Source organism: Ramlibacter aquaticus (assembly GCF_015159745.1).
Lineage (GTDB): Bacteria > Pseudomonadota > Gammaproteobacteria > Burkholderiales > Burkholderiaceae_C > Ramlibacter > Ramlibacter aquaticus.
On the sequence record NZ_JADDOJ010000023.1, the window covers coordinates 1 to 48428 of the forward strand.

Annotated in this window: 40 protein-coding genes, 3 tRNA genes and 1 pseudogene; 26 read left to right on the plus strand and 18 right to left on the minus strand. The window is 71.6% G+C overall.

Going from position 1 to position 48428, the window contains the following annotated elements; all coding sequences use genetic code 11:
- The 4 genes and pseudogenes from IM725_RS07695 to IM725_RS07710 all read left to right on the plus strand — a co-directional run.
- A pseudogene (locus IM725_RS07695) lies at nt 1-196 on the plus strand (efflux RND transporter periplasmic adaptor subunit); the annotation flags it as partial.
- 6 nt (nt 197-202) lie between these two features.
- The gene (locus IM725_RS07700; RefSeq protein ID WP_193779995.1) at nt 203-3337 is read left to right on the plus strand and encodes an efflux RND transporter permease subunit; all 3135 of its coding nucleotides are present in this window, start codon (nt 203-205) and stop codon (nt 3335-3337) included.
- Complete coding sequence (locus IM725_RS07705) at nt 3337-6657, plus strand: efflux RND transporter permease subunit (protein ID WP_193779996.1); 3321 nt, start codon at nt 3337-3339, stop codon at nt 6655-6657. The genes IM725_RS07700 and IM725_RS07705 overlap by 1 nt, the downstream gene beginning before the upstream one ends.
- Nucleotides 6658-6662: 5 nt before the next feature.
- On the plus strand, nt 6663-8147 hold the full coding sequence (locus IM725_RS07710) for an efflux transporter outer membrane subunit (RefSeq protein WP_193779997.1): 1485 nt from the start codon (nt 6663-6665) through the stop codon (nt 8145-8147).
- 32 nt (nt 8148-8179) lie between these two features.
- Here the strand turns inward: IM725_RS07710 and nth are convergent, their stop codons facing one another.
- Nucleotides 8180-8827, minus strand: a complete 648-nt coding sequence (nth, locus tag IM725_RS07715; RefSeq protein WP_193779998.1) for an endonuclease III — start codon at nt 8825-8827, stop codon at nt 8180-8182.
- A gap of 23 nt (nt 8828-8850) precedes the next feature.
- On the opposite strand from nth, the gene IM725_RS07720 reads away from it, so the two are divergent.
- Nucleotides 8851-10461 (plus strand): gamma-glutamyltransferase family protein, encoded by a 1611-nt coding sequence (locus tag IM725_RS07720; protein WP_227753671.1) that lies wholly within the window; start codon nt 8851-8853, stop codon nt 10459-10461.
- 48 nt (nt 10462-10509) lie between these two features.
- Here IM725_RS07720 and IM725_RS07725 read toward each other — a convergent pair whose 3' ends face one another.
- A complete protein-coding gene (locus IM725_RS07725; protein ID WP_193779999.1) occupies nt 10510-11247 on the minus strand; it encodes a dienelactone hydrolase family protein in 738 nt (245 codons plus the stop codon).
- 137 nt (nt 11248-11384) lie between these two features.
- Between IM725_RS07725 and IM725_RS07730 the strand changes: the two genes are divergently transcribed.
- From IM725_RS07730 to IM725_RS07745, 4 genes are all read left to right on the plus strand, one after another.
- Nucleotides 11385-11906 (plus strand): hypothetical protein, encoded by a 522-nt coding sequence (locus IM725_RS07730; protein ID WP_193780000.1) that lies wholly within the window; start codon nt 11385-11387, stop codon nt 11904-11906.
- Between the two features lie 72 nt (nt 11907-11978).
- Nucleotides 11979-13169, plus strand: coding sequence for an aminotransferase-like domain-containing protein (locus IM725_RS07735; RefSeq protein WP_193780028.1), 1191 nt, complete (start codon nt 11979-11981; stop codon nt 13167-13169).
- Between the two features lie 60 nt (nt 13170-13229).
- Nucleotides 13230-13688: a thioredoxin TrxC gene (gene trxC / locus IM725_RS07740; RefSeq protein WP_193780001.1), complete on the plus strand. Its 459-nt coding sequence runs from the start codon at nt 13230-13232 to the stop codon at nt 13686-13688.
- Nucleotides 13689-13731: 43 nt separating this feature from the next.
- Nucleotides 13732-14034, plus strand: coding sequence for a cytochrome C (locus IM725_RS07745; protein ID WP_193780002.1), 303 nt, complete (start codon nt 13732-13734; stop codon nt 14032-14034).
- Nucleotides 14035-14046: 12 nt separating this feature from the next.
- Here the strand turns inward: IM725_RS07745 and IM725_RS07750 are convergent, their stop codons facing one another.
- Complete coding sequence (locus IM725_RS07750; protein ID WP_193780003.1) at nt 14047-14895, minus strand: alpha/beta fold hydrolase; 849 nt, start codon at nt 14893-14895, stop codon at nt 14047-14049.
- A gap of 71 nt (nt 14896-14966) precedes the next feature.
- Nucleotides 14967-15770, minus strand: coding sequence for a dioxygenase family protein (locus IM725_RS07755; RefSeq protein WP_193780004.1), 804 nt, complete (start codon nt 15768-15770; stop codon nt 14967-14969).
- Nucleotides 15771-15958: 188 nt separating this feature from the next.
- Here IM725_RS07755 and IM725_RS07760 point away from each other — a divergent pair, with 188 nt between their 5' ends.
- Genes IM725_RS07760 through IM725_RS07770 form a run of 3 tightly spaced genes read left to right on the plus strand, consistent with a single transcriptional unit; the run spans nt 15959 to nt 17940 of the window.
- Nucleotides 15959-16792 carry a hypothetical protein gene (locus IM725_RS07760; RefSeq protein WP_193780005.1) on the plus strand — a complete coding sequence of 278 codons (834 nt, stop codon included), beginning with the start codon at nt 15959-15961 and terminating at the stop codon, nt 16790-16792.
- Between the two features lie 56 nt (nt 16793-16848).
- On the plus strand, nt 16849-17442 hold the full coding sequence (locus tag IM725_RS07765; RefSeq protein ID WP_193780006.1) for a DUF2889 domain-containing protein: 594 nt from the start codon (nt 16849-16851) through the stop codon (nt 17440-17442).
- 54 nt (nt 17443-17496) lie between these two features.
- Nucleotides 17497-17940 carry a helix-turn-helix domain-containing protein gene (locus IM725_RS07770; protein WP_193780007.1) on the plus strand — a complete coding sequence of 148 codons (444 nt, stop codon included), beginning with the start codon at nt 17497-17499 and terminating at the stop codon, nt 17938-17940.
- Nucleotides 17941-17973: 33 nt separating this feature from the next.
- On the opposite strand, the gene IM725_RS07775 is transcribed toward IM725_RS07770, so the two are convergent.
- Nucleotides 17974-18795: an aldo/keto reductase gene (locus tag IM725_RS07775; RefSeq protein WP_193780029.1), complete on the minus strand. Its 822-nt coding sequence runs from the start codon at nt 18793-18795 to the stop codon at nt 17974-17976.
- A 55-nt stretch (nt 18796-18850) separates the two neighbouring features.
- On the opposite strand from IM725_RS07775, the gene IM725_RS07780 reads away from it, so the two are divergent.
- The gene (locus IM725_RS07780) at nt 18851-19645 is read left to right on the plus strand and encodes a 2-keto-4-pentenoate hydratase (protein ID WP_227753673.1); all 795 of its coding nucleotides are present in this window, start codon (nt 18851-18853) and stop codon (nt 19643-19645) included.
- Between the two features lie 11 nt (nt 19646-19656).
- A complete protein-coding gene (locus tag IM725_RS07785; RefSeq protein WP_193780008.1) occupies nt 19657-20661 on the plus strand; it encodes an aldo/keto reductase in 1005 nt (334 codons plus the stop codon).
- A gap of 21 nt (nt 20662-20682) precedes the next feature.
- On the opposite strand, the gene IM725_RS07790 is transcribed toward IM725_RS07785, so the two are convergent.
- Complete coding sequence (locus tag IM725_RS07790) at nt 20683-21675, minus strand: LLM class flavin-dependent oxidoreductase (RefSeq protein ID WP_193780009.1); 993 nt, start codon at nt 21673-21675, stop codon at nt 20683-20685.
- 32 nt (nt 21676-21707) lie between these two features.
- On the opposite strand from IM725_RS07790, the gene IM725_RS07795 reads away from it, so the two are divergent.
- Together IM725_RS07795 and IM725_RS07800 are read left to right on the plus strand one after the other, a co-directional pair.
- The gene (locus tag IM725_RS07795; RefSeq protein WP_193780010.1) at nt 21708-23282 is read left to right on the plus strand and encodes an alkaline phosphatase D family protein; all 1575 of its coding nucleotides are present in this window, start codon (nt 21708-21710) and stop codon (nt 23280-23282) included.
- A 29-nt stretch (nt 23283-23311) separates the two neighbouring features.
- Nucleotides 23312-24115 (plus strand): SDR family oxidoreductase, encoded by an 804-nt coding sequence (locus tag IM725_RS07800; RefSeq protein ID WP_193780011.1) that lies wholly within the window; start codon nt 23312-23314, stop codon nt 24113-24115.
- Between the two features lie 9 nt (nt 24116-24124).
- Here IM725_RS07800 and serB read toward each other — a convergent pair whose 3' ends face one another.
- From serB to mfd, 3 genes are read right to left on the minus strand one after another with little or no spacing between them, the layout of a single operon-like run.
- Complete coding sequence (gene serB, locus IM725_RS07805) at nt 24125-24850, minus strand: phosphoserine phosphatase SerB (protein WP_193780012.1); 726 nt, start codon at nt 24848-24850, stop codon at nt 24125-24127.
- Nucleotides 24851-24877: 27 nt separating this feature from the next.
- Nucleotides 24878-25507, minus strand: coding sequence for a hypothetical protein (locus IM725_RS07810; protein WP_193780013.1), 630 nt, complete (start codon nt 25505-25507; stop codon nt 24878-24880).
- A gap of 1 nt (nt 25508) precedes the next feature.
- Nucleotides 25509-28967: a transcription-repair coupling factor gene (mfd, locus tag IM725_RS07815; RefSeq protein ID WP_193780014.1), complete on the minus strand. Its 3459-nt coding sequence runs from the start codon at nt 28965-28967 to the stop codon at nt 25509-25511.
- Nucleotides 28968-29031: 64 nt separating this feature from the next.
- On the opposite strand from mfd, the gene ispD reads away from it, so the two are divergent.
- Together ispD and ispF are read left to right on the plus strand one after the other, a co-directional pair.
- Nucleotides 29032-29733 carry a 2-C-methyl-D-erythritol 4-phosphate cytidylyltransferase gene (gene ispD, locus IM725_RS07820; RefSeq protein WP_407692509.1) on the plus strand — a complete coding sequence of 234 codons (702 nt, stop codon included), beginning with the start codon at nt 29032-29034 and terminating at the stop codon, nt 29731-29733.
- Entirely contained in the window at nt 29730-30218 is a 489-nt protein-coding gene (gene ispF, locus IM725_RS07825; protein WP_193780015.1) for a 2-C-methyl-D-erythritol 2,4-cyclodiphosphate synthase, read from the plus strand. Before ispD ends, ispF begins: the two co-directional genes overlap by 4 nt.
- A 3-nt stretch (nt 30219-30221) precedes the next feature.
- On the opposite strand, the gene IM725_RS07830 is transcribed toward ispF, so the two are convergent.
- Both IM725_RS07830 and ompR read right to left on the minus strand, forming a co-directional pair.
- A complete protein-coding gene (locus tag IM725_RS07830; protein WP_193780016.1) occupies nt 30222-31685 on the minus strand; it encodes a sensor histidine kinase in 1464 nt (487 codons plus the stop codon).
- Between the two features lie 112 nt (nt 31686-31797).
- Nucleotides 31798-32529 (minus strand): osmolarity response regulator transcription factor OmpR, encoded by a 732-nt coding sequence (ompR, locus tag IM725_RS07835; RefSeq protein WP_193780017.1) that lies wholly within the window; start codon nt 32527-32529, stop codon nt 31798-31800.
- Between the two features lie 304 nt (nt 32530-32833).
- On the opposite strand from ompR, the gene IM725_RS07840 reads away from it, so the two are divergent.
- Nucleotides 32834-33529 carry an SIMPL domain-containing protein gene (locus tag IM725_RS07840; RefSeq protein ID WP_193780032.1) on the plus strand — a complete coding sequence of 232 codons (696 nt, stop codon included), beginning with the start codon at nt 32834-32836 and terminating at the stop codon, nt 33527-33529.
- Between the two features lie 42 nt (nt 33530-33571).
- Here IM725_RS07840 and IM725_RS07845 read toward each other — a convergent pair whose 3' ends face one another.
- The gene (locus IM725_RS07845) at nt 33572-34342 is read right to left on the minus strand and encodes a 3-hydroxybutyrate dehydrogenase (RefSeq protein WP_193780018.1); all 771 of its coding nucleotides are present in this window, start codon (nt 34340-34342) and stop codon (nt 33572-33574) included.
- Nucleotides 34343-34412: 70 nt separating this feature from the next.
- Here IM725_RS07845 and IM725_RS07850 point away from each other — a divergent pair, with 70 nt between their 5' ends.
- From IM725_RS07850 to rimO, 5 genes are all read left to right on the plus strand, one after another.
- Nucleotides 34413-35315 carry an alpha/beta fold hydrolase gene (locus tag IM725_RS07850; protein WP_193780019.1) on the plus strand — a complete coding sequence of 301 codons (903 nt, stop codon included), beginning with the start codon at nt 34413-34415 and terminating at the stop codon, nt 35313-35315.
- Nucleotides 35312-37513 (plus strand): RelA/SpoT family protein, encoded by a 2202-nt coding sequence (locus tag IM725_RS07855; RefSeq protein WP_193780020.1) that lies wholly within the window; start codon nt 35312-35314, stop codon nt 37511-37513. Before IM725_RS07850 ends, IM725_RS07855 begins: the two co-directional genes overlap by 4 nt.
- 37 nt (nt 37514-37550) lie before the next feature.
- A tRNA-Val gene (locus IM725_RS07860) sits at nt 37551-37627 on the plus strand.
- Between the two features lie 285 nt (nt 37628-37912).
- Nucleotides 37913-38455: a polyhydroxyalkanoate synthesis repressor PhaR gene (gene phaR / locus IM725_RS07865; protein WP_193780021.1), complete on the plus strand. Its 543-nt coding sequence runs from the start codon at nt 37913-37915 to the stop codon at nt 38453-38455.
- A 39-nt stretch (nt 38456-38494) separates the two neighbouring features.
- Nucleotides 38495-39853: a 30S ribosomal protein S12 methylthiotransferase RimO gene (gene rimO, locus IM725_RS07870; RefSeq protein ID WP_193780022.1), complete on the plus strand. Its 1359-nt coding sequence runs from the start codon at nt 38495-38497 to the stop codon at nt 39851-39853.
- An 87-nt stretch (nt 39854-39940) separates the two neighbouring features.
- On the opposite strand, the gene IM725_RS07875 is transcribed toward rimO, so the two are convergent.
- Together IM725_RS07875 and IM725_RS07880 are read right to left on the minus strand one after the other, a co-directional pair.
- Nucleotides 39941-40025 (minus strand) — tRNA-Leu (locus IM725_RS07875).
- Nucleotides 40026-40437: 412 nt separating this feature from the next.
- A tRNA-Leu gene (locus IM725_RS07880) sits at nt 40438-40522 on the minus strand.
- A 36-nt stretch (nt 40523-40558) separates the two neighbouring features.
- On the opposite strand from IM725_RS07880, the gene rnr reads away from it, so the two are divergent.
- Complete coding sequence (gene rnr / locus IM725_RS07885) at nt 40559-42787, plus strand: ribonuclease R (RefSeq protein WP_287067178.1); 2229 nt, start codon at nt 40559-40561, stop codon at nt 42785-42787.
- 31 nt (nt 42788-42818) lie between these two features.
- Complete coding sequence (locus tag IM725_RS07890) at nt 42819-43577, plus strand: SDR family oxidoreductase (RefSeq protein WP_193780023.1); 759 nt, start codon at nt 42819-42821, stop codon at nt 43575-43577.
- A 50-nt stretch (nt 43578-43627) separates the two neighbouring features.
- Here IM725_RS07890 and IM725_RS07895 read toward each other — a convergent pair whose 3' ends face one another.
- The 4 genes from IM725_RS07895 to IM725_RS07910 form a co-directional block, all read right to left on the minus strand.
- The gene (locus IM725_RS07895) at nt 43628-44140 is read right to left on the minus strand and encodes a DUF2059 domain-containing protein (protein ID WP_193780024.1); all 513 of its coding nucleotides are present in this window, start codon (nt 44138-44140) and stop codon (nt 43628-43630) included.
- A 205-nt stretch (nt 44141-44345) separates the two neighbouring features.
- On the minus strand, nt 44346-45815 hold the full coding sequence (locus IM725_RS07900; RefSeq protein ID WP_193780025.1) for an NAD(P)H-hydrate dehydratase: 1470 nt from the start codon (nt 45813-45815) through the stop codon (nt 44346-44348).
- Between the two features lie 12 nt (nt 45816-45827).
- Nucleotides 45828-47108, minus strand: a complete 1281-nt coding sequence (locus IM725_RS07905; RefSeq protein WP_193780026.1) for a D-amino acid dehydrogenase — start codon at nt 47106-47108, stop codon at nt 45828-45830.
- Nucleotides 47105-48428 (minus strand): amidase (locus IM725_RS07910; RefSeq protein WP_321576195.1); only part of this gene is annotated, 1324 nt, incomplete at its 5' end. The genes IM725_RS07910 and IM725_RS07905, both read right to left, overlap by 4 nt.

Here is a 48428-nt window from a genome sequence, read left to right on the forward strand (position 1 = left end):
CGCACCCGCAACCGCGCCAGGCGACAAGCCCACCCCCGAGCAACGCCAGCGCATGCTGGACAGCGCGGCGGGCGACCCCGAGCAGCTGGCGCGGCGGCGCAAGTTCCTCGAGGCGCTGGACCGTGGCGACCCGGCGGCGGTCGAGCGCTGGCACGCGATCCAGCAGCGGCGCGGGCCGGGCGGGGGCGGGCAGTAAGGCGCCATGAGCCCCTCGCGTCCCTTCATCCTGCGGCCGGTCGCCACCTCGCTGCTGATGCTGGCCATCGTGCTGGCCGGCCTGGTCGGCCTGCGCTTCCTGCCTTTGTCGGCGCTGCCGCAGGTGGACTACCCGACCATCCAGGTGCAGACCCTGTACCCCGGGGCCAGCCCCGAGGTGATGGCGCAGACTGTCACGGCGCCGCTGGAGCGCCAGTTCGGCCAGATGCCGGGCCTCGCGCGCATGGCCTCCACCAGCGCGGCGGGCGTTTCCATCGTCACGCTGCAGTTCGGCCTGGGCCTGGCGCTGGACGTGGCCGAGCAGCAGGTGCAGGCGGCGATCAACGCCGGCGGCTCGCTGCTGCCGGCGGACCTGCCGGCGCCGCCCATCTACGCCAAGGTGAACCCGGCCGATGCGCCCGTGCTGTCGCTGGCCATCACCTCCGACACGCTGCCCCTCACCGAGGTGCAGAACATCGTCAACACCCGGCTCGCGCTCAAGATCAGCCAGGTCAGCGGCGTGGGCCTGGTGACGCTGGCCGGCGGCCAGCGGCCCGCCGTGCGCATCCAGGTCGACACCCGGGCGCTGGCCAGCCTGGGCCTGGGCCTGGACAACGTGCGCACGGCCATTGCCGCGGCGAACGCGAACGGTGCCAAGGGCAGCATCGACGGCCCCACCCGGCAATACAGCATCAATGCCAACGACCAGCTGATGACGGCCGCGGACTACCGCTCGCTGGTGGTGGCCTGGCGAAACGGCGCGGCTGTGCGCCTGTCCGACGTGGCGCAGGCGGTGGAGGGGGCCGAGAACGTGAAGCTGGGCGCCTGGGCCGGGCTCGCGGGCGGCCTGAAGCCGGCGGTGGTGCTGGACGTGCAGCGCCAGCCCGGGGCCAACGTGATCGCCACGGTGGATGCGATCAAGCAGCGCCTGCCCGAGCTCACCGCCAGCCTGCCGCCCTCGATCCGGGTGGACGTGCTGAGCGACCGCACCACCGGCATACGCGTCTCGGTCGAGCATGTGCAGACCGAGCTGCTGCTGGCCGTGCTGCTGGTGGTGCTGGTGATCTTCGCCTTCCTGCACAGCGCGCGCGCCACGGTGATCGCCAGCCTGGCGGTGCCCATCTCCCTGGTCGGCACCTGCGGTGCGATGTACCTGCTGGGCTACAGCCTGAACAACCTCTCGCTGATGGCGCTCACCATCGCCACCGGCTTCGTGGTGGACGACGCGATCGTGATGATCGAGAACATTTCGCGCCACATCGAGATGGGCGAGCCGCCGCTGCAGGCGGCGCTGCGCGGTGCCGGCGAGATCGGCTTCACCATCGTCTCGCTCACGGTCTCGCTGATCGCGGTGCTGATCCCGTTGCTCTTCATGGGCGACGTGGTGGGGCGGCTGTTCCGCGAGTTCGCGGTCACCCTGGCCATCACCATCCTGATTTCGGCCGTGGTTTCGCTCACGCTCGTGCCCATGATGTCGGGCCGATGGCTCACGGCCCATCCCGGCGGCGAGGGCGGCTGGGGCGGCTGGATGCAGCAGCGCTTCGACCGCGTGATCGCCCACTACGACCGCGGCCTGCAGTGGGTGCTGGCCCGCGAGCGGTTCACCTTGGTGGTGGCGCTGGGCACGCTGGTGCTGACGGCGCTGCTCTACGTGTTCATCCCCAAGGGCCTGTTCCCGACGCAGGACACCGGCCAGCTGCAGGCACGGCTGCAGGCGCCCGAATCCATCAGCTACCCGCAGATGGCGCGGCTGCAGCAGGCCGCGGCCCGCGCCCTCATGGCCGACCCCGAGGTCGCTTCGCTGTCGAGCTTCGTGGGGGTGGACGCCGCCAACAACACCATGCTGCACACCGGGCGCATGCTGATCAACCTGAAGAAGAGCCACGGCGCCCCCGAGGCCGTGATGGCGCGGCTGCGGGACCGTGCCCAGGCGGCGGCGCCGGGCACCACGCTCTTCCTGCAGCCCACGCAGGACCTGACCATCGACGCCGAGACCGGCCCGACGCAGTTCCGCGTGTCCCTGGAAGCCGCCGACCCGGCCCTGGTGCGGGACTGGGCGCAGCGCCTGGTGGCCCAGCTCGCCGGTGCGCCGCAGCTTCGCAACGTGAGCACCGACGCCGCCGCCACCGGCTCGGCGGTGCGGGTGGACATCGACCGCGACTCGGCCGCGCGCCTGGGCATCTCCGCCTCCACCATCGACGACGCCCTGTACAGCGCCTTCGGCCAGCGCATCGTGTCGACCATCTTCACCGACACCAACCAGTACCGCGTGATCCTGGAGTCGCAGCCCGGCGACGCCACGCCCGCCGCGCTGGGCGACGTGCAGATCAAGACCTCCTCGGGCAGCACCACGCCGCTGTCGGCGGTGGCGCGCGTGGTGGAGCAGCGCACGCCGCTGCAGGTCACGCACGTGGCGCAGTACCCGGCCGCGACCGTCAACTTCGACGCGGCCCCCGGCGTGGCCCTGGGCACGGCGGTGGACGCGGTGCGCAAGGCGGCAACGGCCATCGGGCTGCCGCGCACGGTGAGCCTGAACTTCCTGGGGGCCTCGGGCGCCTATGAATCCTCACTGGCCAACGAGCTGTGGCTGATTCTGGCGGCGGTGGTGTGCGTGTACATCGTGCTGGGCGTGCTCTACGAGAGCTACATCCACCCGCTCACCATCCTGTCCACGCTGCCCTCGGCCGGCGTGGGCGCGCTGCTGGCGCTGCTCTTCACCGGCAACGACCTGGGCGTGATCGGCATCATCGGGATCATCCTGCTGATCGGCATCGTGAAGAAGAACGCGATCATGATGATCGACTTCGCGATCGAGGCCGAGCGGGTGGAGGGCAAGCCGGCCCGCGAGGCCATCCACCAGGCTGCGCTGCTGCGCTTCCGGCCCATCCTGATGACCACCCTGGCGGCGCTGTTCGCCGCCCTGCCGCTGATGTTCGGCTGGGGCGATGGCGCCGAGCTGCGGCGCCCACTGGGCCTGGCCATCTTCGGCGGCCTGGTGGTGAGCCAGCTGCTCACGCTGTTCACCACGCCGGTGATCTACCTGGGCTTCGACAGCCTGGCCCAGCGCTGGCGCCGCCGCCACCCGCGCCATGACCAGGACCTGCCGCCCGAGTGGCGGCCCGCGCCGCGGAGCGCCGATTGATGAACCTGTCGCAGCCCTTCATCCGCCGCCCGGTGGCCACGGTGCTGCTGACCCTGGGCATCCTGCTGGCGGGCGTGGCGGCCTTCTTCCTGCTCGCGGTGGCGCCGCTGCCGCAGGTGGACTACCCGGTGATCTCGGTCAGCGCCTCGCTGCCGGGTGCCAGCCCGCAGACCATGGCCACCAGCGTGGCCACGCCGCTGGAGCGGCGCCTGGCGGTGATCGCCGGGGTGAACGAAGTCACCTCCAGCAGCAGCACGGGCAGCACCCGCATCAGCCTGCAGTTCGACCTGAACCGCCAGATCGACGCCGCTGCGCGCGAGGTGCAGGCCGCGATCAACGCGGCACGGGCCGACCTGCCGAGCAGCCTGCGCAGCAACCCGACCTACCGCAAGGTCAACCCCTCGGCCTCGCCGGTGGTCATCCTGGCCCTGACCTCGCCCCGGCGCACGCCGGGCCAGATCTACGACGAGGTCTCCAACCTGGTGCAGCAGAAGGTCTCGCAGGTGGAGGGCGTGGGCGACGTGGAGATCGGCGGCGGCTCGCTGCCCGCGGTGCGCGTGGACGCCAATCCGCTCGCCCTCAACCGCTACGGCATTGCGCTGGAGGACCTGCGCACCGCCCTGCAGGCCAGCATCGCCAACCGGCCCAAGGGCACGGTGGAAGGCGAGGGCCGGCAGTTCCAGATCTACACCAGCGCCCGCGTCACGTCGCAGGGCCGCCCCACGGCCGAGGACTACCGCGGGCTGGTGGTGGCCTGGCGCAACGGCGCGGCCGTGCGCCTGCAGGACGTGGCCGAGGTCACGGACGGGGTGGAGAACATCAACACCCTGGGCCTGTTCAACGGCCAGCCCGCGGTGGTGGTGCTGGTGACGCTGCAGCCGGGTGCGAACGCGATCAAGACGGTGGACGCCGTGCGCGCGCTGCTGCCCGAACTGGAGGCCGAGCTGCCCCCGGACATCCGCCTGCAGGTCGCCAGCGACCGCACGCGTTCCATCCGGTCCTCGCTGCACGAGGTCGAGCTCACGCTGTTCATCGCGCTCATGCTGGTGGTGCTGGTGGTGAGCCTGTTCCTGCGCAGCGTGCGGGCCACCTTCATCCCGGCGCTGGCCACCGTGGTCTCGCTGGCCGGCACCCTGGGCGTGATGTTCCTGCTCGGCTTTTCGCTCAACAACCTGAGCCTGATGGCGCTGACGGTGGCCACCGGCTTCGTGGTCGACGACGCGATCGTGGTGCTGGAGAACACCACCCGCCACATCGAGGCCGGGATGAACCGTTTCCGCGCCGCGCTGGAGGGCGCGCGCGAGGTCGGCTTCACCGTGCTCTCCATCAGCCTGTCGCTGGTGGCCGTGTTCATCCCGCTCCTGTTCATGGGCGGGCAGGTAGGCCGGCTGTTCCGCGAGTTCGCCGTGACGCTCTCGGCGGCGGTGATGATTTCGCTGGTCATCTCGCTCACCACCACGCCCATGCTCTGCGCCTGGCTGCTGGGCGCCGACGCGCACCAGCGACGCCCCGGCCGTGTGTCACGCGCGCTGGAGGCCAGCTTCAGCTGGATGCAGCGCATGTACGCGCACAGCCTGGACTGGGCGCTCTCGGCGCGCTGGCTGGTGCTGGCGGTGTTCATCGGCGTGGTGGCGCTGAACGGCTACCTCTTCGTCAAGATCCCCAAGGGCTTCTTTCCCCAGCAGGACACCGGGCAGATCGCCGGCGGCCTGCGGGCGGACCAGAGCATCTCCTTCCAGGCCATGCAGGAGAAGCTGCGCCAGCTGGTCAACATCATCCGCAGCGACCCGGCCGTGGACACGGTGGTGGGCTTCACCGGCGGCTCGCGGGCAGGCGGCGGCTTCCTGTTCATCCAGCTCAAGCCGGCAGCGCAGCGCAACGAGCGCGGGCGGGCCGTGATCGCCCGGCTGCGGCCGCAGCTGGCCCGGGTCACCGGCGTCACCCTGTTCCTGAACCCGGTGCAGGACGTGCGCATGGGCGGGCGGCAGACCAACAGCACCTACCAGTACACGCTCAAGGCCGACAACGTGGCCGACCTGCGCGCGGCCACCTTGCGCCTGACCGAGGCCATGAAGCGCCAGCCCGAGCTGGTGGACGTGGACAACGACCAGCAGGAGAACGGCATCGAGACCTATGTCGACATCGACAAGGACAGCGCCGCCCGCCTGGGCATCACGCCGCGCGACATCGACAACGCGCTCTACGACGCCTTCGGCCAGCGCCAGGTCGCCACCCTCTACGACGAGCAGAACCAGTACCGGGTGGTGCTGGGGGTGGCGCAGCGCTACGCGCTCAGCCCGAACGCGCTGCAGGACATCCAGGTGCCGGCACGCAACGCCGCGGCGGGCGGCACGTCGGCCGGTGCGGCGGGCGGCAGCAACCCGGCGACGCAGGGCAACGGCGGGCAGGTGGGCAGCGCCGCGGCAGGCGCGTTGGCGGCCGCGACGAGCGCCGCCGCGACCGCGGCCAACTCGGTCAACCCCGCGCTGCGCGACGCCGGCACCGGCCAGGCCGTGAGCGGCAGCGCGACGACGATGGTGCCGCTGTCCAGCATTGCGCGGGTGTCGGAGCGGGCCGCGGCCAGCGCGGTGAACCACCAGGACGCGGAGCTCGCGGCCACCGTCTCCTACAACCTGGCCGAGGGCCGCAACATCGCCGACGGCCAGCGGGCGGTGGAGCGTGCGCTGGCCGAGACCAGCCTGCCGCTGAACGTGCGCGGCAGCTTCGAGGGCACGGCCCGCGCCGCGCAGGAGTCGCAGGGCCAGCAGGGCCTGCTGATCGGCGCGGCCATCGTGGTGATCTACATCCTGCTGGGCGTGCTGTACGAGAGCCTGGTGCACCCGGTCACGGTGCTGTCCACGCTGCCCTCGGCGGGCGTGGGGGCGGTGCTGGCGCTGCTGATCGCGGGCATGGACCTGTCCATCATCGCGCTCATCGGCCTGTTCCTGCTGATCGGCATCGTGAAGAAGAACGCGATCATGATCATCGATTTCGCCCTGGACGCCGAACGCTCGCGCGGGCTGTCGCCCTACGCCGCGGTGCGCGAGGCCTGCCTGCTGCGCTTCCGCCCCATCCTCATGACCACGCTGGCCGCCGGCCTGGGCGCGCTGCCGCTGGCCATCGGCTTCGGCGAGGGCGCCGAGCTGCGGCGGCCGCTGGGCGTGGCCATCATCGGCGGGCTGCTGGCCAGCCAGCTCATCACGCTGTTGACCACGCCCGTCATCTACCTGCTGCTGGACAAGCTGCGCCGGCGCAGCCCCAACGAACGCGCCTACGGCCGCCATGCGGCGGATGCCGCGCCGGCGGTGGACACGCCATGAATGCCATGAAGAACCTGCACCGCTTCCGCCGCGCGGCGCTCCCGCTGCGACCCGCGCGTCTCGCCGGCCTGGCCGGCCTCGTGCTGGCCCTCGCCGGCTGCGCCGTGGCGCCGGCCTACCAGCGCCCGGTGGTCGACACCCCCGTCGCCTTCAAGGAGGGCGCAGGCACCTGGGTGCCTGCTGCGCCGGCCGATGCCCTGGACCGCGGGCCCTGGTGGGCGGCCTTCCAGGACGAGGAGCTGTCCGGGCTGATGGCGCGGGTGGAGGTGTCCAACAACAACGTCGCCGCCGCGGTGGCGCGCTACCGGCAGGCGAGGGCGCTGGTGGCCCAGCAGCGGGCCGCGCTCTTCCCCACGGTGAACCTCACGGCGGGCGCCGACCGCAGCGGCAACCGCGCCGCGTCGGGCGCGGCCGGCGCGGGGGGCACGGGCTCGGGCGCCTTCGCCGGCGTGGGCGCCAACCCGCGCGACAGCTTCCAGTTCGGCATAGGCGCGAGCTGGGAGCCGGACCTGTGGGGCCGGCTGGCTGGTGGCGTCGATGCGGCACGCGCCGGCGAGCAGGCGAGCGCGGCCGACCTGGCGGCAGCCCGCCTGTCGGCCCAGGGCGAGCTGGCGGTGGACTGGTTCAACCTGCGCCAGCTGGACGTCGCCCGGGCGCTGCAGGCCCGCACCATCACCGGCTACGAGCGCTCGCTGCGCATCACCCAGAACCGCTACCAGGCCGGCATCGCCGCGCGCACCGACGTGCTGCAGGCGCAGACGCAGCTGGCCAACGCCCAGGCCGACCTGCTGGGCTACGAGCGCCAGCGCGCGGTGCTGGAGCACGCCATCGCCGTGCTGGTGGGCCAGGCGCCCGCCGGCTTCTCGCTGCCGCAGCGCGCGGAATGGCAGGCGGTCGTGCCCCAGCTGCCCGAGGTGCTGCCCTCGACCCTGCTGCAGCGCCGCCCCGACATCGCCGCCGCCGAGCGCCGCGTCGCCCAGGCCAACGCCCAGGTGGGCGTGGCCCTGGCCGGCTGGTTCCCGCAGCTGGGGCTGAGCGCCAATGCCGGGCTGGGCGCGGCGGCCGCGGGCGAGCTGTTCCGGGCTTCGTCGCTGACCTGGGCCCTGGGCCTGAGCTTGGCGCAGAACCTCTTCAACGGGGGCGCCACCACGGCGCAGGTCGAGTCGGCCCGCGCGGGGGTGGAACTGGCGGCTGCGCAGTACCGGCAGACGGTGCTGTCGGCCTTCCAGGCGGTCGAGGACCAGCTCGTCGCCAGCCGTGTGCTGGCGCAGCAGCGCACGCTGCGCGAGCAGGCCGCGCAGGCCGCGACCCTGGCCGAGCAGCAGGTGCTCAACCGGTACGAAGCCGGGCAGGTCGGCTTCACCGAGGTCGTGACCGCGCAGGCCACTGCCGCGAGCGCGCGCCAGGCGCTGGCCCAGGCCACCGCCGACCGCGAGGTGGCGGCGGTGTCGCTGATCCAGGCCCTGGGCGGCGGCTGGCAGGCGCCTTGAGCGCGGCCGGGCACCGTGTCCCGGCCCCAGCCTCAGCGTGCCGCAGGCGGCGGCGTCTTGGGCTTGAAGTCGCAGAACTGCGCCACGGCGCATTCCCAGCAGCGCGGTGTGCGCGCCACGCACACGTAGCGCCCGTGCAGGATCAGCCAGTGGTGGGCGTCGCCCAGGTACTCCCGCGGCACGCGCCGCAGCAGGGCTTCCTCCACGGCCAGCGGGTCCTTGCCCGGGGCCAGGCCGGTGCGGTTGGAGACGCGGAAGATGTGCGTGTCCACCGCCATGGTCTCCTCGCCGAAGGCCACGTTGAGCACCACGTTGGCCGTCTTGCGGCCCACGCCCGGCAGGGCTTCAAGCGCCTCGCGGGTGCGCGGCACGGCGCCGCCGTGCGCCTCGACCAGGATCCGGCAGGTCGCCATCAGGTTGCGCGCCTTGGTCGGGTACAGGCCGATGCTGCGGATGTAGCCCTCCAGCCCTTCCAGGCCCAGGTCCAGGATGGCCTGCGGCGTGTTCGCCACAGGGAAGAGCTTGCGTGTCGCCTTGTTGACACCGGCGTCCGTGGCCTGGGCCGACAGCAGCACCGCCACCAGCAACTCGAAGGGCGTGGTGAATTCCAGTTCCGTCTGCGGATGGGGGTTGGCCGCCTTGAGGGTGGCGAAGAACGGGGCGATGAGCGATGCTTTCATGGAAACGCAATAATGCAGCAAGCATGAAATTCGATCCGGCCACCCCCTATTCGTCGACCCGCCTGCCCGTTTTTGCGCGCAACGTGGTGTCCACCTCCCACCCCCTGGCGGCGCAAGCCGGCCTGCGCATGCTCTGGAAGGGCGGCAACGCCGTGGATGCGGCCGTGGCCGCCGCCGCGGCGATGACCATCGTCGAGCCGGTGAGCAACGGCCTGGGCAGCGACGCCTTCGCCATCCTCTGGGACGGCAAGGAACTGCACGGCCTGAACGCCTCGGGCCGCGCCCCGGCGGCGTGGACGCCGGCGCACTTCCGCCAGAAATACGGCGGCGACGCCACCACCCCGCCCAAGCGCGGCATGGATTCGGTCACCGTGCCGGGCGCGGTGTCGTCCTGGGTGGCGCTGTCCGAGCGTTTCGGCAAGCTGCCTTTCGCCGACCTGCTGGAGCCGGCCATCGAGATCGCCGAGCGCGGCTACCTGGTGCCCGTGGTGGTGCAGCAGAAGTGGGCCGCCGCCACGCCGGAGCTGGGCCACATGCCGGGCTTCGCCCAGGCCTTCCTGCCCTGGGGCCGCGCCCCGCAGGTCGGTGAGCTGTTCCAGTTCCAGGCCGCCGCACGCGGCCTGCGCGCGATCGCGCAGACGCGCGGCCATGCCTTCTACGGCGGCGAGATCGCCCACGCGATCGAGATGTTCTCGGCGGCCAACGGCGGCAGCCACAAGGCGAGCGACTTCGCGGCCTACAAGCCGGAGTGGGTCACCCCGATCTCGCGCAACTACCGCGGCTACACGCTGAACGAGATCCCGCCCAACGGCCAGGGCATCGCGGCCCTGATCGCGCTGGGCATCCTGGAGAAATTCGACATCGCCGGCCTGGGGCCGGACAGCATCGCCTCGCAGCACCTGCAGATCGAGGCCATGAAGCTGGCCTTCGCCGACGTGTACCGCTACGTGGGCGAGCGCGGCGACATGGAAGTCACCACCGAGCAGATGCTGGACGACGCCTACCTGGCGCAGCGCGCGAAGCTGATCGATCCCAAGCGGGCCCAGCCCTTCGCGCCCGGCAATCCGGTCAAGGGCGGCACCATCTACCTGACCGCTGCCGACGAGAACGGCATGATGGTCAGCTTCATCCAGAGCAACTACATGGGCTTCGGCTCGGGCTGCGTGGAGCCCAGCTTCGGCATCAGCCTGCAGAACCGGGGCCATGGCTTCTCGCTCGCGCCCGGGGCCAACCAGGTCGCGCCCGGCAAGCGGCCTTTCCACACCATCATCCCCGCCTTCCTCACCAAGGACGGCCAGCCGGTGATGAGCTTCGGCGTGATGGGCGGCAACATGCAGCCGCAGGGCCACCTGCAGACCCTGGTGCGCATGCTGGACTACAACCAGAACCCGCAGGCCGCCTGCGACGCGCCGCGCTGGCGCTTCAACGCCGGCCTGGAGATCAACGTCGAGCAGCAGATGGCGCCCTCGCTGGTGCAGGGCCTGAAGGACCTGGGCCACCACACCGACGTCATCGTCGACAGCTACCAGGATTTCGGCGCCGGCCAGTTCATCTGGCGGGCCGGCGACCCCAAGCGCGAAGGCTACGTGGTCGCGTCGGACCCGCGCCGCGACGGCCAGGCCGCGGGCTTCTGAGGGCGGGCGGCCCACCCGGGCCGCGTCCTCCCACTTCGCAGGCGGGCCTCAGCCGGCCGCCAGACGGCGCCCGAACATCTCGAACAGCCGCTCCCAGTGGCGCTCCGCGCTCTCGCGGTGGTAGATCGCGCCGCGCTTGGGGAACACGAAGCCGTGTTCCGCGCCCGGGTACCACTCGATGCGGTGCGGGGTGCCGGCCTCCTTCAGCGCCCCTTCCAGCGTCGCGATCGCGGCGGGCGGCGCCCACTTGTCGATCTCGGCGCAGGCGAAGTAGCTCTCGCAACGGATGCGCGGCGCCAGGCGGTGCGGTGAATCCGGGCTGTCGGTCGCCATGTTCGCGCCGTGAATGGACGCGATGCACTGGAATCGGTCGGGGAAGGCGGCGGCCGCGGCCATGACGAAGGGCCCGCTCATGCAGTAGCCGACCGCCCCGATGCGCGTGGCCTGGGCCGCCGGGTGGGCGTCCACGTAGCGCAGCATGGCCTCGGTGTCGCGCACCACCATGGGCAATTGCAGCGAGTGCATGTGCTCGAACATCACCGCCATCTGGGCCTCGGTCCGTTCGGTGAGGTACCAGTCGCGGGTGCGCCGGTAGTAGAGGTTGGGCAGGACCACGAAGTAGCCCACGCTGGCCAGGCGGCGCGCCATGTCGCGCAGCTCGCCGCGGAAGCCGGGCGCGTCCATGTAGAAGAAGACCACGGGGTGCGGCTGGTTCTCCTCGGGGTGCACCACGAAGGTGTTCATGGCGCCGTCGGCGGTGGGCAGGTCCAGGGTCTGTTCGATCATGCGGGCCAGTGTAGGCAGGCCCATCCGGGCCGCCAAGCCCGGGTTGTCCCGTCCTACCGGCGCTTGCTGGCAGCGACTACAGCGCATCCGTGGCCAGCCCCAAGAATGGGCCAGGACAACCTCACGGAGAGAGCTTCATGCAGACGGTGATCAGCGCCTTCAAGGACAGCGACACGGCGCAGCGCGCGCTCAACCGGCTCGTGCAGGCGGGCTTCGCACGGCAGGACGTGCACATCCAGGAGCCGCCAGCGGGCGAACCCGGTACCGGGCTGCCGCCCGAGGCCAGCCGGCAGCTCATGGGCAGCGCGGAGCGCGAGGTGGCGGCCTCGCCGGGCGGGCTTGCCTCGTACGGCCGCTTCTTCGCCAGCCTGTTCGGCCTGGACGCGCCCGCCCGCGGCCATGCCCGTGTGTACTCGCAGGCGGTGCAGGCCGGCCACAGCGTGGTCGTGGTGGACGCCACCGACGAGGAGCAGGCCTCGCGCGCGGTGGAGCTGATGCACGACCTGGGCGCCATCGACGTGCACCAGAACGCGCAGGGCCAGGGCTGGGACGCCGCGGGCGACACACCGCACCGCATGGACCGTGGCGGCGTGCGGGTGTTCCCGCGCGCGTCCACCCGGCCCTTGCGCGAGGAACTGCAGGAAGCCGCTCCGCATTGAACGGCCGGGCGCCCGGAAGGGGGCGGGCGGATTGGCTACCATCTGGGGCCCAGCCGAGAACCCGCCATGTCACTGCCTTTCGCCGCCCGCCTCGACAACGTCGAAACCTCCGCCATCCGCGAGCTGTTCAAGCTGCTGGGCAAGCCCGGCATCATCAGCTTCGCCGGGGGCTTCCCCGACAGCGCGATGTTCGACGTGCAGGGCATCCAGGCGGCCGTGCAGAAGGCCCTGGCGGACGCCCCGGGGCCGGCCCTGCAGTACGGTGCCACCGAGGGCTACGACCCGCTGCGCGCGCAGATCGCGGCCTTCATGCACGCCAAGGGCGCCGCCAGCGTGCAGCCCGGCGGCCTGATCGTCACCACCGGCAGCCAGCAGGCGCTGGACCTGCTGGGCAAGGTGATGGTGGACCCGGGCGACCGGGTCATCGTCGAGGGCCCGACCTTCCTGGCCACCATCCAGTGCTTCAAGCTGTACGGTGCGCAGATGGTGTCCGCGCCCATCGATGCGCAGGGCGTGCAGGTCGACCGGCTGGAGCAGCTGATCGTCGCGCACAAGCCCAAGCTGGTGTACCTGATCCCCACTTTCGGCAACCCCAGCGGCGCCATGCTCAGCCGGGAGCGCCGCCTGCGCGTGCTGGAGCTGGCCGTGAAGTACCAGACCCTGGTGGTCGAGGACGACCCCTACGGCGACCTGTACTTCGGCGAGGCACCGCCGCCCAGCCTGCTCGCGCTCAGCCCGCAGGTGCCGGGCAGCGCGGACTGGCTGGTGCATTGCGGCAGCCTGTCCAAGGTGCTCAGCCCCGGCCTGCGCGTGGGCTGGATGGTGGGCCCGGCGGCGCTGCTGGCCAAGGCCACCATGTGCAAGCAGTTCAGCGACGCGCACACCAGCACCTTCGCACAGGCCACCGCCGCCGCCTACCTGGAGAGCGGCCGCATGCCGGCCACGCTGCAGCACGTGCGCCAGGTGTATGGCGAACGCGCGCGTGCCATGGGCGCCGCCCTGCAGCGTGAGCTGGGCGACGCCGTCACCTTCACCCAGCCGCAGGGCGGGCTGTTCTTCTGGGCCCGCCTGACGGGCGCCGGCGGCAAGCTGGCGGACGCCGGCGAGCTGGCCCGCCGCGCCATCGCCCAGGGCGTGGCCTTCGTGCCCGGCTCACCCTTCTTCGCCGCCGACCCGGATCCGTCCAGCTTCCGCCTGAGCTTCGCGACCGCTGACGTGGCGCGCATCGAGGAAGGCATCGCCCGGCTGGGGCGCGCGCTCTAGCCCCCGCCACGCACCCCTGCAGGGCACGGCCGCGCTTGCATCCGCGGCGGCCGGCCCCAGATGGCTGCCATGGAAAGCCTGCACGTCGTCTGCCCGCACTGCCACACCACCAACCGCGTGAAGGGCGCGCAGCTGGGCAGCGCGCCCGACTGCGGCCACTGCAAGAAGCCGCTGTTCACCGGCCACCCGGTCGCGCTGGACGACGCCAGCTTCGACCGCCACGTGACGCGCGGCGACCTGCCCGTGCTGGTGGACTTCTGGGCCGCCTGGTGCGGGCCCTGCCGCATGATGGCGCCGGCCTTCGAGGCCGCGGCCGCGCAGCTGGAACCCCGCATCCGGCTGGCCAAGGTGGACACCGAGCTGGCCCAGCAGGTCGCCGCCCGGCTCAACATCCGCAGCATCCCCACGCTGGCCCTGTACGTGGGCGGCCGCGAGGTCGCCCGCCAGGCCGGCGCGCTGACCTCGCCCTCGCAGATCGCGGCCTGGGTGCAGCGCCAGCTCTCGCTCCAGCCGGGTTGAGCCAGCGCAAGGCGCGCGGCGGCCGGCGGCCTAGCATGGAGGCATGCGACGCAGCAGCCCCCTGTTCCTTGCCGGCCTGCTGGCCCTGGTGAGTGCCGTCCAGGCCCAGCCCGACGCGCCCAGCCGCGGCCAGCTGCTCTACGACACGCGCTGCATCCAGTGCCACAGCGCCCAGGTGCACTGGCGCGACCGTCACCTGGCCCGCGACTGGCCCAGCCTGCGCCAGTGGGTGGACCGCTGGCAGTCGCAGGTCGGACAGCAGTGGTCGCAGGAGGACGTGGACGAGGTGACACGCCACCTCAACGACAGCGTCTACCACTTCACGCCGCCGGCCCGGCAGGGCTGAGGCCGGCCGGGCTCAGCCGAGCAGGTCCAGCACGGCCGCGTTGAAGGCCGCGGGCGCCTCGTACTGCACCCAGTGCCCGGCCTGCTGGATCACCACCATGCGGCCGAAGCCGGGCGCGGCCTGCAGCCGCTGTTTCGCCTCCTCCAAGGTGCCTCGGTAGAGCGCGTCCTCCTCGCCGTAGATCGCGTCCACGGGGCAGCGCAGCTGGGGCAGTGTGCGGACAACGATGTCGGTGAGCGCCAGTCGCCGCCTGCGCATGCGGTCACGCGCCGCGTTGGCCGCCTGCAGCCGTACCGCGAGGTCATCGATGGCCTGGGGCGCGTGCAGCATGAGCACGCCCAGGTTGGCGCGGTGCACGGCCAGGCGCGCGGCCTCGTCGGGCAGATGGCGCCACGGCGCGAGCGGCAGGCGCCGGTCGCGCAGCCCCAGGCCGGGCGGCCCCGCCAGCAGCAGCCGCCCCACGGCGTCCGGCCGGGCCTGGGCCAGCAGCACGGCCAGCATGCCGCCGAAGGAAAAGCCCAGGATCTCGTGCGCGGCCGGGCCCAGCAGGCGGTCCAGGCCCTGTGCGAGCGGCGCCACCATGGCGTCCGCGTCCTCGCCCTGCGCGGGGCGCGCCGAATCGCCGAAACCCGGCAGGTCCGGCACCCAGACCGCGCGGCCGGCCGCGGCCAGGGCCTCGACGTTGCGGATCCAGTGGGTCCAGCTGCCGCTGCCGCCGTGCAGCAGCACCAGCGGCCGGCCCTCGCCCCAGACATGCCAGACCAGGGTGCCCTCGCCGCACGGGGTGGCGTGGCGCCGGGCCCGGCCGAGCACCGCCAGGGCGGCGTCGGGCAAGGCGTCGGCAAGCGGGGGAAGCGTCATGCGGCGCATTGTGCCGTCACGCATCCCTGGTGCATGTCCCCCGGGCGAACCCGGTGCGGGCAGGTCGCGCCCTAGGCCAGGGCGGCCTCGGTCGCCTCGCCGAAGACGTAGGCGTCCATGGCCAGGGTGCCGTAGGTCATGCCACCGTCGATGACGCGCACCGGCGCGTCGGCCTGCGCCGCGCCGAAGGCGAAGGGCAGGGGCAGGTAATGGTCGGGCGTGGGGTGCGCCCGCTGGCCGTGCGGTGCGACGCGCAGGTAGTCCACCAGGGCGGCTTCGTCGTGGCGGGTCACCGCGCCGCGGGCCCAGTCCACGAATGCCTGCGCGTACGCGGCGCCCGGCGCCTCGACCTGCTGGCGGAACTCGTACAGGTTGTGCGTGATGCTGCCCGAGCCCAGGATCAGCACGCCTTCGGCGGCCAGCGGCGCCAGGGCGCGGCCCAGGCGCACGGCGCCGGCCGGGTCCAGGTCGTGCGGCATGGACACCTGCAGCACCGGCACCGACGCATCCGGGAACAGGTGGCGCACGGGCACCCAGGCGCCGTGGTCCAGGCCGCGCTGGGGGTCTTCCGCGGCCGGCCAGCCCGCCGCCTGCAGCAGGGCGACGGCGCGGCGCGCGACCTCGGGCGCGCCGGGCGCCGGGTACTGGATGCGGTAGAGCTCGGCCGGAAAGCCGCCGAAGTCGTGGATGGTCTCGGGGTGGGCCGTGGCCGCCACGCGCACCCCGCGCGTCACCCAGTGCGGCGACAGCACCAGGACCGCGCGCGGCCGCGGCAGCTGCTGGCCCAGGCGCGTGAGCAGGGGGCCGGCCTGCGCCGGTTCGATGGCGAAGGTGGGCGCGCCGTGGGAGACGAAGAGCGAAGGCAGTCGGTTCATGGCAGGTTCCTCAGGGTTCCATTCTGGGCCGGCCGCGTCCGCGCATAAAGCCGTCGTGCCGGGATGGATTGTTGCCCGAGGCGGGACAATCCCGGCCTGTGCGGTCTTCGCCCCTCCCTCGTCCGGGGGATGGCGTGGACCCGGTCACTGATGAGCATGCGGGGCTTCCCCCTCTGGAGCCTCGCGCCATGGACCTGCGGCAGATCGCCATCGTTTCCGAATCCCCCCATGCCCCCTTCGAAGCGCTCGGACCGGTCAGCGCCGCCCTGCAGAAGCAGGCCGTGCGCGACCTGGGCCCGGCCTGGCAGCTGCAGGCCACGGTCCATGCCTTCGCCCGGCTGGAGGACGTGCCGGTGGGCTACTGGCCCATCATCCTGCGTGACGACATCCACGCGCCCGGGGCGGCCGGCGTGCACGAGGACGATGCCGGCCAGCCCTTCGCCCTGGTGCAGGTGGAGCCGGGCTGGTCGCTGACCGCCAGCCATGAACTGGTGGAGATGCTGGTCGACCCCTACGGCAACCGTCTGGCCGCCGGCCAGTCGCCCAAGACGGGGCAGGGCCGGGTGGAGTTCCTGGTCGAGCCCTGCGACCCCTGCGAGGCCGCCCAGTTCGCCTACCTGATCGACGGGGTGCTGGTGTCCGACTTCTACACCCCGCGGTATTTCGCGACCGCGCAACACCCGGGCGAGCGCTACAGCCACACCGGCGCCCTCAGCCGCCCCCGGCAGGTGCTGGAGGGCGGCTACCTGAGCTGGCACGACCCCGTCAGCGGGCACTGGTTCCAGCAGGTGTGGTTCGGCCGGCGCCCAGCCTTCCGCGACCTGGGGCCGCTCTCGTCCCGTGCCGGCACCAGCTTCCGGCGCCAGATCTACGACCTCACCCGCGAGGCGCTGGCCGCGCGCCGCACTGGCGAGGCGCTGGACCACGCCACGCTCGCCCTGCAGGCCTCGCACCTGTCCTCCACCCATGCGCGCGCCTTCGGCTGGCGGCGGCGCATCGAGCAGCTGCTGGACCGCCACTGAGGCCGCGCCCGGCGCCCGTCGGCCGGGCGGGGTCCCAAGTCTGGGAAAATCGCGGCATGCCCCTGTCCGCTCCCGCTCCCCGTACCCACCTGCACACCCGCGCCGTCACCTACCAGGGCTTCCTGCGCGAGGACGGCCTGTGGGACATCGAAGGCCGCATGGCCGACACCAAGGCCTACCCCTTCGACATGGAGGACCGGGGCCACATGCCGGTGGGCACGCCCATCCACGGCATGGCGATCCGCGTCACCATCGACGACAGCATGACCATCCACGCGATCGAGGCCGTGATGGACGACACCCCCTACGGCGAATGCCGGGCCGGCGAGGACCCCATGCAGGGCATGGTGGGCGCGTCGCTGGGCCCGGGCTGGCGCCAGGCGATCGAGAAGACCCTGGGCGGCGTGCGCGGCTGCACGCACCTGCGCGAGCTGCTCTTCAACCTGGCCACCGCCGCCTACCAGACCGTCTACCCCTGGCGCGAGCGCGAGCGTCGCCTCGCCGGCGAGCCCAAGGGCGAGGTCAGCGAGCCGCCCTACCACCTGGGCCGTTGCATCGCATGGGATTTCGAGGGCCCGGTGGTGCGGCGCCACTGGCCGCAGTTCGCCGGCTGGCAGCCGCTGCGGCGCGTGCCGCAGACCGGCACCTGACCCGGCCGGGAAAGCCACACTTGAGGCTGGCCGGGCAAGGACTAAGATAAAAGCATGCCTAACATCGCTTCTGTCCTGAAGGACGAGATCGCCCGGGTCGCCCGCAAGGAGACGCGCGCGGACATCCAGGCCCTGAAAAAGTCCGTGGCGCACTACCGCAGCGAGATCGCCGCGCTCAAGCGCCGCCTCCAGCAGCTGGAGCAGGCGGTGAAGCGTCAGGGGCGCAGCCGGCCGGCCAGCGTGCAGGCGGCGGATGCCGGGGGCGAACCCGAAGGCCCACGCGTGCGCTTCTCGGCCCGCAGCCTGGCCTCGCAGCGCAAGCGGCTGGGGCTGTCCGCGCCGGCCCTGGCCCGGCTGCTGGGCGTCTCCGCGCTGTCGGTCTACAAGTGGGAGAGCGGCAACACCCGTCCCCGCCCCCGGCAGATCGAAGCCATCGCCGGCCTGCGCAAGATCGGCCGCCGCGAGGCCGCCCGGCGGCTGGAAGCCCTGGCCGGCTGAGGCGCGCCCGGCCCCAGCGAGCCGGGCGCGGGCTCACGGGTCCAGCTTGCCGGCCCAGAAGGCCGCATCGGGCGGCGCGTCGCGCCCGGCCTGTGCGTTGTCCGCCATGTGCTGCGGGTCGGCGGTGCCCGGGATCACGCAGGTCACCGCGGGCTCGGACAGCACGAATTTCAGCAGGACCTGGCTCCAGGTGGTGCAGCCGATCTCCGCGGCCCAGCCCGGCAAAGGGCGGCGGGACAAGGACTTCAGCAGGCCGCCGCCGCCGAAAGGCAGGTTGACGATCACCGCCATGCCGCGTTCCGCCGCGAGGGGCAGCAGGCGCTGGCGGGCATGGCGGTCCTCGGCCGAATAGTCCAGCTGCACGAAGTCCAGCGGTTGCGCGCGCATCACCTTCTCCAGCTCGGCATGGGCCGAGGGCGTGTAGTGCGTGACGCCGATGTAGCGCACCCGGCCACGGGCCTTCCAGTCGCGCAGGGTCGCCAGCTGCGTGCGCCAGTCCACCAGGTTGTGCACCTGCATCAGGTCGATCACCGGCGTGCGCAGCAGCGCGAACGATCGCTCCATCTGCGCCATGCCCGCCTCGCGCCCGGTGGTCCAGACCTTGGTGGCGACGAAGGCACGCTCGCGCAGGCCGCCCGCGTGCAGCAGTTCGCCCAGCACCTGCTCGGCCGTGCCATACATGGGCGAGCTGTCGACGACCCGGCCGCCCGCGTCGAACAGGGCACGCAGCACCCCGGCGCGGGCGGGCCAGTCGGCACGCCGGGCGCCCACGTCGAAGCCCAGCCAGGTGCCGCAGCCGATCACCGGCAGCGTCTCGCCGGTCGAGGGGATGGGGCGTTCCAGCATGCCGTGCATCTTGGGCCGGTGGCGGCGCCTGCGCAAGGGCGGCCGTGACGGCTACAGTGAGGCCATGGACATGCTTTCACCCCAGCAGTTGCTGGCCCACCACGACGACGCCCGCCCGTGGCCGCACGGCTGCGGCATGGACCTGGGCGTCGCCTACGAACACGCGCTCGCGGTGCGCGCGGCCCGCATCGCGCGCGGCGAGCGTCCGCGCGGCTTCAAGGTCGGCTTCACCAACCGCACGATCTGGGACCGCTACCAGGTGCATGCGCCCATCTGGGGCACCGTCTGGGACACCACCCTGAGCGTCTGCGAGGGCGAGGGCCGCGTGGCGCTGGCCGGCACCTGCCAGCCACGGCTGGAGCCCGAGGCCGTGTTCGGCATCCGGCAGACGCCGCCGGCGCGCGCCACGCTGGACGATCTCTTCGACTGCATCGAATGGGTTGCACCCGGATTCGAGATCGTGCAGTCGCACATGCCGGACTGGAAGTTCCTGCCCGCCGACACCGTCGCCGACCAGGGCCTGCACGCACGCCTCCTGGTCGGGCCGCGGCGCCCGGTGCGGGAGATCTCCGACACCGCTCACGCGCTGGACAGCCGCCTGGCCGCGGCCCGGGTGCAGCTCTTCGAGGGCGACACCCTGCGCGACCAGGGCAGCGGTGCCAACGTCCTGGACGGGCCGCTCCATGCGCTCGCGCACTTCCTGGCCGAGCTTCGCAACTGCCCGGGGGCGCCCGACCTGCAGCCCGGCGACGTGGTCACCACCGGCACCTGGACCGACGCCTGGCCGCTGGCGGCGGGCCAGCACTGGCGCGCGCGCTTCGACGCGCCTCTCACCGACCTCTCCATCACCCTCTGCTGAAGGACAGCACCATGCAATACCGCCGCCTGGGGCGCAGCAACCTCGAAGTGTCCGTGCTCTGCCTGGGCACCATGATGTTCGGCGACCAGACCGCCCTCGATGAGGCCCGCGCCATCGTCGACGACGCCCAGGACCAGGGCGTGAACTACATCGACACCGCGGACGTGTACACGCGCGGCGCCTCCGAAGCCATGCTGGGCGAGATCCTGCGCGGCCGCCGCGAGCGCTGGGTGCTGGCCACCAAGCTGGGCAACCGCATGTCGGACCGGCCCAACGAGGGCCACTACTCGCGCAGCTGGATGCTGCGCGAGCTGGACGCCAGCCTGGCCCGCCTGGCCACCGACCACGTGGACATCCTCTACCTGCACCGCGACTTCGAGGGCATGGACCTGGAGGAGCCGATCTGCGCCGTGGGCACCCTGATCGCATCGGGCCGCATCCGCTACTGGGGCGTCTCCAACTTCCGCGGCTGGCGCATCGCCGAGATCGTGCGCCTGTGCGGCCTGCTGGGCGTGCCGCAGCCGGTGGTCTGCCAGCCGTACTACAACCTGCTGAACCGGATGCCGGAAGTCGAGATCCTGCCGGCCTGCGCGCACCACGGCATCGGCGTTACGCCCTACAGCCCGGTGGCCCGCGGCGTGCTCACCGGCAAGTACGCGCCCGGCAGCCAGCCGCCCGCCGGCACGCGCGCGGCGCGCGGTGACAAGCGCATCGCCGAAACCGAATTCCGCGAGGAATCGCTGCAGATCGCGCAGCGCCTGCAGGCGCATGTGGCGGGTCGCGGCGTGAGCCTGGCGCAGTTCGCGACGGCCTGGGTGCTGGCGCACCGGGCCGTGAGCGCGGTGATCGCCGGGCCGCGCACCCTGGCGCAGTGGCGCGACTACCTGCCGGCGGTGGACTTCGTGCCGGATGCCCAGGACGAGGCGCTGGTGGATTCGCTGGTCAGCCCGGGCCACCCGTCCACGCCGGGCTTCAACGACCCGGCCTATCCCTTGCCACGGCGCACGCGCGGCTGAGCGGCGCCGCCGCTGCCGCGTTCAGGCCGCCACGACTTCGCGCGCCTGCGCCGCGATCTCGTAGGAACGCAGGCGGGCGTCCTGGTCGTGCATGGCGCAGGCGATCATCAGCTCGTCGGCGCCGGTGGTTTCGATGAAGCGGTGCAGCTTCTCGCGCACCGTGGCGGGCGAGCCGATCGCGGCGCAGGCCTGGATGCTGTCCAGCATGGCCCGGGTGCCCGGGTCCAGGCTTTCGCGGTAGCCGGGCCGCGGCGGCGGCAGGCGCGAGGGCCGGCCGCTGCGCAGATTCACCACGGCCTGCTGCTGCGAACTGGCGAGCAGCTGCGCCTCCTCGTCGGTGTCGGCGCCGAACACGCTGAAGCCCAGCATCAGGTGCGGCTTGTCGAGGAAACGCGAGGGCTTGAAGGTGCGGCGGTAGACCTGGATCGCGTCCATCATCTGCTGCGGCGCGAAATGCGAGGCGAAGGCGTAGGGCAGGCCCAGCATGGCCGCCAGCTGCGCGCCGTACAGGCTGGAGCCCAGGATCCACACCGGCACCTTGGCGCCTTGGCCCGGCACCGCGCGCACCCGTTGCTGCGGCTCGTCGGACATGAGATCGATCAGCTCCAGCACGTCGCGCGGGAAGTCGTCCGGGTCGGTGTCCAGGTTGCGCCGCAGGGCGCGCGAGGTGCTCGGGTCCGAGCCCGGGGCACGGCCCAGGCCGAGGTCGATGCGCCCGGGGTACAGCGCCTCCAGCGTGCCAAACTGTTCGGCGATCACCAGGGGCGAGTGGTTGGGCAGCATGATGCCGCCCGAGCCCACGCGGATCGTCGAGGTCGCGGCGGCCACGTGGCCGATGAGGATGGAGGTCGCGGCACTGGCGATGCCGGGCATGCCATGGTGTTCGGCCAGCCAGTAGCGGTGAAAGCCCAGCTGTTCGGCGTGGCGCGCGAGCGCGGCGCTGGCCGCGAAGGATTGCGAGGCGCTGCCGCCTTCCACGATGGGCGACAGGTCGAGCACGGAGAAGGGAATCATGGCCCCAAGTATCGCGCTATAGTGGCCCGGCCATGGACCCGCTCTTCCTTGACCGCCGCCGCTGGCTGCAGGCCGCGGCTTCTGCCGCGGCCACACTCTGGCTGCCGCGCGCGGCCTGGTCGCAGCCCCGGCTGCAGCAGGATCCCTTCACGCTGGGCGTGGCGAGCGGCTCGCCCAGCCCCGACGGCATGGTGCTGTGGACGCGCCTGCAACTTCCCACCGGTGCGCCGGCGGCCACGGTGCGATGGGAAGTGGCCCATGACGCGGCCTTCACGCGCATCGTGCGCAGCGGGCAATCGCAGGCGCTGCCCGAGCTCGCGCACTCGGTGCACGCCGAGGTGCAGGGCCTGGCCCCCGACCGCTGGTACCACTACCGGTTCATGGCGGGCGATGCGGTGAGTCCCGTGGGCCGCACACGGACCCTGCCGGCCCCCGATGCCGCCGTGGCGCGGCTGCGCATCGCCTACGCCTCCTGCCAGCGCTGGGAACACGGCTACTTCACGGCCTGGCGCCACATGCGGGCCGACGAGCCCGACCTGGTGCTGTTCCTGGGTGACTACATCTACGAGTACGCAGGGGCCTCGCACCCGGTGCGGCCGGTGCCCGGCGGCTGGGTGATGACGCTGGAGGACTACCGGGCCCGCTACGCGCTCTACAAGGGCGACGCCGACCTGCAGGCGATTCATGCGGCCTGTCCCTGGATCAGCACCTGGGACGACCACGAGGTGATGAACGACTATGCGGGCACCACGGCCGGCTTCAGCGGCGCCGGCAGCCCGCCCGACACCGATTTCAAGGCCCGGCGCGCAGCGGCCTACCAGGCCTATTACGAACACATGCCGCTGCGCGCTGCCACGCTCACGCGCGCGGCCGCCGGCCTGCTGGCGGGCGAGGAGGTGCGGCTCTACGGCACGCAGCGCCTGGGCCGGCTGGGGCGCCTGGTGCTGCTGGACGACCGCCAGTACCGCGACGCGCAGGTGTGCAACAAGGGCGGCCGGCTGGGCTCCAGCTTCCTGGACGTGGCCGGCTGCCCCAACTGGGACGACCCCCGCCGCACGCTCCTGGGCGAGACGCAGCAGGCCTGGCTGGAAGCCGAGCTCGCCCGGCCCGAGGCCGGCTGGACGGTGTTCGGCCAGCAGACCCTGTTCGGCCAGCGCGACACGAAGCGCGGCCCCGGCCAGACGCTGTGGAACGATGGCTGGGACGGCTACCGCGCCGCCCGCAGCCGGGTGACGGGCGCGCTGCAGGCGAACCGCGTGCGCGACGTGGTGCTGCTGGGCGGCGACGTGCACGAGAACTGGGTCGGCCACGTCAAGGCCGACTACGACAGGCCCGACAGCGAAACGCTGGGCGTGGAGTTCTGCGGCACCAGCATCAGCTCGCGCGCGTTCGCGCGCAAGACCCTGGCCGACGAGCTCGCGGAGAACCCGCATTTCGTCTTCGCCGACATCGAACGCAAGGGCTACGGCATCGCCGAGTTCACGCCGGGCAGGCTGGTGACCTCGCTGCGCGTGCTGGACGACGTCGCGCGCAGCGACAGCGGCGTGCAGACCCTGGCCCGCTTCACGGTGCAGGCCGGCCGGCCGCTCATCGAGCGCGAGGCCTGAACCCCGGTTCCCATTCCAAGGAGACAGCGATGGCAGGCGACTGGCAAGGCAAGACGGTGTTCGTATCCGGTGGCACCAGCGGCATCAACCTGGGGATCGCGCTCGCCTTCGCGCGCGCCGGCGCGCGGGTGGCGGTGATGAGCCGCAAGCCGGAGAAGGTGGAGGCCGCGGTGCGCGAACTGCGCGCGGCCGGCGCCGGGGACGCGGCGGGCCATGTCGCCGACGTGCGCGATGCGCCCGCGGTGGCCCAGGCCCTGGCGGCGGTGGCGGCGGCCTGGGGGCCGATCGACGCGCTGGTCTCGGGCGCGGCGGGCAACTTCGTCTCGCCGGCCGAGGCGCTGTCGGCGAACGGCTTCAAGAGCGTGATCGACATCGACCTGCTGGGCACCTTCCACGTGATGAAGGCGGCCTGGCCGCACCTGCGCAAGCCGGGCGCGGCGGTGGTCAACATCAGCGCGCCGCAGAGCTACGTGCCCATGCCGGGCCAGGTGCACGTGTGCGCCGCCAAGGCCGGCATCGACCAGGTGATGCGCACGCTGGCGATGGAATGGGGCCGCGCGGGCGTGCGCATCAACAGCGTGTCGCCCGGGCCCATCGAGGGCACCGAGGGCATGGAGCGCCTGGCGCCCAACGAGGCCGCGCACCAGGCCATACGCCGCGCCGTGCCACTGCAGCGCTACGGCACCCGCGACGACATCGCGCAGGCCGTGATGTGGCTGTGCTCGCCGGCGGCGAGCTATGTCACCGGGGCGCTGCTGCCGGTGGACGGCGGCATGGGCCTGGTGGGCGCGGGCTATTTCATGCAGCTGGCCCAGGGGCCGGCGCAGGCCTGAGGCAGCGCCTCAGGGCCGCACGACTTCCAGCAGGCGGTCCAGCCCGCCCTGGTCGATCGCCACCATGGCCTGCTCGCGCACGCGTGGCTTGGCGTGGTAGGCCACGGACAGCCCGGCCTCGCCCATCATGGGCAGGTCGTTGGCGCCGTCGCCCATGGCGATGGCCTGGCGGGGCGAGATGCCCAGCTGCGCGCAGGTCTCCAGCAGCATCTTGCGTTTCTCGGCGCCGTCGCAGATGTCGCCCCAGGGCTGGTCCACCATGCGGCCCGTGAGCTGGCCGCAGTTGGGGCCGGACTCCACCTCCAGCACGTTGGAGCGCGTGAAGTCGATGCCCAGGGTGTCGCGCACCCGGTCGGTGAAGAAGGTGAACCCGCCGGAGACCAGCAGCACCTTGAGCCCGGCCGCCTTGGCGGCAGCCACCAGCTCGCGCGCGCCGGGGTTGAGCTGCAGCCGCTGGACGTAGACCTCCTCCATGTCGGCGATGGTCACGCCGCGCAGCAGCTTGACCCGCTGGCGCAGGCTCTCCTTGTAGTCGCTGATCTCGCCGCGCATCGCGGCCTCGGTGATGGCCGCGACTTCCTCCTTGCGGCCCACCACGTCGGCGATCTCGTCCACGCACTCGATGTTGATCAGCGTGGAGTCCATGTCGAAGGCGATCAGCTTGAAGTCGCGCAGGGTGAGCGGGGGCGTGAAGCCGCGGATGGCGAGGCCGGGGGAGATTTCTTGCAGGGACATGGGAGGGGATTGTCGCAAGTGCGGAGTTCAGGATTCCAGGTAGCGCGCGTCGGACCAGGTGGCCATCCACTGCGGCCGGAAGGCGACGAAGATCGCGCCCAGCATGCCGGTGACGAAGGCGTCGCCCCAGGCCATCAGCCAGCGGCCCACCAGGCCCAGGCCGGTGGCCACGCCGGGCAGCACATGGCCCAGCAGGTGTTGCATCAGCGAGGCCGCGAACAGGCACAGCACGCTGCCGATGAAGCAGCGGCCCAGCAGGTAGACGAAGGGGTGCGGCCGGGTGAATCGGCGCAGCAGCGCCCCCCATCCCAGGGCGAGGCTGGCGGGCACCAGGCCGTTCCACACGGCCAGGTCCAGGCCCTCGCGCAGCGTGAGCGGCGAGATCGCCACCGCGACGCCGGCCACGGCCAGCAGGGCCGGCACCGCCAGCGGCCAGCCCAGCATCAGCAGCACCAAGCAGGCGCCCGACCACTGCAGCTGCAGCGGCATGCTGTGCAGCGCGGGCAGCGCCCACATCCAGGGCAGGATGACCACGGTGCCCAGCAAGGGCGAGAGCAGCTGCACGCCCGTGCCGCCCGCGGCCAGCATGCGCCAGGGCTGCAGCGCCAGCGCGGCGGCCAGGCAGGCCGCGGCGAACAGCGCCTCCGCCCAGGCCATCTCAGGCCGGCTCCGCCACCTTGGGCTGGCCCAGCGAGCGCAGCACGTCGCGCACCATCTGGGCCCGGTCCTTGGGGTCCTTGAGCTCGCGCTCGATGCGCAGCTTCTCGTTGCCGGCCAGCTTGATGTGGCGGTTCTTCTGCACCAGCTCGATGATGCGCATGGGGTCCACCGGCGGGTTCGCCTTGAAGGTGATGTGGATGACGCCGGGCGCCGCGTCCACCTTCACGACCCCGTAGGGCCTTGCCAGCACGCGCAGCCGGTGCACGTCGATCAGGGTCTGGGCCTGCGGCGGCAGCTTGCCGAAGCGGTCCACGATCTCCTCCAGCAGACCGTCGATCTGGTCGGTGGTCTTCGCCGTGGCCAGCCGCTTGTAGAAGGACAGGCGCAGGTGCACGTCGCCGCAGTAGCCGTCGGGCAGCAGCGCAGGCGCATGCAGGTTGATCTCGGTGGTGACCGAGAGCGGCGCCAGCAGGTCCGGCTCCTTGCCGGCCTTCAGGGAGCGCACCGCCTCGGACAGCATCTCGTTGTAGAGCTGGAAGCCCACCTCCAGCATGTTGCCGCTCTGGTTCTCGCCCAGCACCTCGCCGGCGCCGCGGATCTCCAGGTCGTGCATGGCCAGGTAGAAGCCGGAGCCCAGTTCCTCCATCTGCTGGATCGCGTCCAGGCGCTGCTGCGCCTGCTTGGTCAGGCTCTCGGTGTCCGGCACCATCAGGTAGGCATAGGCCTGGTGGTGGCTGCGGCCCACCCGGCCGCGCAGCTGGTGCAGCTGCGCCAGGCCGAACTTGTCGGCGCGGCTGATGACGATGGTGTTGGCCGAGGGCACGTCGATGCCGGTCTCGATGATGGTGGAGCACAGCAGCAGGTTGAAGCGCTGGCCGATGAAGTCGCGCATCACCCGCTCCAGCTCGCGCTCGGGCATCTGGCCGTGGGCGACCGCGATGCGGGCCTCGGGCAGGAGGGCCTCCAGGCGCTCGCGCCGGGCTTCGATGGTCTCCACCTCGTTGTGCAGGAAGTAGACCTGGCCGCCGCGCTTCAACTCGCGCAGCACGGCCTCGCGGATCACGCCGTTGCCCTCGTTGCGCACGAAGGTCTTGATCGCCAGGCGCCGCTGCGGCGCGGTGGCGATGACGGAGAGGTCGCGCAGGCCCTCCAGCGCCATGCCCAGGGTGCGCGGGATGGGCGTGGCCGTCAGCGTGAGCACGTCCACCTCGGCGCGCAGGGCCTTCATCGCCTCCTTGTGGCGCACCCCGAAGCGGTGCTCCTCGTCGATGATCAGCAGGCCCAGTTGCTTGAACTTGGTCGACTCGGAGAGCAGCTTGTGGGTGCCGACCACGATGTCCACGCTGCCGTCGGCCAGGCCCTTGAGCGTGGCGGTCACTTCCTTGCCGGAGCGGAAGCGCGAGACCTCGGCCACCTTCACCGGCCACTTGGAGAAGCGGTCCACCAGGGTCTGGTAATGCTGCTCGGCCAGCAGGGTGGTGGGCGCGAGGAAGGCCACCTGCTTGCCGCCCGTCACCGCCACGAAGGCCGCGCGCAGGGCGACCTCGGTCTTGCCGAAGCCCACGTCGCCGCAGACCAGCCGGTCCATGGGCTGGGGCGACACCATGTCCTGGATCACGGCATGGATGGCGGCGTTCTGGTCCGCCGTCTCCTCGAAGCCGAAGTCGTTGGCGAAGCTCTCGTAGTCCTGGGCCGAGAAGCGGAAGGCGTGGCCCTCGCGGGCGGCCCGGCGGGCGTAGATGTTCAGCAGTTCGGCCGCGGTGTCGCGCACCTGCTCGGCGGCGCGGCGCTTGGCCTTTTCCCACTGGCCCGAGCCCAGCTTGTGCAGCGGCGCCTCGTCGGCGGAGACGCCGGTGTAGCGGCTGATCAGGTGCAGCTGGCTGACCGGCACGTACAGGGCCGCCTTGTCGGCGTACTCCAGGTGCAGGAATTCGGTGCTGCCCTGGCCCAGGTCCATGTTGACCAGGCCGCGGTAGCGGCCGATGCCGTGCTGGGCATGCACCACCGGGTCGCCCACGTTCAGCTCCGACAGGTCCTTGATCAGGGCCTCGACGTCGCTGACCTGCTCCTGCTTGCGGCGCCGGCGCGCCGTCGGGCTGGCGGCGAAGAGCTCGGTCTCGGTGACCAGGTCGATGCCGGCTTCCAGCCAGGCGAAACCGGCGGCCAGGGGGGCGCTGGCGATGCCCAGCTTCTCCTCGCTGGCCTGGAATTCCTCCAGCGATTCGAAGACCGGCAGCGCCAGCTGGCTGGCGCGCAGGAAGTCCAGCAGGCTCTCGCGCCGGCCCTCGCTCTCGGCCAGCACCAGCGCGCGGTGCTGGGTGTTGCGCAGGTGGCCCTTGAACAGGGCCAGCGGGTCTTCCGCGCCGCGCACCACCGCCATGGCGGGCAGGGCGTCGAACTCGGTGTAGGCGGGCAGGGCATCGTCCGCCCCGGGGGCGGGTGGCCGCAACGCGAGCTGGGCATGCGCCTTGGCCGCACCGTAGAACTGCTCGGCCGACAGGAACAGCGCCTCCGGCGGCAGCGCGGGCCGCTCCGGGTCACCCTGCGCCAGGCGGAAGCGCTCGCGCGCGTCCTGCCAGAAGCGCTGGAAGGCCGGCTCGATCTCCCCGTGCAGCACCAGCGTGGCGGCGTCGCCGATGTAGTCGAAGACGGTCGCCGTCTCCTCGAAGAAGAGCGGCAGGTAGTACTCGATGCCCGAGGTGGCGACGCCGTTGCCGATGTCCTTGTAAATGCGGCTGCGCGTGGGGTCGCCCTCCAGCAGCTCGCGCCAGCGGCTGCGGAAGCGCGCCCGCGCCGCGTCGTCCATGGGGAATTCGCGCCCGGGCAGCAGCCGCACCTCGGGCACCGGGTACAGGCTGCGCTGGCTGTCCGGGTCGAAGGTGCGGATGGAGTCGATCTCGTCGTCGAACAGGTCCACCCGGTAGGGCACCGTGGAGCCCATGGGGAACAGGTCGATCAGGCCGCCGCGCACCGCGTACTCGCCCGGGCTCACCACCTGGGTGACGTGGCTGTAGCCGGCCAGCGTGAGCTGGGCGCGCAGGCGGGCCTCCTCCAGCTTCTGCTTGACCTGGAACTGGAAGGTGTAGCCGGCCAGGAAGGCGGGCGGGGCCAGCCGGTACAGCGCGGTGGTGGCGGGCACCAGCACCACGTCCGCCTCGCCCTGCGAGATGCGCCAGAGGGTGGACAGCCGCTCGCTGATCAGGTCCTGGTGCGGCGAGAAGGTGTCGTAGGGCAGCGTCTCCCAGTCGGGGAACAGCACGCAGCGCAGCCCGGGCGCGAAGAAGCCCAGCTCGCCAAGCAGCCGCTGGGCGTCGTTGGCGTCGCTGGTGACGATGGCGGTAAGGCGTCCCGCCGCCTGCTCACGCCCGGCCAGCCGCGCGAGCAGCAGGGCGTCGGCGGAACCGGGGGGACGGGGCAGGGTATAGCGCTTGCCGGTGCTGAGTTGGGGTAAATCCATACAACAATGCGAAACACCCCGCGCCTGGACAGGGTGGGGTGGTGCCCGATTCTAGAATGGACGCATGATGACGAGTGACAGCAGGGGCAAGCCGCGTTACTGGGCCCTGGTGCCTTGTGCCGGCTCGGGCAGCCGCGCCGGGGCGGCCGGACCCAAACAGTACGAGCGCATCGCGGGCCACCCCCTGGTGTGGCACACCCTGGCGGCGATCGCCGCCGTCAAGCGCATCACACGCACCCTCGTGGTGGTGGCGCCCGGCGACGGCTTCTTCGAGCGCAACCCCACCGGGGCCCTGGTGGTTCCCTGCGGCGGCGCCACGCGCGCGGCCAGCGTGGCCAACGGCCTCTACGAGCTGTGCCGGGTCGGCGCCACCGAGAGCGACTGGGTGCTGGTGCACGATGCGGCGCGCTGCCTGGTCACGCCCGAGCTCATCGACCAGCTGATCGACGCCTGCGAGGGCGACCCGGTCGGCGGCCTGCTGGCCCAGCGCCTGCCGGACACCCTCAAGCGCGAGCAGGACGGCCGCGTCGCCGAGACCCTGCCGCGTGAGGATAAATGGCTGGCGCAGACGCCGCAGATGTTCCGCATCGGCCTGCTGATGCAGGCGCTGGAGGCGGCCGGCCCCGGCGTGACCGACGAGGCCCATGCGGTCGAGTCGCTGGGCCATGCGCCGCGCCTGGTACCGGGCAGCAGCCAGAACTTCAAGGTCACCTGGCACGACGATTTCGCACTCGCCGAGGCTGTGCTCAAGGGGCGCCAGCGATGAATGCGCTGCGTATCGGCGAGGGCTGGGACATCCACGCGCTGGTCCCCGGGCGCCGGCTGGTGCTGGGTGGGGTGGAGGTGCCGCATGCGCGCGGCCTGCTGGGCCACTCGGACGCGGACGCGCTGCTGCATGCGATCACCGACGCGCTGCTGGGGGCCGCCGGCCTGGGCGACATCGGACGCCACTTCCCGGACGACGACGAGCGCTTCCGCGGCGCCGACTCCAGCGTGCTGCTGGCGGAGGCCGCGCGCCGCGTGGCGGCCGAGGGCTGGCAGCTGGTGAACCTGGACAGCACCATCGTCGCCCAGGCGCCCAAGCTGGCGCCGCACATCCCGGCCATGCGCCTGCGCATCGCCCAGGTGCTGGGGCTGGAGCCCGACCAGGTCAACGTGAAGGCCAAGACGGCCGAGCGCATGGGGCCGGTGGGGGAGGGCCACGCCATCGAGGCGCGGGCCGTGGTGCTGCTGCAGCGCGCTGCGGGCTGAGGCTCAGACCGCGACGCGGGCGGCCGCCGGCAGGTCCTGCGGGCTGTGCCCCTGCGGTGCCGGCGCCGGTGCGCGCTGCAGCTTGATGTGCGCCGCCAGCCCGCCCGAGGTGGTATTGGCGAGGGCGAAGATGCCGCCCATGCGCTGAACGGTCTTGTCGACGATGGCCAGGCCCAGGCCGGCGCCCGTCGCCGCCGTGCGGGCCGCATCGCCGCGGAAGAAGGGCTTGACCAGGTTGGGCAGGGCTTCGGGGGCGACGCCCATGCCGTGGTCGCGCACCTTGAGCATCACCCACTCGCCACGTGCCTTGGCGGCGATGTCCACCGTCGCGACACCGCTCTCGGGCGTCTTGCCGTAGCGGCGGGCGTTCTCCACCAGGTTGGACACCACGCGGGCCAGCTCGACCTCGTCGGCCAGCACGTACAGGCCCTTGCTCAGGTCCAGGTTGATCTTGATGTCGCCCTGGTCCTGCACGGCGTACAGGCAGGCCTCGATGACGTCGTTCAGCAGCACGGGCCGCAGCTCGACATGGTCGGGGCGCGCGTAATCCAGGAACTTGTCGATGATGGCGTCCAGCTGGTCGATGTCGGCCGCCATGTGCTCGCGCGCATCGGCGTCGGCCACGCTCATCTCGGTCTCCAGCCGCAGCCGCGCCAGCGGGGTGCGCAGGTCGTGCGAGATGCCGGCCAGCATCACGGCGCGGTCCTGCTCGATCTTGGCCAGCTGCTGCGCCATGCGGTTGAAGCCGATGTTCACCTCGCGGATCTCGCTGGTGGCGACCTTCTCGTCGAGCCGGCTGGCGTCGAAGTCGCCGTCACGCACCCGGCTGGCGGCAAACGAGAGCTGCTTCAGGGGCCGGTTGATCAGGCGGGCGATCAGGGCCGCGCCGGCGAGCGAGAGGCCGGCCGCGGTCACCAGCCAGATCAGCCAGGTGCGCCCGCCGACCTGAGTCAGGCGCGAACGGTCCAGCAGCATCCAGTACTGGTCGTTCTCCATGCGGAAGCCGATCCACAGGCCGGGCTCGTTGTTGACCTGCGAGGCGATGAGGCTGCCGGGGCCCAGGCGGTGGGTCAGTTCCTCCATCACGCGGCCGTCCAGCTCGCCGGGGCCGAAACCCACCCAGCGGTCGACCGGCTCGCGCGGCAGGATGCGAACGCCCTCCGAATCGGCCAGGGTCTTGATCAGCGAGACGCGGGCGATCGCGTCGGAATGCATCAGCGCCGCGCGGCTGAGGTTGACCAGGGAGGCGATCTGCTGGGCCGTCTGCACGGCGCGCGGCTCGTACTCCAGCGCGCGGAAGGTCTGCAGCCAGGCCACGATGCTGCCGAACAGCAGCAGCGCCAGCAGGAAGAAGGTGCGCCAGAACAGCGACAGGCCCACCCGCGGCCGCATCTCCAGCGGTGCGGGTGCGGTTTCGAGCGGCGCGGGGCCGGTGACGTCGATGCTGCTGGTGATACCCCGGATCATGGCGGCTCGTGGACTGCAATGCGGGCCGCGACGGGACCGCTCATCCGCATGATTGTTGCCCGGCGAGTGCCGTTTGTCATGCGGGAGACGGCCTCATTCGTCAGGCGGTGTTTCAGCCCGCGCCGTCCGGCACGAAAACGTAGCCCACGCCCCACACCGTCTGGATGTAGCGCGGCGCCGCCGGGTCCAGCTCGACCAGCTTGCGCAGGCGCGACACCTGCACGTCCAGGCTGCGGTCGAAGGGCTCGAACTCGCGGCCGCGGGCCAGCTGCGCCAGCTTCTCGCGCGACAGCGGCTGGCGCGGGTGCCGCACCAGCGCCTTGAGCATGGCGAATTCGCCGGTGGTCAGCGGCAGCTCCTCGCCGTTCTTGCGCAGGGTGCGGGCGCCCAGGTCGAACTGGAAGGGGCCGAAGGAGACGACCTCGTTGTCGCTGGACGGGGCGCCGGGCGCTTCCTGCGCCGGGCGGCGGCGCAGCACGGCGTGCACGCGGGCCAGCAGTTCGCGCGGATTGAAGGGCTTGCCCAGGTAGTCGTCGGCGCCCACCTCCAGGCCGACGATGCGGTCCACGTCCTCGCCCTTGGCGGTCAGCATGATGATGGGGGTGCGGTCGTTCGCGGCGCGCAGGCGGCGGCAGATGGACAGCCCGTCCTCGCCGGGCATCATCAGGTCGAGCACGATGAGGTCGGCGGTTTCACGCAGCATCAGGCGGTTGAGGGCCTTGCCGTCCTCGGCCAGGATGACCTCGAACCCTTCCTGGGTGAGGTAGCGGCGCAGCAGGTCACGGATACGCGCATCGTCGTCGACCACCAGGATCTTGTCGGTTCGGGCGGCGGCTTGGGTCATGGTGCTCCAGGGATCGGGTGAACTTGTAACAGAGCCGATTTTGAGGGTCGTAACACCCAGCGTGAGCCGTTTTAGGCGCTCCTTGACACAGTGTTACAGATGTTGCGGTATGGGGCAACTGCGGGCCTCCGGGGCGTGAAGCCTGCCCGCCGGCGGGCAGGGATTGCTTGCAATTGAAGCACCAGCCCAGCGGCGCACGGCCGGGCGGGACGCAGCTCTTACAGCGTCTTGCGAGCCGCTGGGCTGGGCGGCGCAGGCGTGAGAGCATGGCGGCCTCGCCTGAACCTTGAAGGGGATTCCCGTGATGAAGAGACTTGTGCTGGCCACCCTGGCGGCGGCCCTGGCCGTCCCGGCGCTGGCCGGTGCCGCCGCGCCCGTGCCCGAGAACGTGCTGCAGCTGTCGGCCTCCGGCGTGGTCGAGGCCCGGCAGGACCTGCTCTCCATGACCCTGTCGGCCAGCCGTGACGCCCCCGAGGCCGCCACCGTGCAGGCCCAGTTGCAGGCCGTGCTCGAGGCCGCGCTGGCCGAGGCCAGGCGCAGCGCCCAGCCCGGCCAGATGGACGTGCGCACGGGCGCTTTTTCGATCGTGCCCCGCTACACCCAGGGCCGCATGGCCGGCTGGCAGGGGCAGGCGCAGCTGGTGCTGGAAGGTCGCGATTTCGGGCGCATCGCCCAGGCCGCCGGCCGCATTCCCGGCATGACCGTGCAGGGGGTGGCCATGGGGCTGAGCCGGGAGCAGCGCGCCCGGGTGGAGGGCGAGGCCCAGCAGCAGGCGGTGGAGCGCTTCAAGGCCCGTGCCACGGAGCTGGCCAAGGGCTTCGGCTTCGGCGGCTACACCTTGCGCGAGGTTTCCGTCAACACCAACGAGCCGGGCGGGTTCATGCCGCAGCCCCGGCTGATGGCGGCCGCGGCGGCCGAGGGCGGCGGCGCCCCGATCCCGGTGGAGGCGGGCCGGGCCGCGGTGACGGTCACGGTGTCGGGCTCGGTGCAGCTGCGCTGAGCCGGGGCGGCCGGCGCTCGGGCCGGCCTGCCTTTGCCGGCCTTACTGCGCGGCCCAGCCGCCGTCCATGTTCCAGGCCACGCCACGCACGTTGTTGGCCGCCGGCGAACAGAAGAACGCCGCCAGTTCGCCCAGCTCTTCCGGCGTGGTGAACTGCATGGAGGGTTCCTTCTCACCCAGCAGCTGGCGCTTGGCTTCGTCGTTGGAGATCTTGAGCGTGGCGGCGCGGTCGTCCACCTGCTTTTGCACCAGCGGGGTCAGCACCCAGCCCGGGCAGATCGCGTTGCAGGTGACGCCGGTGGTGGCGTTTTCCAGCGCCGTCACCTTGGTCAGGCCGACGATGCCGTGCTTGGCCGCCACATAGGCCGACTTGTTCACCGAGGCCACCAGCCCGTGCACCGAAGCGACGTTGATGATGCGGCCCCAGTTGGCCGCCTTCATCGCCGGCAGCGCGAGGCGAGTGGCGTGGAAGGCCGAGCTCAGGTTGATCGCGATGATGGCGTCCCAGCGCTCGACCGGGAACTCCTCGATGGGCGCCGTGTGCTGGATGCCGGCGTTGTTGACCAGGATGTCCACGCGCCCGAACTGCTGGGCTGCGTAGGCCATCATGGCCTCGATCTCGGCCGGCTTGCTCATGTCGGCGCCGTGGTAGGCCGTCTTCACGCCCAGCGCCTCGACCTGCGCGCGGGGGCCTTCGGCATCGCCGAAACCGTTGAGCACGATGTTGGCGCCCTGGCGGGCCAGGGCCTTGGCGATGCCCAGGCCGATGCCGCTGGTGGAGCCCGTGACAAGGGCGGTTTTGCCTTTCAGCATGGTGGTTCTCCGGGTGGATTAGGATGGGGCGAAATACCGCGACAACGCGGATGCCACGCTTCATCTTGCCATGCCCGAACCTACGCTGAACTACGTAACCTGCCCCGGTCCCGATGGGGGGCACCGCATGGCGTACTGGGCCTGGGGCCACCCGGCCGCGTCGCAGTTGGTCGTCTGCGTGCATGGGCTGGCCCGGCAGGGCCGTGACTTCGACACCCTGGCCCAGGCCCTGGTCGCCCGCTCGGGCGGGGCCCTGCGGGTGGTCTGCCCCGACATGCCGGGCCGCGGCCGCAGCGACTGGCTGAAGGACCCTTCGCTCTACCAGATCCCGGCCTACGTGCCCGCGGTGCTGGCGCTGCTGCAGCAGCTGGGCCGCGAGGCGCCCATCGCCGCGCTGGACTGGGTGGGCACCAGCATGGGCGGCCTGATCGGCCTGGTGGTGGCCGCCACGCCCGACCTGCCCCTGCCGTCCCCGGTGCGCCGGCTGGTGCTCAACGACGTGGGCCCGGTGGTGCAGTGGGAGGCGCTGCAGCGCATCGGCGGCTACCTGGGACGTTTCGGCCGCTACCCGACGGTGGAGGCGGGCGCGCAGGCCCTGCGGGAGATCTCGCAGAGCTTCGGCCCGCACAGCGACGCGCAGTGGCTGGCCCTGTCGCGCCCCATGTTGCGGCCCCTGCCCGAAGGCGACTGGACCCTGCACTACGACCCGGCCATCGCGCTGCCCGTGCGCGCGCTGACGCCGGAGGCCGCAGCCCAGGCGGAGGCGTCGGTGTGGGCGCTGTACGACCGGCTGGCGGCGCCCACGCTGCTGCTGCGCGGCGCGGAGTCGGACTTGCTCTCGCCCGCCACCGCCCTGGCCATGACGCAGCGCGGCCCGCGCGCCGCTCTGGTGGAGTTCGCGGGCGTGGGCCATGCGCCCACGCTGGTGGCCCAGGACCAGGTCGACGCCGTCTGCAGCTTCCTGCTGCCATGAAGAGCCTGGCCGCCGCACAGGGCGAGGCCGGGCAGGTGCCGGGCCTCATCGCCGCCGCCGAGCAGGCCCTGCCGCAGCAGGTGGACGCCCTGGCGCGCGCCCGCGCCTTCGCCGAGCCGCTGATCGCGGGCGAGACCCTGGACACCGGCGAGAACACGCTGGCCCACGCCGACGCGGTGGCGGCCATCCTGAAGGCCATGGGCGGCTCCGAGGCCATGCAGGCGGCGAGCTACCTGGTGTACGCCTGCGTGCACCTCAACCGCCCGCAGGAGGTGATCGCCAAGGCCTTCGGCGCCAGCTACGCGGCGCTGGCGGTGGAGACCACCCAGCTGGTGCGCATCCAGGCGCAGACCCGCGCCGCCGAGGAGGCCGGGCAGCGCGTGGACGACCCGCGGCTGCAGACCGAGAACGTGCGCAAGATGCTGCTCGCCTTCTCGCGCGACCTGCGCGTGGTGATGCTGCGGCTGGCGTCGCGCCTGCAGACCCTGCGCTGGCATGCCGCCCACAAGACCCTGCCGCCCGCCAGCGTGTCGCGCGAAGCGCTGGAGATCTTCGCGCCGCTGGCCAACCGGCTCGGCATCTGGCAGGTGAAGTGGGAGATGGAAGACCTGGCCTTCCGCTTCCTCGAGCCCGACACCTACCGCGAAGTCGCCCGCCTGCTGGACGAAAAGCGTGCCGAGCGCGAGCAGTCCATCGAACAGATGCGCGATCGCCTGGCGCAGGAGCTGCGTGCCCAGGGCATCGCCGCGCAGGTCTCCGGGCGTCCCAAGCACATCTACAGCATCGTCAAGAAGATGCGCGGCAAGTCGCTGGGCTTCGACCAGGTGTTCGACATCCGGGCGCTGCGCGTGATCGTGCCCGAGGTGAAGGACTGCTACGCCGCGCTGGCCTGGGTGCACCAGCAGTTCAACCCGGTGATCGAGGAATTCGACGACTACATCGCCAGGCCCAAGCCCAACGGCTACCAGTCGCTGCACACCGTGGTGCGCGACGCGGCGGGCCGGCCGGTGGAGATCCAGATCCGCACGCAGGCCATGCACGAGCATGCCGAGCACGGTGTGGCCGCGCACTGGGCCTACAAGGACGCCGGCACCAAGGGCTACGCGGGGGTGAGCGCCACGGGCACCTATGACGCCAAGATCGCGGTCCTGCGCCAGCTGCTGGCCTGGGAGCGCGACCTGTCCGGTGCGGCCCAGGGCCTCTTCGACGACCGCATCTACGTGCTCACGCCGGACGCCGCCATCGTCGACCTGCCCAAGGACGCGACGCCGGTGGACTTCGCCTATTCCCTGCACACCAGCCTGGGCCACCGCTGCCGCGGCGCCCGCGTGGACGGGGCCATGGTGCCGCTGAACACCGCCCTGCACAACGGCCAGACCGTGGAGATCGTGGCGGCCAAGGAGGGGGGGCCCTCGCGCGACTGGCTGAACCCCGAACTGGGGTTTCTCGCCAGCCCGCGGGCGCGCGCCAAGGTGCGGGCCTGGTTCAACGAGCAGCAGCGGCACGAGACGGTGGCGCGTGGCCGCGAGGCGGTGGAGCGCCTGCTGCAGCGCGAAGGCCGCACCGCCTTCCGGCTGGAGGACCTGGCGTCGCAGCTGGGCTTCAAGTCGGCCGAGGACCTGTTCGCCGTCGTCGGCAAGGACGAATACTCGCTGCGCAACATCGAGACCCTGCTCAAGCCGCCCGAGGCGCCGCTGCCGCAGGACGCCTTCCTGCTGAAGAAGCCCCGGCCGGGCGAGCGCACGCCCAAGGGCGGCGTTCTGGTGGTCGGCATCGATTCGCTCATGACCCAGCTCGCGCGCTGCTGCAAGCCCGCGCCGCCGGATGCCATCGCGGGCTTCGTTACGCGGGGCAAGGGCGTGAGCATCCACCGCCAGGACTGCAGCAACTTCCGCGAGCTCTCGGCCAAGACGCCGGAGAGGGTGATCGAGGTGGAGTGGGGCCGTCCGCGCAACGGCGAGGCGGCCGTCTACCCGGTGGACGTGGCCGTGGAGGCTGGCGACCGGCAGGGGCTGTTGCGCGACATCTCGGAAGTCTTCGCCAAGGAAAAGATGAACGTGGTGGGCGTGCAGACGCAGTCCGTCAAGGGCACGGCCTGGATGACCTTCACCGTGGAAGTGGGGGACTCGCAGCGGCTGGAGAAGGTGCTGGTGCTGGTGCGCGAGGTGGCGGGGGTGCGCTGGGCGAAAAGGCGCTGAGCAACATCGTGCTAGAATCGCGGTCTCGAACGAATTCAGGCGCGTAGCTCAGCTGGTTAGAGCACCACCTTGACATGGTGGGGGTCGTTGGTTCGAGTCCAATCGCGCCTACCAACACAAGCCCCGCAGCAGTGCTGCGGGGCTTTGTCGTTTTGAGCCCCCGATCGAGTGGCGCGCTGCCGGGGTCCGGGCCTGGCACCCTTTCACAGATACGTGACGGGCGGGCAGGCGGACGACGCACATCGAATGCGGTGGACCCTCGCATGCGGGTCACACCCCGGTTGGATCTTCAGGGTAAACCTTGGGCGGGGCGCGGCCCCCGCTGCCTAGAATCTGCTGCGATGCAGTACACACCAGGCCGCCCTCCGGGCGGCTGCGCCTGAGCCAGGAGCCCGCTTCGTGCAGAGCAAGAAAACCAGTGCCGCAAAACCGGCCGTGAGGGTGATCAAGAAGTACCCCAACCGCCGGCTCTACGACACGGACACTTCCACCTACATCACCCTGGCCGAAGTCAAGCAGCTGGTGATGACGCGCGAGCCCTTCGTGGTGCGCGACGCCAAGACCAACGAGGACCTCACCCGCAGCATCCTGCTGCAGATCATTCTCGAGGAAGAGGCGGGCGGCGCGCCCATGTTCAGCGAGGCGGCCCTGGCCAACCTGATCCGCTTCTACGGCCATGCGGCCCAGGCCTTCATGGGCAGCTACCTCGAGAAGAACGTGCAGGTCTTCACCGACATGCAGGCCCGGCTGGCCGAGCAGTCCAAGCAGTTCACGCCCGAGACCTGGGCGCAGTTCATGGCCACGCAGAATCCGCTGGTGCAGGGGATGATGGGCAACTACGTCGAGCAGTCCAAGAGCCTCATCGATTCGCTGCAGGAGCAGATGCAGAAGCAGACCGAGCAGATGCTGGGCGCCTTCGGCATGGGCGGCCCCAAGCGCTGATTCCGGGCGGGGCCGGCCCGCCTCTGGGACAATACGGGGATGTCGACCCCCAAGGTGGGTTTCGTCAGCCTGGGCTGCCCCAAGGCGCTGACGGACTCCGAACTCATTCTCACGCAGCTCTCCGCCGAGGGCTACCAGACCTCCAAGACCTACGACGGCGCCGACCTGGTGATCGTCAACACCTGCGGCTTCATCGATGACGCGGTGCGCGAAAGCCTGGACACGATCGGCGAGGCGCTGGCCGAAAACGGCAAGGTGATCGTCACCGGCTGCCTGGGCGCCCGCGAAGGCGAGGGCGGCGGCAACCTGGTGCGCCAGATGCACCCCTCGGTGCTGGCCGTGACCGGGCCGCACGCCACCCACGAGGTGATGGAGGCGGTGCACACGCACCTGCCCAAGCCGCACGACCCCTTCACCGACCTGGTGCCGGCCGCCGGCATCAAGCTCACGCCGCGCCACTACGCCTACCTGAAGATCAGCGAGGGCTGCAACCACCGCTGCACCTTCTGCATCATCCCGTCCATGCGCGGCGACCTGGTCAGCCGGCCGGTGGGCGACGTGCTCAAGGAAGCGAAGGCGCTGTTCGAAGGCGGCGTGAAGGAACTGCTGGTGGTCAGCCAGGACACCTCGGCCTACGGCGTGGACCTGAAGTACCGCACCGGCTTCTTCGACGGCCGCCCCGTGAAGACGCGCATGCTGGAGCTGGTGCAGGCGCTGGGCGAACTGGCCGAGCCGCACGGTGCCTGGGTGCGCCTGCATTACGTGTACCCGTATCCGTCGGTGGACGAGGTGGTGCCGCTGATGGCGACCGGCCGCGTTCTGCCCTACCTGGACGTGCCCTTCCAGCACAGCCACCCGGACGTGCTCAAGCGCATGAAGCGTCCGGCCAGCGGTGAGCGCAACCTGGAGCGCATCCAGGCCTGGCGCGCCGCCTGCCCCGAACTGGTGGTGCGCAGCACCTTCATCGCCGGCTTCCCCGGCGAGACCGACGCGGAGTTCCAGCACCTGCTGGACTTCGTGCGCGAGGCGAAGATCGACCGCGCCGGCTGCTTTGCCTACAGCCCGGTCGAGGGCGCCGCCGCCAATGACATCCCCGGCATGCTGCCCACCGAAGTGCGCGAGGAACGCCGCGCCCGCTTCATGGCGGTGGCCGAGGAGGTCTCGACGGCGAAGCTGCGCGAGCGCATCGGCGCGACCATGCAGGTGCTGGTGGATTCCGCCCCCGGGCTGGGCCGCAAGGGCGGCGTGGGCCGTACCTATGCGGACGCGCCGGAGATCGACGGCACCGTGCGGCTGCTGCCGCCGGAGAAGATCAGCAAGCAGCTGAAGGTGGGCGAGTTCACGCGTGCGCGCATCGTGGACACGCAGGGCCACGACCTGGTGGGCGTGCCGATCTGAGCGGGCCCGGGGCGCATGCAGGCGGCGTGGCCCGCCGCGCCGGGGCAAGAAAAAAGCCGCCCGAAGGCGGCTTTTGCTGTCTGTCTGTGGTGCCCAGGAAGGGACTCGAACCCCCACGATGTTACTCGCTAGTACCTGAAACTAGTGCGTCTACCAATTCCGCCACCTGGGCATCTCAGGAAGCCTTCGATTATATAGCGTTTTGAGCTGGCTCAGCGTTGGCGGTTCGCCTCGGGGGCAGAGGCAGAGCGCCAGGCCGGGCGGGGCAGGAGGCTGGGGCCCCATCACTCGCCCGGGCCGGGCCAGGGGCGGCTCATTCCGCGGATGTCGCCCGCATTGCCGCAAGCGGCAATGCTCCTCCTTGATTCCGCTCCATGAGCCACCCCTGCCCCGGCCCTGGAGGGACGGGCGTGGCGCTGCCGTGGTGAAACCTCTGCTTCCCTGGATGAGGGCTGAAAGGGCGGGGGCGCCATCCGCCCCCCAGGCCGCGCTGCCCGAACGCGCCAAAGAAAAAAGCCGCCCGAGGCGGCTTTTCTGGATGACCGGGCCGTGAATCGATGTTCTCGGCCTTATCATTGTTTCGTTGGTGCCCAGGAAGGGACTCGAACCCCCACGATGTTACTCGCTAGTACCTGAAACTAGTGCGTCTACCAATTCCGCCACCTGGGCATCTCAGGAAGCTAAGGATTCTATATCAAAAATACAGTGAACGAAAAGAGTACCGGGCTCCTCGACGAAATCGAAGGCACCGTGCAAGGCCACCGCGACGGCCATGGCTATGTCGTGCGTGACGACGGCGAGGCCGACATCTACCTGCCGCCCAACGAGATGCGCGCCGTGCTGCACAAGGACAGGGTCAAGGCGCGCATCGTGCGGCACGACCGCAAGGGCCGCGCCGAAGGCCGTGTCCTTGAAATCATCGAGCGGCCCGCGCAACCCATCATCGGCCGCCTGCTGCACGAAAGCGGTGTCTGGCTGGTGGCCCCCGAGGACAAGCGCTACGGCCAGGACGTGCTGGTGCCCAAGGGCGCCACGGGCACGGCCAAGCCGGGCCAGGTGGTGGTGGTCGAACTGACCGAGCCGCCCAGCCTCTACGGGCAGCCGGTGGGCCGCGTGAAAGAGGTGCTGGGCGAGATCGACGACCCCGGCATGGAGATCGAGATCGCGGTGCGCAAGTACGGCGTGCCGCACGAATTCTCCGAGGCCTGCATCGCCCTGGCCCGCGCGCTGCCGGAAAAGGTGCGCCCGCAGGACAAGAAGCACCGCGTCGACCTGACCGACGTGCCCCTGGTCACCATCGACGGCGAGGACGCGCGCGACTTCGACGACGCCGTCTACTGCGAGCCGACCAAGGTCGGCCGCGGCAAGGGCTGGCGCCTTCTGGTGGCCATCGCCGACGTCAGCCACTACGTGGAGACCGGCAGCGCCATCGACATCGACGCCTACGAGCGCGCCACCAGCGTCTACTTCCCGCGCCGCGTGATCCCCATGCTGCCGGAGAAGCTGTCCAACGGCCTGTGCTCGCTCAACCCCGAGGTCGAGCGCCTGTGCATGGTCTGCGACATGCTCATCACGGCCACCGGCGAGATCCAGGCCTACCAGTTCTACCCGGCGGTGATGTGGAGCCACGCGCGCTTCACCTACACCGAGGTGGCGGCCATCCTCGCCAACACCCGCGGCCCCGAAGCGGCGCGCCGCAAGGAGCGGGTGCAGGACCTGATCCACCTGCACGATGTGTACCGCGCGCTGCTCAAGGCCCGCGAAACCCGGGGCGCGGTCGATTTCGAGACCACCGAGACGCAGATCGTGTGCGACGAGAACGGCCGCATCGAGAAGATCGTGCCGCGCACGCGCAACGACGCCCACCGCCTGATCGAGGAGGCCATGCTGGCCGCCAACGTCTGCTCGGCCGACTTCATCCAGGAAGGCAAGCACCCGGGCCTGTACCGCGTGCACGAAGGCCCGACGCCCGAGAAGAAGGACATCCTTCGCAACTACCTGAAGGCCATGGCCGTGGGCATGACCATCAGCGACGAACCGCTGCCGGCCGAGTTCCAGCGCATCGCCGCCGCGACCAAGGACAGGCCGGATTCGCAGCAGATCCACACCATGCTGCTGCGCTCCATGCAGCAGGCGATCTACACGCCGCTCAACAGCGGCCACTTCGGCCTGGCCTACGACGCCTACACCCACTTCACCAGCCCGATCCGGCGCTACCCGGACCTGCTGGTGCACCGCGTGATCAAGGCCATCCTGCGCCAGGGCCGCTACGAGCTGCCCGTGCTGCCCACGCCCGGCGAGGCGCACGAGAAACTGGCCCGCCGCCTGCAACGCTCGGCCAACGCGGGCGCCGCCAAGCCGAAGAAGGTGCCGGGCGCCAGCCCGCGCGAACTGCAGGCCTGGGAGGCCGCCGGCCTGCATTGCAGCGCCAACGAGCGCCGTGCCGACGAGGCCAGCCGCGACGTCGAGGCCTGGCTCAAGTGCAAGTACATGCGCGAGCACCTGGGCGAGGAATACGGCGGCGTGGTGAGCGCGGTGACCAGCTTCGGCGTGTTCGTCACGCTGGACCAGATGTACGTCGAGGGCCTGGTGCACATCACCGAGCTGGGCGGCGAGTACTACAAGTTCGACGAGGCGCGGCAGGAGCTGCGCGGCGAGCGCACGGGCATCCGCTACGCGATCGGCTCGCGGGTGCGCGTGCAGGTCAGCCGCGTGGACCTGGACGGCCGCAAGATCGACTTCCGCCTGGTGCGCGAGGGCGACGAGTTGCTGCACCGGGCGATGAAGGACAAGGGCGTGCCTGCCGCCGCGCGCGAAGGCGGCAAGCCCGCCGCCAAGCGCAGCACCGCCGCCAAGCGCGCCGAGGCCAAGCCCGCCGGCCGCAAGCCGGCCGGCCCCAAGGGCCCCAAGACCAGCCGGAAGTCACGGCGTTGAGAGACGAACCGCGCGTGGAGGCGCACAGGACATGAGTTCAGACACGGGCCGCGTGGCCATCGTCACGGGAGGCGGCACCGGCATAGGCCGCGCGGCGGCACTGGCGCTGCTGGGCGACGGCTGGAGGGTCGCCCTGGCGGGCCGCCGCCTGGAGCCCCTGCAGGAAACCATCACCATGGCGGGCGCGGGCGCCCAGGCGCTCGCGGTGCCCACCGACGTGACCGACCCGGCGGCCGTGCGCGCGCTGTTCGATGGCACCGTGGCGGCCTGGGGCCGCGTCGACCTGCTGTTCAACAACGCCGGCATGGGCCTGGGCCAGGCCCTGCTCGAGGACATCGCCGACCACGACTGGACGCAGGTGGTGGACACCAACCTCAACGGCATGTTCTGGGGCATCCGCGAGGCCTTCCGCGTGATGAAGTCGCAGACGCCTCGCGGCGGACGCATCATCAACAACGGCTCGATCTCGGCCCATGCGCCGCGGCCGAACTCGATCGCCTACACGGCCACCAAGCATGCGGTCAGCGGCCTGACCAAGGCCGCGTCGCTGGACGGGCGCAAGTACGACATCGCCGTGGGCCAGATCGACGTCGGCAACGCCATGACCGAGTTGGCCTCGCGCATGGCCAAGGGCGTGCCGCAGGCCAACGGCGAGATCGCCGTCGAGCCCCTGATCGACGTCGCCATCGTGGGCCAGTCTGTGCTCTACATGGCCAACCTGCCGCTGGAAGCCAACGTGCTGTTCCACACGGTGATGGCGACCAAGATGCCCTTCGTCGGGCGGGGGTAAAGCCGCAGGCTGCGCAGCCTGCACGATCGCCGCATGCGTCTTGCGATGTTTCAGCCGCCCTCGGACTCGACCATGTACTGGCGCAGAATGTCTTGCAGGCGCTGTTGCATCTCGACAAGGTCGCGCCGCATGCTTGTCATCAGATTTTGCATCAGGCGCGGCATGCGTTCGACCATGGCCTGTCCCGGCGGGGAGCGGTAGAAGGCGAGCACGTCCTGCATCTCGCGTTCCGTGAAGGTTGCGCGGTACACCTCGAGGAACATGGGCTCCAACCTCGACCAGTCCAGCATGTCTGCCTGTAGGGCCGTCATTCTTGATTGGAGCCTTGTCCGGGCACGCTCCTGGGCCGGCGTGAGGGGCGTGTCCCCTTCGGTCTTCTTGAATTCCTGCCGGAAGACCTCCTGAATCTGCGGCACGAGGTCGTCCAGCGTGTCGCGTGATCGTGTGATCTCCAGCACCGCACGGATGGTGGCGTCTGAGGCGGGATCGTCCGGCCCGGCAAGCGCCGGAAGGACGAGCAGAAAGCTGGTCGTGGCCAGCAGGATGGAGGCGAAGGGCTTCATGCGTGCTCCAGATGGGAGCGCGAGCCATTGCCGCGCTCATTCATGGGACGGCTGCCGGTGCTCACATTTTTCCTCGCCATAGGGCAACGGATCGAAAGCCCGGCGGCCGACCGCATGATCAGCGTCGGGCACGCGCTGAGAACAGACTTTCCCTGTTGTTGCGGCAGATTCCCCGACCGCCTTGAGGGCAGGTCGCGACGAGGAATCAGCAGCCCTGCCGGATCCCGGCCTGATCACTCGCCCTGGGCGACAGGGCTTTAGCCAGCGCGCCGGCCGTCAGCGAGTGCCCGACGGGCCAGCGGTCCGCGGCGGCGCCGTGAAGAAACACGCCTTGCCCCGCCGCCTCGAACGCATCCTGTCCAGCCGCGAGCCGGGCCGCCAGCAGGCCCGCCAGCACGTCGCCGGTGCCGCCGGTGGCGAGCGCGGCAGTCCCGGTCGGGTTGATCCAGGGCACCTGGCCCGGCGCGGCGACCACCGTGCCCGAGCCCTTGAGCACGGCCACGCACCGGAAGCGGTCCGCCAGGGCCTGGGCCGACGCGAGCCGGTCGGCCTGCACGGCCTGCGTGGCCGCACCCAGCAGCCGCGCGGCCTCCAGCGGATGGGGCGTCAACACCGTGGACCAGCCGCGGGCGGGACGGGCCGCCAGCAGCGGATGCAGCGCGGCATCGGCCGCCACGGCGTTCAGCGCATCGGCGTCCAGCACCAGCGCGCGGGCCGTCGACAGCACGCGCGGCAGCACCGCGCGCACCGCATCGCCGCCGCCGCAGCCGCAGGCCACCGCCATGGCGGCGAGGTCCAGCGAAGCCCAGTCGCGCAGCATCAGCTCGGGCTGCCCCGGCACCAGGGGCATGGGCTCGCCCAGCAGTGCGCAGAACACGCGGCCCGCGCCCGCGTGCAGCGCCGCGCTGGCGGCCAGCAGCGCCGCGCCCCCCATGCCGGGGGCACCGCCGACCACGGCCACGTCGCCGAAACGGCCCTTGTGCGAATCGTGCGGCCTGGCCATCACGCCGGGCTGAGGAATGAGGCGCGCCGCCGGCGGCTCGGCCGCCAGGTCGGCGCCCAGGTCGTCGAACCAGATCTCGCCGGCTGCGTCGCGCCCGCCGCCGGTGAACAGGCCCGGCTTGAGCGTGAGAAGGCTGAGGGTGTGCGTGGCGCGTACCCCGCCGCCGCGCCCCGTGTCGGCCGAGAGGCCCGAGGGCAGGTCCACGGCGAGCACCGGCGTCCCGCCGGAATTCATGCGTTCGGCCCACTCGGCCATGCGTCCTTCCAACGGTCGCGCGCTCCCCAGGCCGAGCAGGGCGTCGATCGCAAAGTCATGGGCGCCGGGCGGCGCATCCGCCAGGGCGATGCCGGCCGCGCGGACGCGCTGCAGCGCCGCCTGGGCGTCGGGCGGCAGGCGCCCGGCATCGCCCAGCCAGCTCACCAGCGGCTGCTTGCCCCAGCGTGCCAGGTGCAGCGCCGCCTCCAGGCCATCCCCGCCGTTGTTGCCGGGGCCGCAGGCCAGCCAGAAGCGCTGGGCATGCGGCGCCAGCGCCAGGGCCAGCCGGGCGACCGACAGCCCCGCGCGTTGCATCAGGGCGTTCGGTGGCAGGGCCGCCGCCGTGCGGGCCTCCAGGGCGCGCGAGCCCGCGTTGCCGTGCAGGGGCCAGGGACGATCGGGCGTGATGCGTCGCATGGCCCGATTCTGTCACTGCCGGGCTGCGAGCCGTTCGACGCCCAGGCCCTCGAGGTCCACCTCGGGGCTGCGGCCGCCCATGGCGTCGGCCAGGGCGCGGGCGCTGCCGCAGGCCAGGGCCCAGCCGCTGGAGCCGTGGCCCAGGTTGAGCCAGACCCCCGGCGTGCCCGAGGCGCCGATGAGGGGCGGACCGTCGGGCAGCATGGGGCGTGCGCCCTTCCACTCCTGCACGCCCGCGCCGGTGTTGACCAGCTGGGCCGCGCCCGGGAACCAGTCGTGCAGCACCTTGTAGAGCGTGGCGATGGCCTGCGGGCTCTTGCGTTCGGGGCGGCCCCCGATCTCGGCGCTGCCCGCCACCCGGACCCTGTGGCCCAGCCGCGAGATCGCCACCTTGAAGCGCTCGTCCATGATGCCGCTGCGCGGCGCGTTCAGGGCCTCGCGCACCGGCGCGCTGACCGAGTAGCCCCAGACGGGCACCAGCGGCAGCGCCAGGCCCAGCGGCCGCAGCAGGGCCGCGGACGACACGCCGCCGCAGACCACCACGCCCTGGAAGTGCTCCTGCTGCGGGTGGGGCTCGCCCGCGGTGCGCACGGTGAGCGTGCCGGGCGTGGCGCGGCTGAGCGGCTCCACGGTCGTGTTGAAGCGCCAGCGCACGCCCTGCGCCTCCGCCACATGGCGCAGCTGCTGGGCGAACTGCCGGCAGTTGCCGACCTCGTCGCCCGGCAGGTGGATCGCGCCGGCGAACTCGGTGTCCGGGTTGAGCGCGGGCTCGATGGCGCGCGCGGCCTCGGCGTCGATCTCGCGGAAGGCGACCCCCGCCTCGCGCAGGACCTCGAGGCCGGGCTGCACCAGCTGGCGCTCCTTGTCGCCGCGCAGCATGACCATGTAGCCCTCGCTGCGCTCGTAGTCGAGCTGGAAATGGGCCGAGATCTCGTGCAGCCGCTCCCGGCTGTAGAAGGCCAGGCGCTGCAGGCGGGCCCGGTTGGCCGCGTAGTCGGCGGGTTCGCAGTGCTGCCACCAGCGCCACACCCAGGCCAGCTCGGCGGCGGAGATCGGCCAGGTGAGCCGCACCGCGGCGTGGCGGCCGAACAGGTTGCGCAGCACCTTGGCCGGCATGCCGGGCGCGGCCCAGGGCGTGACGTACCCGGGCGCGACCACCCCCGCGTTGGCGAAGCTGGTTTCCTCCGCCGCGGCGCCGTGGCGCTCGAACACGGTCACCTCGTGCCCGTCGACGGCGAGCTCGAAGGCCGTGGTCACGCCGACGATGCCGGCGCCGATGACCGCGACCTTCATGCGCTGGCCGTCACGGGGGCCAGGGCCTCCTCGATGCGGGCCCCGATGGCCAGCACCTCGTCGTCGTGCAGGGCCTCGTGCCAGGCCATCAGGCCGACCGGCAGTTCGCCCGGCGCATGGCAGGGCAGGGACAGGGCGCAGCCGTCCAGCATGTTGACGATGCTGGTGTTGCGCAGCAGTTGCGCATTGACGCGGAAGAACTCGGCGTCGCGCTCGGCCCCGGGGGCCACCTGGGCGATGGGCACCGCCGTGATGGGCACCGTGGGCGAGAGCACGGCGTCGTAGCCGGCCAGGGCCTCGCCGACCCGGGCGATCCACTGCCGCCGGGCCTGGTGCAACGCGATGTACTCGTGCGCCCGCATGTCGGCGCCGAACTCGATGCGCGCCTTCACGCGCGGGTCGTAGCCGGCGCCCTTGTCGGCCAGCAGGGCGCGGTGCCAGGCATAGCTCTCCGCGGCCGAGAAGCCCCCGCGCGGCTGGATGCTGCCCAGGTCGCGGATGGGGGCCAGCGCGATTTCGTCGATGCGGGCGCCGGCGGCGCGCAGCGCGTCCAGGGCGCGCTGGAATGCCCGCGCCACCCCCGGCTCCAGCGCGTCCAGCATGGTGCTGGTGGCCACAGCCAGCCGCCAGCCCGACAGGGGCCGGCCGTCGCGGCGCACGGGCTCGCCGGTCAGGATCTCGTGCGCCAGCACGGCGTCCCGCACCGAGCGCGTCATGGCGCAGGCCGTGTCCAGGGTGGTGGACAGGGGCACCGCACCCTCGGTGGAGGTGAGCCGGGCCGTGTTCTTGAAGCCCACGATGCCGCAGAGCGCAGCCGGGATGCGGATGGAGCCGCCCGTGTCCGAGCCCAGGCCGATGAAGGCCGCACCGCTGGCCACGGACACCGCCGCGCCCGAGGACGAACCGCCCGGGATGCGCGCGACCGCCGGGTCCGCCGGGTTGGCCGGGGTGCCGAAATGGGGGTTGGTGCCCACGCCCGAGAACGCGAACTCGCTCATGTTGGTGCGGCCCAGGATGGCCGCGCCGGCCGCCCTCAGCCGTGCCACGGCCGGGCAGTCCGCCTGGGCCGGTGGCGCATCGGCCAGCACGGTGGAGCCGGCCGCCGTGACCTCGCCCTCGACGTCGAACAGGTCCTTGACCGAGACGGCCAGCCCGGCCAGCGGCAGCCCGGCGGCGGCTGCGGCGTCCTGGCGGGCGGCCTCGAACCGGGTGTGCAGGAAGGCCTTGTCGCAGGCCGGCGAGGCGGCCAGGGCGATCGCCCGCTCGATCTCGTCCGTGGCGGTGGTGGCGCCGCTGCGAAGGGCGTCCAGGGTGGCGTGC

Bases quoted from the DNA above. Each gene is read 5' to 3' on its own strand.
- IM725_RS07700 (WP_193779995.1), top strand. From the start codon at position 203: ATGAGCCCCTCGCGTCCCTTCATCCTGCGGCCGGTCGCCACCTCGCTG.
- IM725_RS07705 (WP_193779996.1), top strand. From the start codon at position 3,337: ATGAACCTGTCGCAGCCCTTCATCCGCCGCCCGGTGGCCACGGTGCTG.
- IM725_RS07710 (WP_193779997.1), top strand. From the start codon at position 6,663: ATGAAGAACCTGCACCGCTTCCGCCGCGCGGCGCTCCCGCTGCGACCC.
- nth (WP_193779998.1), bottom strand. From the start codon at position 8,827: ATGAAAGCATCGCTCATCGCCCCGTTCTTCGCCACCCTCAAGGCGGCC.
- IM725_RS07720 (WP_227753671.1), top strand. From the start codon at position 8,851: ATGAAATTCGATCCGGCCACCCCCTATTCGTCGACCCGCCTGCCCGTT.
- IM725_RS07725 (WP_193779999.1), bottom strand. From the start codon at position 11,247: ATGATCGAACAGACCCTGGACCTGCCCACCGCCGACGGCGCCATGAAC.
- IM725_RS07730 (WP_193780000.1), top strand. From the start codon at position 11,385: ATGCAGACGGTGATCAGCGCCTTCAAGGACAGCGACACGGCGCAGCGC.
- trxC (WP_193780001.1), top strand. From the start codon at position 13,230: ATGGCTGCCATGGAAAGCCTGCACGTCGTCTGCCCGCACTGCCACACC.
- IM725_RS07745 (WP_193780002.1), top strand. From the start codon at position 13,732: ATGCGACGCAGCAGCCCCCTGTTCCTTGCCGGCCTGCTGGCCCTGGTG.
- IM725_RS07750 (WP_193780003.1), bottom strand. From the start codon at position 14,895: ATGACGCTTCCCCCGCTTGCCGACGCCTTGCCCGACGCCGCCCTGGCG.
- IM725_RS07755 (WP_193780004.1), bottom strand. From the start codon at position 15,770: ATGAACCGACTGCCTTCGCTCTTCGTCTCCCACGGCGCGCCCACCTTC.
- IM725_RS07760 (WP_193780005.1), top strand. From the start codon at position 15,959: ATGGACCTGCGGCAGATCGCCATCGTTTCCGAATCCCCCCATGCCCCC.
- IM725_RS07765 (WP_193780006.1), top strand. From the start codon at position 16,849: ATGCCCCTGTCCGCTCCCGCTCCCCGTACCCACCTGCACACCCGCGCC.
- IM725_RS07770 (WP_193780007.1), top strand. From the start codon at position 17,497: ATGCCTAACATCGCTTCTGTCCTGAAGGACGAGATCGCCCGGGTCGCC.
- IM725_RS07775 (WP_193780029.1), bottom strand. From the start codon at position 18,795: ATGCACGGCATGCTGGAACGCCCCATCCCCTCGACCGGCGAGACGCTG.
- IM725_RS07780 (WP_227753673.1), top strand. From the start codon at position 18,851: ATGGACATGCTTTCACCCCAGCAGTTGCTGGCCCACCACGACGACGCC.
- IM725_RS07785 (WP_193780008.1), top strand. From the start codon at position 19,657: ATGCAATACCGCCGCCTGGGGCGCAGCAACCTCGAAGTGTCCGTGCTC.
- IM725_RS07790 (WP_193780009.1), bottom strand. From the start codon at position 21,675: ATGATTCCCTTCTCCGTGCTCGACCTGTCGCCCATCGTGGAAGGCGGC.
- IM725_RS07795 (WP_193780010.1), top strand. From the start codon at position 21,708: ATGGACCCGCTCTTCCTTGACCGCCGCCGCTGGCTGCAGGCCGCGGCT.
- IM725_RS07800 (WP_193780011.1), top strand. From the start codon at position 23,312: ATGGCAGGCGACTGGCAAGGCAAGACGGTGTTCGTATCCGGTGGCACC.
- serB (WP_193780012.1), bottom strand. From the start codon at position 24,850: ATGTCCCTGCAAGAAATCTCCCCCGGCCTCGCCATCCGCGGCTTCACG.
- IM725_RS07810 (WP_193780013.1), bottom strand. From the start codon at position 25,507: ATGGCCTGGGCGGAGGCGCTGTTCGCCGCGGCCTGCCTGGCCGCCGCG.
- mfd (WP_193780014.1), bottom strand. From the start codon at position 28,967: ATGGATTTACCCCAACTCAGCACCGGCAAGCGCTATACCCTGCCCCGT.
- ispD (WP_407692509.1), top strand. From the start codon at position 29,032: ATGATGACGAGTGACAGCAGGGGCAAGCCGCGTTACTGGGCCCTGGTG.
- ispF (WP_193780015.1), top strand. From the start codon at position 29,730: ATGAATGCGCTGCGTATCGGCGAGGGCTGGGACATCCACGCGCTGGTC.
- IM725_RS07830 (WP_193780016.1), bottom strand. From the start codon at position 31,685: ATGATCCGGGGTATCACCAGCAGCATCGACGTCACCGGCCCCGCGCCG.
- ompR (WP_193780017.1), bottom strand. From the start codon at position 32,529: ATGACCCAAGCCGCCGCCCGAACCGACAAGATCCTGGTGGTCGACGAC.
- IM725_RS07840 (WP_193780032.1), top strand. From the start codon at position 32,834: ATGAAGAGACTTGTGCTGGCCACCCTGGCGGCGGCCCTGGCCGTCCCG.
- IM725_RS07845 (WP_193780018.1), bottom strand. From the start codon at position 34,342: ATGCTGAAAGGCAAAACCGCCCTTGTCACGGGCTCCACCAGCGGCATC.
- IM725_RS07850 (WP_193780019.1), top strand. From the start codon at position 34,413: ATGCCCGAACCTACGCTGAACTACGTAACCTGCCCCGGTCCCGATGGG.
- IM725_RS07855 (WP_193780020.1), top strand. From the start codon at position 35,312: ATGAAGAGCCTGGCCGCCGCACAGGGCGAGGCCGGGCAGGTGCCGGGC.
- rimO (WP_193780022.1), top strand. From the start codon at position 38,495: ATGTCGACCCCCAAGGTGGGTTTCGTCAGCCTGGGCTGCCCCAAGGCG.
- IM725_RS07890 (WP_193780023.1), top strand. From the start codon at position 42,819: ATGAGTTCAGACACGGGCCGCGTGGCCATCGTCACGGGAGGCGGCACC.
- IM725_RS07895 (WP_193780024.1), bottom strand. From the start codon at position 44,140: ATGAAGCCCTTCGCCTCCATCCTGCTGGCCACGACCAGCTTTCTGCTC.
- IM725_RS07900 (WP_193780025.1), bottom strand. From the start codon at position 45,815: ATGCGACGCATCACGCCCGATCGTCCCTGGCCCCTGCACGGCAACGCG.
- IM725_RS07905 (WP_193780026.1), bottom strand. From the start codon at position 47,108: ATGAAGGTCGCGGTCATCGGCGCCGGCATCGTCGGCGTGACCACGGCC.